A 47,224-nucleotide genomic window follows, 5' to 3' on the forward strand; every position below is an offset into this window, starting at 1 on the left:
GGCGGGCCGCGTGGTCTGCGTGTCCTCGCAGTCGGGCATCGCGGGCAACCGCGGCCAGACCAACTACGCCGCCTCCAAGGCCGGTGTGATCGGCATGGTCCGGGCGCTCGCCCCGCGCTTCGCCGAGCGCGGCGCGACGATCAACGCCGTCGCACCCGGGTTCATCGAGCCGACATGACCGCGAAGATGCCCGTCGCCACCCGCGAGGGCGGCCGCCGGATCAACTCCCTCAAGCAGGGCGGGCTGCCGGTGGACGTCGCCGAGGCCATCGGCTGGTTCGGCCGCGCCGAGTCCGGCGGGCTCAACGGGCAGACCGTGCGGGTCTGCGGCCAGTCGATGCTGGGGGCCTGATGACCGTGACCGAGGATCGGAAGGTCACGGAGCTGCCCGGGCCGCCGTCGCTGGGGCAGTACTACGCCTCCGCGGCCGCCCGGGCGGCGCTCCCCGGCGGCTCCGGCCGGTCGCTGCCCGCGACCGAGCTGGTCCGCCGCGGCGTCACGGTCGAGCAGGGACACCTCGCCGACTACGCCCGGGTCTGCGGGTTCCGGGTCGGCAACGCCCTGCCGGTGACCTACCCGCACATGCTGACGTTCCCGCTGCAGGTCGTGCTGATGGCCGGCCGGTCGTTCCCGCTGCCGCTGCCCGGGCTGGTGCACATCGCCAATCGGATCACCGTGCACCGGGCGATCGCCCCGACCGAGACGCTCGACGTCCGGGTGTGGGCGCAGCGGTTCACCCGGCACCCCAAGGGGGCGCAGGTCGACCTGGTCGGCGAGGTCTCCGCGGACGGGGAGACCGTCTGGTCCGGCCGCAGCACCTATCTGGCCCGCGGGGCGAAGGCCCCGGACGGCACGGCGGGCGGCGACGACACGGCCGACACGGCCGACATCGCCGAGCCGCCGGTGCCCACCGGGCCGGCGAACGCGCTGTGGCGGGTCCCGGGCGACATCGGACGCCGCTACGCGGCCGTCTCCGGTGACGTGAACCCGATCCACCTGCACTCGCTCACCGCGAAGGCGATGGGCTTCCCGCGGGCGATCGCGCACGGCATGTGGACCGCGGCGCACGCCGTCGCCTCGCTGGAGGGCCGGATCCCCGACGCCTGCACCTACGACGTCGTGTTCCGCAAGCCGGTGCTGCTCCCGGCGAAGGTCGAGCTCGTGACCGGGTCCGACGCCAAGGGGGCGTGGGGGCTGGCGCTGCGCAGCGCCAAGGACGCGGAAAAGCTGCACCTGGTCGGCCGCATCAGCGGGTAGACCGGAGGCATGGACGCGGGACGACGACGCGGGACGACCCGATCGGGTGGGCAGGTCTGCTCACCCGATCGGGTGGCTCTGGATCGGTCCACAGGCCGGTTCAGCAACGTTTCCCCGATGACGAACGTCTCCCCGTGTGTCCATCATTCGTCACCCGACATCCGTGAGGAGGCCATGCGATGAACGACGACATCTCGATCGAGAACGACGAGCAGCACGACGACGAGTCCCACATCGTCCGCGGACTCGACTGAGTCGGACTCGACCGGGTCACCGGAAGAGCTCGTCCCGGCGCGGTGGAACCCACCGGCGTCCGTGGACCGGCACGGGTTCGCGCAGAACCTCGATCAGGAGCTGCGCCACCCGCACACCCGGATAGTGTCGGGCCCATGCTGGTCGAGCGCATGCGCCCGTTCACCTCGACGATCTTCACCGAGATCTCCCGCCTCGCGGTCGAGACCGGTGCGATCAACCTCGGCCAGGGCTTCCCGGACACCGACGGTCCGGCATCGCTGCTCGCCGACGCGGTCGCCAACATCACCGAGCGCGGCCGCAACCAGTACCCGCCCGGCCCGGGCGTGCCCGCGCTGCGCGAGGCCGACGCGGCGCACCAGCACCGCTGGTACGGCCTCGACGTCGACCCGGCCGACGTCGTCGTCACCACGGGGGCGACCGAGGCGATCGCCGCGACCCTGCTCGGACTCTGCGGACCCGGTGACGAGGTCGTCGCGTTCGAGCCGGCCTACGACTCCTACGCCGCGGCCGTCGCGCTGGCCGGTGCCACGCTGCGCACCGTGCCGCTGCTCCCGCCCGGGTTCGGCTTCGACGACGACGCGCTGGCCGCCGCGTTCTCCGACCGCACCCGGGTGGTGCTGGTCAACACCCCGCACAACCCGACCGGCGCGGTGCTCACCCGTGACCAGCTGACCCGGGTCGGGGAGCTCGCGGTCGCCCACGACGCGGTGGTCGTCACCGACGAGGTGTACGAGCACATGGTCTTCGACGACGTGCAGCACGTCCCGATGGCGTCGCTGCCCGGCCTCGCCGACCGCACCCTCACGATCTCCTCGGCCGGGAAGACCTTCTCGGTGACCGGCTGGAAGGTCGGCTGGGTGCACGGCCCGTCCGAGCTGGTCGCCGCCCCGCGCGCGGTCAAGCAGTTCCTCACCTTCCACGGCGGGGCGCCGTTCCAGCCGGCCGTCGCGCACGCCCTCGGCCTCGGCGACGACTTCTACACCGGTCTCGCGGCCGATCTCACCCGCAAGCGCGACCTGCTGGCCGACGGGCTGCGGGCGGCCGGGTTCGACGTGCTCACCCCGCGCGGCACCTACTTCGTGACCGCTGACCCGCGCCCGCTCGGCTACGACGACGGCGTCGACCTGGCCTGGAAGCTCCCCGGCCTGTGCGGGGTCGCGGCCGTCCCGGTGTCGGTGTTCTGCCCGTCGCCGCAGGCCGCCGCGGCACACCGGCCGTACGTGCGGTTCGCCTTCTGCAAGCGCGACGAGGTGCTGGAGCAGGCCGCCGAGCGGCTCGCGGGGCTCCGGCCGTGAGCGCCGTCGTCTCCGACGGTGAGCTGCCCGTTCGGCCGGTCAGCGACCCGCCCGCACCGCCCGCTTCACGCTGACGACCAGCAGCGCCGACATCGCCGTCCACACCACGACCGACTGCACCGACAGGATCGGCAGCGCCACCACCGGCGCCAGTGTGTAGGCCAGCGTGATCCGCAGGGCCGCCTTCAGCGCCATGACCAGGGCGGCGGCCCCGGTCGCGCGGCGCAGCGTCCGGCGGAACACCGGGTTGGCGTCCCACTGGCGCTCCATCAGCGCGGGCAGGTCGGGGCGCTGGGCGCCGCCGAAGAACCGGCACACGTGGAACATCAGCGGGCGGCGCCCGACCACCAGCGACCCGGCGAGCAGGAGTCCGAACGCGACGCTCTGGATCGCGTCGCGGGCGACGGCGAACCGGGCGTCGCCGCTGAGCAGCGACGTCACCAGCCCGGCCGCGATGGTGACCAGCACGATCACCCCGACCGGGTTGAGCCGGCGGTGCCGCACCGCCTGCACCAGGACGTTCAGCGCGGGCGGCAGCGCGGACCAGGCCAGCGCGGCGACGTCGGACATGCCCTGTCCGGTCAGCACCACGTAGACCAGGTACGGCAGACCCGCGTCCACCAGCAGCGAGATCGCCGTCTGCCGCAGCACGGTGCCACGGCCCGCGGCGGGCGCAGGCGCGGTCGGGGGAGTGGTCGTGGTCATCGGATGGCTCCTGCCGTCGCGGGGGTCGGACCTCTCCGACACTTCCGCGCGAGGGCCCCCGCCGGATCCACCCCGGGATCGACCCCGGGTGGAGATCCGGGCTCCACCTCGCCGCCCGGACACGACGACGCCCCCGTCCCCGTCGCGGTGCGACGGTGGCGGGGGCGGTCGACGTGCCTGGGCCGCCGCGGAGGGCGACCGGCGGGTCAGACGCGGGCGGTCCGCTGCGCGGCGCCCGGCCACATGCGGGCACCGACGGCGCCACCGATCGCCGCGGCGACGGCCGAGACACCCATCGCCAGGACCGACCAGCCCGCGGCCTCACGGGCGAGGCCGACGACACCCGCGCCACCCGTGCCGAGGCCGGGGAACGCCGAACCGGCGTAGCCGGCGAGCGCGCCGCCCCCGGCCAGGGCCAGCCCGACCAGCAGCATCGTGGTCAGGACCCAGACGGCCAGGGCGTTGACCACGCCGTCGGCCGGGTTGTCCCAGACCGTCGACGAGCCGGTCGCCATCCCGCCGAGGAAGAACGCGAGCAGACCGATCACCACCGAGACCACGGCCGCCGTCGTCGTGCCGGGGGCGCCACCGATGGTGAGCCAGCCGAAGGCGAAGAACAGCAGCTGCAGGACGATGTTGACCGCGAACGTGGTCAGCGCGCCGATCCACACCGCGCCCCAGCGGATGCGGTCCAGCCTCGGGCCGCCGGCGATCGGGACACCGCCCGCGTGGTGGACACCGCCCGTACGGGGGTCCACGGTCGAGTGCTCGTGCCGGTGCTCGGTGTGCAGGGTGTCGGTGTGCGCGGGGTCGGCGTGCCCGGGGCGACCGCGCCCGCGTGCTCCGCCGGTCCGCCCGCGGTCCTGCCGTACGTGCTGGTCATCCGGTGTTCCCCTCTGTGTGACGACCCGGCGCGAGCCGGGCCGTCGGTGACGTGCGTCCTACCCGGAGCCAGTACCCGTGAGGTGCGGGCCACAACGTCGGCCCGGCGGGAGCACGCGATCGGGGAGGGGATGTCGCATGTTCGGCCCAGTGGGGGGAGTGCGGAGGGTGGGCGGCCATCCTGTTGCGCAGCACCGTGGTGGCGGGCGTCCTCCCGTCTCCGGCGACCGGGCTCACTCGATCGGCCTAGACTCGCCGCATGGATGCGCAGCGACCCGCGACGCGGCCGGGCCGCCAGGTCGTCGGCCTGCCGGTACGAGCGCTGCTGGCCCTCGTCGTGGCGTCGGCGAACGTCATCGGCGCGGCCGTGGTGCTGGTCATCGCGGCCTTCGTGCTTCCCCGGGAACAGCTGCTCGACGCCGTCGAGATCCGGCTGGTCAACCTCGTCGTGCTCGCGATCTACCTCCTCGTCGCGGTGCCGGTCGGGATCTGGTTCGGTCGCCGGAAGCTGACCGTGCGTCGCTCCTCGCGGGACCCCCAGGCCGACGAGCGGCAGCTGGTGCTGCGGGCACCCGCCCGCATCTCGTCGATGGTCGCCCTGCTGTGGGTGGTCGGCGCGGTCCTGTTCTGCTTCCTGAACCTGCGCTACTCCGGGCGGCTGGGCTTCTCGGTCACCGCCACCGTGCTGATCGGCGGCGTGACCACCTCGGCCCTGTCCTACCTGCTGGTCGAGCGGATCCTGCGCCGCGCTGCGGCCCGGGTGCTGTCCGGGCGGCCGCCGAAGCGGCGTCGCCTGATCACCGGGGTCATGCTGCGCTCGGTCGGGTTCTGGGCGCTCGGCACCGCGGTCCCGATCTCCGGGATCATGCTGGCCGGGCTCGTCGCCCTGGTGTTCGGGGACTCCTCGCCCACCCAGCTCGCGGTCACCATGCTCGCGCTGGGGGGCGCGGCGATCGGGGTCGGACTGATCACGACGCTCGGGGCCGCCCGCGCCATCGCCGACCCGGTGCTGGCCGTGCGCCGTGCACTGGCCCGTGTGCAGAACGGTGATCTCGACGTGAGCCTGCCCGTCTACGACAACACCGAGCTCGGGCAGCTCCAGGCCGGGACGAACAGCATGGTCGAGGGGCTGCGCGAGCGGGAGCGGATCCGTGACCTGTTCGGCCGCCACGTCGGCCGCGACGTCGCCGAGGCCGCGTCGGCGCGCGGTGACGGCATCCGGCTCGGCGGCGAGGTGCGGCCGGTCGCGGTGCTGTTCGTCGATCTCGTCGGTTCGACGACGATGGCCGCCCGCCGACCGCCGGAGGAGGTCGTGGCGGTGCTGAACCGCTTCTTCGGGGTGGTCGTCGAGTGCGTCGAGCAGGCCGGCGGGTGGATCAACAAGTTCGAGGGCGACGCCGCGCTCGCCGTGTTCGGCGCCCCGCTCGACCTCGACGACGCCCCCGGCGCCGCGCTCAGCGCCGCCCGCTGCCTGGGCGCCCGCCTCGCCGAGGAGATGCCCGAGATCGAGGCCGGCATCGGTGTCTCCGCGGGCGACGCGGTGGCCGGCAACATCGGCGACCCGCGCCGTTTCGAGTACACGGTGATCGGCGACCCGGTGAACGAGGCGGCGCGGCTCACCGAGCTGGCGAAGTCGGTGCCGGGGCGGGTCGTCGCGGCCGCCCGGGCCGTCGACGCCGCCGGGAGCGAGGCCGCGCGGTGGCGGGCATCGGAGTCGGTGACGCTGCGCGGGCGGGACGAGCCGACCGGGATCTGGGTCCCGGCCGGGCACGATCGGGACGCCGCGGACGGCACAGACAGCGCGGACAGCGCGGACGGCAAAGACAGCGCGGAAGCCACGGACCCCGCCGACGTCGTCGGATCCGCGGAGAACGGTCGTAGGTGACGACGGGGGTGTCCTCGGGCAGGATGCGCCCATGGGCAACGGTGCTACCGAGTTCAGTGAGCTGACCGCGGCGTCGATCCGGCGGGTGCGCCGGCACACGCTCGGGGACCTGCTGCACCGGACGGCCGTCCGGTACCCGGGCAAGACCGCGGTCGTCGACGGCGACACCCGCTGGACCTTCGCCGAGTTCGACGCCGCGGTGAACCGCTGCGCCGCCGCACTGGCCGGGCAGGGCCTGGTCAAGGGCGACCGGCTCGCGCTGCTCTCGCACAACTGCCGCCAGTTCGCGGTGCTCGTCTACGCCACCGCGCGGCTCGGCGTCGTGCTCGTGCCGATCAACTTCATGCTGAACGCCGAGGAGATCGCGTTCATCCTCGACCACTCCGGGGCGACGGCGTTCGTCGTCGAGGACGCGCTGGCCGCGACCGGGGAGAAGGCGCTCGCACAGTCCTCGGAGCCGGCGTCGGTCCGGGCCTGGATCGGGCTGTCCGGGCAGGCACCGACCGGGGACTGGGCCGACCTGGACGCCTGGATCGACGGCGACGGCGACCCCGGCGAGCCCGACGTGCACATCACCGACGACGACCCGCTGCGCCTCATGTACACCTCCGGCACCGAGTCGCGGCCCAAGGGCGTCATGCTGCCGAGCCGATCGCTGATCGCCCAGTACGTGTCGTGCGTCGTCGACGGCGGCATGGAGCACGACGACGTCGAGCTGCACTCGCTGCCGCTCTACCACTGCGCACAGCTGGACTGCTTCCTGTCCGTCGACGTCTACCTGGGCGCCACCAGCATCATCCTCCCGGCACCGGACCCGGCCCGGCTGCTGGAGACGATCGAGCGGGAGAAGGTCACCAAGCTCTTCTGCCCGCCGACGGTGTGGATCTCGCTGCTGCGCCACCCGGACTTCGACACCCGGGACCTGTCGAGCCTGCGCAAGGGCTACTACGGTGCCGCGGCGATGCCGGTCGAGGTGCTGCAGGAGCTGTCCCGGCGGCTGCCCGAGGTGCGGCTGTGGAACTTCTACGGCCAGACCGAGACCTCCCCGCTGGCCACCCTGCTCGGCCCGGACGAGCAGCTCAGCCACGCCGGGTCGGCCGGGCGGGCGTCGCTGAACGTCGAGACGCGCGTCGTCGACGACGAGGGCAACGAGGTCGGGCCGGGAGAGGTCGGCGAGATCGTGCACCGCAGCCCGCACGTGACGCTGGGGTACTACGAGAACGAGGAGAAGACCGCCGAGGCGTTCGCCGGTGGCTGGTTCCACTCCGGTGACCTGGGCGTGATGACCGCCGACGGGTACCTGTCCGTCGTCGACCGCAAGAAGGACATGATCAAGACTGGTGGGGAGAACGTCGCCTCCCGCGAGGTGGAGGAGGCGCTCTACCTGCTCGAGGGTGTCGCCGAGGTCGCCGTGTTCGGCGTCAGCCACCCGCACTGGATCGAGGCCGTCACCGCGGTGGTGGTGCCGAAGCAGGGCGTGACGCTGACCCGCGAGCAGGTCGACGCGCACGCCCGCGAGAAGCTCGCCGGCTACAAGCGGCCCAAGTACGTGGTGTTCGCCGACGCGCTGCCGAAGAACCCCAGCGGCAAGATCCTCAAGCGGGAGCTGCGCACCGAGCACGGCGAGATCGCGGCCCGGGAGGGCTGAGCGGGCTCAGCCCTCCCGGCGCACGACGAACTCGGCCTCGACCTCGGCCCGGACGGTGATGTCGTCCGGGGCGAGGAGCGTGCCGAGAGCACCGTCGGCCTCGGCGAACCCGCCCGGCGCGGACATCGCGCGGGCACTGAAGCTCAGCCCGACCGGCTGGTGCGCGCCGAGCATGCCGGTGTCGGCGACCGAGCGCGGCGCGACGGGGCCCAGGTCGAGGGCGTCGGCGTAGTCCTGGGCGCGCTCGACGGCCTGACGCAGCGCGTCCTGGCGGGCCGACCGCTCGATCTCGCGGCGGTGCTCCCGAGCCAGGTCCCAGGAGATCCCCCGCACCTGCGCGCCGGCGAACCGGCCCACCCCGGACAGCCACGCGCCGAGCCGGGCGACGTCGTCGAACTCCACCGACACCGAGACCGACGCGTGGTGCACCGGCGGCTGCGGCCGGCCCTCGAACGACGGCTGCTCGACCCAGCTGCGGGCCTGGTCGACGACGTAGCGCCGGACCGGACCCGCGCCGGGGTCGTGCAGGGTGCGCACGTCGGCGACGAGCGCCGCGGTGCCCTGCTCGACCTCGGACCGCACCGCCGCGGCCTCGGGGCCCTGTGCCTCCACGACGACCTGCGCGGTACCCCGCTCGGCGGGGACCTGCCGCTCGTGCTCGCCCCGCACCCGGATCACGACGTCGCTCATGCCAGCTTCTCCCACAGGAATCCGTAGGCCAGTGCGGCCATCCTCGCGGCCTGCGCGTTGTCCGCGGCGCCGCCGTGCCCGCCCTCGATGTTCTCGTAGTAGGTGACGTCGTGGCCGGCGGCCTCCAGCGCGGCGGTGAACTTGCGGGCGTGGCCGGGGTGCACCCGGTCGTCGCGGGTGGAGGTCAGCAGGATCGTCGGTGGGTAGTCGGCGTCCGGGTCGATCAGGTGGTAGGGCGAGAACGTCCGGATGAACTCCCAGTCGTCGGTGTCCGGATCGCCGTACTCGGCCATCCAGGATGCGCCGGCGAGCAGGTGGCTGTAGCGCTTCATGTCCAGCAGCGGCACCTGGATCACCACCGCACCGAACAGCTCGGGGTAGCGGACCAGCATGTTCCCCGCCATCAGCCCGCCGTTGCTGCCGCCCTGCACGGCGAGGTGCGCGCGTGAGGTGATGCCGCGGTCGATCAGGTCCCGTGCGACGGCGGCCATGTCCTCGTAGGCGCGCGGGCGCTTCTCCCGCAGCGCCGCCCGGTGCCAGCGCGGCCCGTACTCGCCGCCGCCGCGCAGGTTCGCGACCGCGTACACGCCGCCGCGCTCCAGCCAGGACCGGCCGGTCGCGCCGGAGTAGCCGGGCGTCATCGGGATCTCGAAGCCGCCGTAGCCGTAGAGCAGGGTCGGGGCGGAGCCGTCGAAGGACAGGTCCGTGGGCCGGACCAGGAAGTAGGGGACGCGGGTGCCGTCGTCGCTGGTCACGAAGTGCTGCTCGATGACGTGGCGGGACGCGTCGAAGAACGCGGGCGCGCTGCGCAGCGGCCGGGGTGCCTCGCCGACCGTGGCGATCGACAGCGTCGAGGGGGTCAGGTAGTCGGTGACGATCAGCCAGACGTCGTCGCTCTCGTCGGCGTCGACCGCGGCGACCGTGACGCTCCCGAACTCCGGCGCCCCGACGAACGGTGACCGCTCCCAGCCCTGCTCGCCGGGGGTGAGCACGACGAGCCGGTCGACGACGTGTTCCAGCACGTCGAGCACGAGGTGGTGGCGGGTCCAGGTGTACCCGGCCAGCGAGGAGGAGTCGGTGGGCTCGAACAGCACCTCCCAGTCCGGGGTGCCGGCCAGGACGTCGTCGAAGCGGGCGGCGAGCAGCGAGCCCGCGGTGAACGACCCCCAGTCCTCGCGCAGCTCGACGGTGCACCACTCGCGGTGCACGTCGGTCATCGCGGAGTCCGGGACGTCGATCTTGGTGAGGCTCCCGTCCGCGCCGATCAGGTGGAGCTCGTCGGCGTAGAAGGCCAGTGCCCGGCGCAGGAAGTCCCGCTCGAAGCCCGGGGTGTGGTCGCGGAATGCCGAGATGCTGAGGTCGGTCTCCTCGCCGGCGTAGACCAGCTCGGCGGACTCCAGGGCCTCGCCGCGGCGCAGCCGGCGCACCGTGCGCGGGTAGCCCGACGTCGTCATGGTGCCCGGACCGAGGTCGGTGGACAGGTAGACGGTGTCGCGGTCGATCCAGCTCATCCCGCCCTTCGCCTCGGGGCGGGAGAACCCGTCCTCGACGAAGGTGCGGGTCGGCAGGTCGAACTCGCGGGTGACGTCGGCGTCGGCGCCGCCGCGGGAAAGGTCGACCAGGGCGCGGTCGAGGTCCGGGCGCAGGAACCGGGCGCCGTGCCAGACCCAGTTCTCGCCCTCGGCCTCGTTGAGCGCGTCGACGTCGAGCAGCACCTCCCACTCGGTGTCGGCGCTCCGGTAGGACTCCGGTGTGGTGCGCCGCCACAGGCCGCGCGGGTGCTGCTCGTCGGTCCAGAAGTTGTAGTAGTACCCGCCGCGGGCGGTGACGAACGGGATCCGGTCGCGGGAGTCGAGGACCTCGCGGATCCCCGACTCCAGCTCGGTGAACAGTGGGGTGCCGGTCAGCCGCGCCTCGGTGCGGGCGTTGCGCCGGGCCACCCACTCCAGGGCCTCGGTGCCGGTGACGTCCTCGAGCCAGGCGTGCGGGTCGTTCGTCATGGCCCGATCATCGCTCACACGAACGGTGCGACGGCGATCCCGGTCCGGGCGAGCTCGTCACGGACCCGCCGGGCGGTCGCGACGGCACCGGGGGAGTCGCCGTGCAGGCAGGCGGACTCGGCGCGGACGGCGACCTCGCTGCCGTCCACCGCGCGCACCGTCCCCGTCCCGACCATGCGGACGAGCCGTTCGGCCGCCTCCGTGGCGTCGTCGAGCAGTGCTCCCGGCTCGCCGCGCGGGACGAGCCCGCCCTCGGGGGTGTAGCCGCGGTCGACGAAGAACTCGCCCACCGCGCGCAGCCCGGCGCGCTCGGCCTCGGCGAGCAGCGCGGACCCGGGCAGCCCGAGCACCGGCAGCGACGGGTCGTACGCCAGCACCGCCCGGACGACCGCGCGAGCCTGCGCGGTGTGGGTCCGCGTGGCGTTGTAGAGCGCGCCGTGCGGCTTGACGTAGCGGACCCGGGTGCCCGCGGCCCGGCAGAGCGCCTCGAGACCGCCGATCTGGTAGAGCACGTCGTCGGTCAGCGCGTCGGGCTCGATGTCGAGGAACCGGCGCCCGAACCCGCGCAGGTCCGGATAGGACACCTGCGCCCCGACGACGACCCCCGCCCCGGCAGCCCCCGCGGTCGTGCCCCGCAGCGTCGAGGGATCCCCGGCGTGGAACCCGCACGCGACGTTCGCCGAGGTGACGAGCCCGAGCATCGCCTCGTCGTCGCCGAGGGTCCACCGGCCCCAGGACTCGCCGAGGTCGGCGTTCAGGTCGATCGTGCTCACGGATGCGTCCTCGGTGTCGGTGTCGGTGTCGGGTCGGGGTCCAGTGTGACCGGGATCGGGTCGCCACGCCCGGACCGCCGCCGTCCGGGGCGCGCCCCGGACGGGCACGCGCCGGCGGCCTCCGAACCTGCGGGGCGGTGGCCCTGCTCGGCGCCGCGCGGGGTGCTGGTTCTCCGAACTCGCTTACCCGGTAAGCGAGTTCGGAAGGAGGGTGCCGGCGGACCGGTTCGCGCCGGCACGGAGGCGCGTCGCCCCGCCGGCACCCCTGTCGCGCGGCCCGGCCCCGGCGCGAGGGTGGCGAGCAGCCCTGTCCAGCTCAGTCGTCCCGCAGCGCGCCCGCCCGCACCAGGACGGCGGCCCGGTGCCCCACGCGGACCCGGTCGAGGGGCCGGACCCCGCCCGGCAGCGGCACCGTCCGCCCGCGCCCGACGGCCACGACCACGGCGTCCGGGCGGAGCGCGGTCGCGACCGCGCGCAGGAACTCGACCCCGGGGGCCTGGTCCTGGTCGGCGGCGCGGGCGGGCCCGGCGTCGGGGGCCGGGGTGTCGGCGGCCGCGCCGGCGGGCCGGGTGGGGGCGGCGGCCCAGGTCGTCCGGATCCCGTGTGGCAGGTCGGCCAGGACGAGGTCCGGGCCGGCGTCGTCCGGGGACGCCTCGGCGAGGACACCGCGGACGGCGGCGGTGTCCCTGGCGTCGGCGACGGCGACCGACCAGGCCGGAGTGCTCGCCGGGACCAGGGTCCGGGCGGCGGTCGCGGCGTCGGCGTAGGACGGCTTGTCGTGCCGGGTGGCGAGGGCGTCGAGGTCTGCGGCGCGGGCGGCGAGACCGCCGGGGTCGAGCAGGGCGAGGTTGCGGCGGGCCAGGTCGAGCGGCTCGGGGTCGGCGTCGGTGCCCACCAGACGCGCGATGCCGGGCACGAGCAGGCCCAGCACGGTGAGGGTCAGCCCGGCGCCGCAGCACGGGTCCCACACGGTGAGCGGCGCGTCGGCGGGCAGATGGGCGCGGGCGCGACCGGCGAGCTCGACGGTCAGGCGGACCGGGAGGGTCGGGCGGCCCGGTGCCGACGCCAGCACCGCGTCGAGCGCCGCGTGGTTCGCGGCCGGGGCGTGGCGGTACTGCACCGGGGCAGTCCAGCAGCCCGCGGCCGCACCGGTTCCGGCGGGTGGCCGGTCAGCGGGTACGGCGGTGCAGCCAGAACGCCACGCCGCCGACCAGCAGCGCGACGACCACCAGCGCAACGACGACCTGCGGTCCGGCAGTCCCGGCCAGGTAGCTGAGCGGGAGCCCGGCCAGCGCGATGATCAGCACCCAGGCGACCACCCGGCGGGTCGCGGGGCCCTCGGGGCCGGGTGTGTTCCGATCGTGCTCCATGTCCGGAACGTACCCGGCCACCTCCGGTGCCGCGGGATGCGGCTCAGCCGGTGTTCTTCATCCCGGCCGCGATCCCGTTGATGGTCAGGAGCAGGGCGCGCTCCAGGTCGGGGTCCGGGTCGTTGCCCGCGGCCCGGCGCTGGGCGAGCAGCTCGACCTGCAGGTGGTGCAGCGGCTCCAGGTAGGCGTCGCGCACCGACAGCGTGCCGCGCAGCACCGGGTGCCTGGCGAGCAGCTGGTCCTCGCCGGTCACCGCGAGCAGCTCGCGGCGGGTCAGCTCGTGCTCGGCGCGGATCTGCGCGAACAGTCCCTGCTGCTCCGGGTCGACCAGCGTCGCGACGTAGTTCGACGCGATCCGCAGGTCGGTCTTGGCCAGCGTCATCTCCACGTTGCCGATCAGGTTCCGGAAGAACGCCCACTCCCGCATCTCGGCCAGCTCCTCGGCGTAGCCCGCCTCGCGGGCCGCCCGCAGGCCCGAGCCCAGGCCGTACCAGCCGGGCACCACCATCCGGGTCTGCGTCCAGCCGAACACCCACGGGATCGCGCGCAGGTCGTCGAGCGTCGGCTCGCCCTGCCCCGGCCGCTTCGACGGCCGCGACCCGACGTTGAGCCGCCCCAGCTCCTCCACCGGCGTCGCCGCGGTGAAGAACAGCGGCAGGGCCGGGTCGTCGACGAGGGTCCGGTAGGTCGCGGTGGCGGCCTCCGACACGCAGTCCATGACCTCGTCCCACCGCTTCAGGGTCTCGGCGGGCCAGCGGGATGCCTGGTGCAGCAGCGACGCGTCCAGCATCGACGCCAGCAGGATCTCCAGGTTGTCGTGCGCCAGGCTGGGCAGCGAGTACTTGTCGGAGATGACCTCGCCCTGCTCGGTGAGCTTCATCGTGGCGTCGACCGACCCGAACGGCGCCGACGCGATCGCCTCGCCGGCCGGGCCGCCACCGCGTCCGACCGACCCGCCGCGGCCGTGGAACAGCCGCAGCCGCACCCCGTGCTCGGCGGCCACGTCACGCAGCTGGCGCTGGGCCCGGTGGATCTGCCACTGCGACGCGGTGATCCCCGCGCCCTTGTTCGAGTCCGAGTACCCCAGCATGATCTCCTGCAGGTCACCGCGGTTGCGGACCTGCTGCCGGTACCCCGGGTCCGACAGCAGCCCCTCCAGCAGCTCCCCGGCCCGGGACAGCTCCTCGACCGTCTCGAACAGCGGCACGAGGTCGATCGAGGAGCGCGGGTCGTCGCCGATCTCGACCATGTACGCCTCGCGGGCCAGCACGGCGACGGCGAGCAGGTCGTCGACGTCGCGGGCCATCGAGACGATGTAGGTCCGCACGACCTCCTCGCCGAACTCGTGCTGCAGCGCGTGCACCGTGTCGAACAGGTCCAGCACCGGTGCGGCGGCCTCGGGCACGCCGTAGTGGCGACGGAACAGCGGCCGCTTGTTCCGCAGCTCCGCCGACAGGAGCTCCCGCCGCTCGTCGCGGGTCAGCTCGGCGTAGGGCCGGTCCAGCTCGCCGAGCCCGTCGAACACCGCTCCGAGCGCGTCGTGGTGCTTCTGCGAGTGCTCGCGCACGTCCAGCTCGACCAGGTGCAGGCCCAGCGCGCGGGCCGAGCGGATCGCCCTGGCCAGGGTGCCACCGGCGATCCGGGCCCCGTGGTGGCCGTGCAGCGACCGGTCCACGACCAGCAGGTCCTCCAGGTAGCCGGCCGACCCCAGGTAGTCGACGCCCGCCTCGTGCGCGGCGCCGGTCGCGATCCGCCGGCGGGTGTTCTCCAACCGGGCCGCGACGTAGGACAGCTTGAGCCGGTACGGCTCGTGCGCGTTGAGCCGGATGAAGCGGTCGTGCACCGCGGGCAGCGCGCGCCGGTCCCGGGCCAGCGAGCCGCGCAGCTCCTCCGACACCCCCATCACCCGCGTCGACACCGACAGCTCGAAGACCAGCTTCTCCACCAGCGCGGTGTGGATCCGGATCGCCCGGTCGGCGTTGAGCTCCAGCACCTCACGGGTCACCGCCGGGGTGACGTTGGGATTGCCGTCGCGGTCGCCGCCGACCCACGACCCCAGCACGAGCGGACGCGCGTCGGCGGGGATCTCCAGCCCGGCGTCGGCGGCCTCCCTGGCGAACTCGCCCAGCAGGTCCGGGACGGTCCGCTCGCCGAGCCGGGCCGCGAACCAGGCGACGTTGCGTGCCTCGTCGATCACCATCGGCTTGCCGGGGCGGATGTCGTCGGTCTGCCGCAGCAGGTCGACCAGGGCCGCGAGCTCCTCGTCGGGCGCCTGGGCGTCGAGCGCGTCCACGACCCGGCGCAGGATGCCCAGCACCGACTGCCGGGTCGACTCGGTCGGGTGCGCGGTGAACACCGGGCGCAGCTCGGCCCTGGCCAGCACGTCGGCGACCTCGTCCGGGTCGGCCTCGGTCGCCAGGCGGCGCAGCACCGCCCGCAGCGGTCGCGCGTCGGCCGGTCGCAGCTCCCGCAGCTCCCGTGACCGGTGCAGCTGCTCGGCGACGTTGGCCAGCTGGAAGTACTGGGAGAACGCCCGCGCCAGCAGCACCGCGGTACCGGTGTCGATCCCGTCGAGCAGGGCCGCGACGACGTCCGGCCCCGCCTCGCCGCGTGCGGAGTCCCGGGCCGCCCGTCGCACCTTCTCGACCAGCTCCAGGACCTCGGGACCTGCCTCGTCGGACAGCGTCCGGCCGAGCATCGTGGACAACCGCCGGATGTCGGCGCGCAGCGCCTTCTGCTCACTCTCGCTGACGACGCCCGAGTGCGCGGCCAGCGAGTCGGGGGCGAGTGCGGTGGTCTCCGAGGGGCTCACGCAGGCTCTCCGGTTCTCCGCGCGGTGACGCGGTTCGGGGACGGGCCGCTCGCGTCGTCGGGAACGGGGGTCGGGCCCCGGCATCGTCCCCCGCCGTCGTGGGGCGGGGCCATCTCTGGCGCCGCCCGTAACCGCGGGGAAACCTGATCTGCACGAAGTCGGACACATCCGCACGACATCGCACATCGCCACGGACACACTGTGTGCATGACCCGCTGGCTGCGTCGCACCCCCGGTGCCTCCCAGGGCCCCGGCAAAGTCGTGATGGGTGGGTCCTGAGCTGCGGTGATGTGGGGGGTGGGGGTGGGTGCGGACACAGGCTTGGCGTGATCATGAGGGTGTCGAATCCTTGCTCACGTCAGGAAGCCTGTGTCCGCAGTGTCAGTGTCTCCGATCGTTGCTGCTCTGGAAGGCCTGGAGGTCGGTCCTGACGCGGGGAGAGCCGCGCCGGTCGGTGAGGCGGCGGGGTTGTCGCTGGTGGAGGCCCTGTCGCGAGTGCCGGACCCGCGGAAACCACGCGGTGTCCGCCACGGTGTCCTCGCGGTGTTGCTACTGGGGGCGTGCGCGGTGTTGGCGGGGGCCCGGTCGTTCACCGCGATCGCCGAGTACGCCCATGACGTCGGCCGCGCCGTGCTGGACGTGCTCGGGGTGGGCGCGGTCGCTCCGCACGAGTCGACCATCCGCCGGGTCCTGCAACGGGTCGACGCCTCGGCGCTGGAGGCGGCGTTGCAGTCCTGGGTGTTGCCCCAGCTCAGCGCCCAGCCGGCCCCGGAGGGCACACCCCGGCGAGAACAGCGCCGCGTGCTGGCCTTGGACGGCAAGACCCTGCGCGGCGCCCGCGTCCGTGCCGCCGACGGCAGGGTCTGGCTCCCGCATCTGGTGTCGGTGCTCGACCAGACCAGCGGTGGCGTGCTCGGCCAGGTTCAGGTCGCAGAGAAGGGCAGCGAGATCACCGCGTTCACCGCGCTGCTCGACCCCCTCGACCTCGACGATGTACTGGTCACCGCGGACGCTCTGCACACCCAGCGAGCCCACGCCGACTACCTACACCGCCGCGGCGGGCACTACCTGATGACGATCAAAGCGAACCAGCCCACGCTGCTGGCACGGGTACGGGCGCTGCCCTGGACCCAGATCGGCGTCGCTGATCGTCAACGCGGGCGTGGGCACGGCCGCGTCGAGACCCGCACGATCAGCGTGGTCAGCCTGCACCCCTGTCCCGACCTGGGCGCAGAGTTCTTCCCCCACGCATCCCAGGCGATCAAGCTGGTGCGCCGGCGTCGCCCACTGCGGCCTGGCGGGAAGTGGAGAACCGAGACCGCCTACGCGATCACCAGCCTGACCAGCACCGACGCCGATCCAGGACTGCTCGCCCGCTGGATCCGTGGGCACTGGTCGATCGAGAATCGCCTGCACTGGGTCCGTGATGTCTGCTTCGACGAAGACCGCGCCACCGCCCACACCGGTCACGCCCCGCAGGTCATGTCGGCGTTGCGGAACCTCGCGATCACCGCGCTACGCCTGCACGGCGTCAGCAACATCGCCGCAGCACTCCGCCACCACGCCCGCGACCCCCATCGACCACTGACCACCTACAAGATCATCTAGCGACTTTGCCGGGGCCCTGCGGTGCCTCCCGTCCTCGCATCGAGTTCGGGGCCGACTACAACCCCGAGCAGTGGCCGCGCGCGGTGTGGGAGTCCGACGTCGCGCTCATGCGCGAGGCCGGGGTGACGATCGTGACCGTCGGCGTCTTCTCCTGGGCGCTGCTGCAGCCCGCACCGGACCGCTGGGACCTCGGCTGGCTCGACGACGTGCTGGACCTGCTGCACGCGGGCGGGATCGCCGTCGACCTCGCGACGGCGACGGCCTCACCCCCGCCGTGGCTGCACCACCGGCACCCGGAGATCCTCGCCGTCGACGCCGACGGCCGGATCCTCGCCCCGGGCGGGCGCCAGCACCACCGCCCGACCTCCCCGGTGTTCCGCCGCCACGCACTCGCCCTGGTCGAGCGCCTCGCCTGCCGCTACGGCGACCATCCCGCGCTCGCCGCCTGGCACGTGTCCAACGAGCTGGGCTGCCACGACGTCCACGACCACTCCGAGGACGCGCAGCGCGCGTTCCGGGCCTGGCTGCAGCGCCGCTACGGCGACCTCGACCGGCTCAACCAGGCCTGGGGCACCGCGTTCTGGTCCCAGCACTACGGCGAGTGGGACGAGATCGGCACCCCGCGCCGCACCGGCCCGGGCACCCACCCGAACCCGACCCAGCAGCTCGACTTCGCCCGCTTCTCCTCCGACGCCCTGCTCGACCACCTGCGTGCCGAGCGGGACCTGCTGCGCGAGCTCACCCCGGACGTGCCCGTGACGACCAACTTCATGGTGATGGGCGAGACGAACGGCATGGACTACGCGACGTGGGCGCCGCAGGTCGACATCGTCGCCAACGACCACTACGTGTTCCCCGGCCCGGACGCCCGCGACGAGCTGTCGTTCTCGGCCAACCTCACCGGCAACCTCGCCGGCGGACACCCGTGGTGGCTGATGGAGCACTCGACGTCGGCGGTGAACTGGCAGCCGGTCAACCGCGCGAAGCGCCCCGGGGAGCTCGCCCGCGACGCGCTGACCCACCTCGCGCACGGCGCCGACGCCCTCTGCTTCTTCCAGTGGCGCCAGTCCGCGGCGGGCGCGGAGAAGTTCCACTCGGCGATGGTGCCGCACGCCGGGCCGGATTCGGCGCTGTTCCGCGACGTGACCGCGCTGGGGGCGACGCTGCGTGAGCTGGCCCCGGTCGCCGGGGCGCGGCGGGTCCCCGCGCCGGCCGCGGTGCTGTGGGACTGGCCGTCGTGGTGGGCCGCCGAGCAGCCGTTCACCCCGACCGCCGAGCTGCGCTACAAGGCTGAGGCGCTCGGCTGGTACCGGGCGTTCCTCGACGTCGGGGTCCGCGCCGACGTCGTGCCGGCCGACGCCGACCTGTCCGGCTACGGGCTGGTCCTCGCCCCGGTGCTGCACGTGGTCGGCCCGGACCGCGCGGCCGCGCTGACCGCCTACGTCGAGGCCGGTGGGCACCTGGTCGCCACCTACTTCTCGGGCACCGTCGACGACGACGCGCACGCCGTCCTCGGCGGCTATCCGGGCGCCCTGCGCGACCTGCTGGGCATCCGGGTCGAGGAGTTCGCCCCGCTCGACCCGGGCGCCGTCGTCGAGCTCGACGACGGCTCCACCGGAGACCTGTGGAGCGAGGCCGTGCAGGTGGTGGACCCGGCCGTCGAGGTGCTCGTCCGCTGGACCGGCGGTGGCACCGACCCGGCCGCGGGTGACCTGGCCGGGCTGCCCGCGGTGACCCGACGTCCGGTCGGGGACGGGTCGGCGACCTACGTCCCGACCCGGCTCGCCGACCGTGCTCCGCTGCTGCGACGCCTGCTGTCCGCCGCCGGGATCGGGTCCGAGCTGCCCGGCGAGCTGGTGGGACGGGTGGAGCTGGTCCGCCGCGAGGGGTTCCGGTTCGTCGTCAACCGGACCGACGCCCCCGTCGACCTGGGGCCGCTCGGCGCGGCGGAGGTGCTCACCGGCCCGGCCGGGACCCTGCCTCCGCGTGGGGTGACCGTCCTGCGGGACTGAGCCGCACGTTCCCGCCCCTGGGAGGGCAGAAACGTGCCTCTCGGTGGCGGCAGCGGCAGGAGCGGGCCGCGGACGACCGGACGCCCCGCCGCGCGGGAGGCGTGGCGGGGCGTCCGGGTCGTACGGGGTGACGCGGGGTCAGCTCGCGTCGAGGTCCTGCTCCAGCAGCTCGGCCAGGGCGGCGACGGCGGCCTCGCCCTGCTCGTCGTCGGAGGAGGTCAGCACGACCTCCTCGCCGGACTGCACGCCCAGGCCCATCACGGACAGGATGGAGGCGGCGTCGACCGGTCCACGCTCACCGTCGGCGGTCCCGATCTGCACCTTCACCCCCTGCTCCTTGGCGGCGGTGACGAACAGGTTGGCGGGGCGGGCGTGCAGCCCGACGGACGACCCCACCTTCACGCGGCGCTCGGCCATGTCGGTGTTCCTCTCGATGTGGGTGGTGGGTGTCAGCCGGCGACCGGCGCGGCGGCCGGGGCGGCGGCGGGCTGCTCGACGGCGGCCGGGGCCGGGGTGCGGCGGGCCGACTTCAGGCCGACGACCAGGGCGGCGGAGACCAGGGTGCCCGCGACGATCGCCAGCAGGTAGGCGAACGGGTTGCCGATCAGCGGGACCACGAAGATGCCGCCGTGCGGGGCTCGCAGCGTCGCGCCGAAGGCCATCGACAGCGAGCCCGCGACCGCGGACCCGGCCATCAGCGACGGGATGACCCGCAGCGGGTCGCCCGCGGCGAACGGGATCGCGCCCTCGGTGATGAACGAGGCGCCCAGCAGCCAGGCGGCGCGGCCGTTCTCCTGCTCGACCTTCGTGAACAGGTTCTTGCGGACGGTCGTGGCCAGGGCCAGCGCCAGCGGCGGGGTCATGCCGGCCGCCATCACCGCGGCCATGATCATCAGCGCGGTCTCCGACCCGGTGGACAGCCCGGCGACGGCGAAGGCGTAGGCGGCCTTGTTGACCGGGCCACCCATGTCGAAGGCCATCATCAGGCCGAGCAGGGCGCCGAGCAGGATCGCGTTGGTGCCCGACAGGCCGTTGAGCCAGTTGGTCAGGCCGGTCGTGGCGGCCGCGAGCGGCGTGCCGACGACCAGGAACATGATCGCGCCGACGACGGCGGTGCCGATCAGCGGCAGCACCAGCACCGGCATGATCCCGGCCAGGGCGCGCGGCGGCTGCCACAGCTTGAGGCCGTAGACGACCGCACCGGCGAGCAGGCCGGCGACCAGGCCGCCGAGGAACCCGGCATGGGTCTGGACGGCGATCATGCCGCCGACGAAGCCGGGCACCAGTGCCGGGCGGTCGGCGATGGCGTAGGCGATGAAGCCGGCCAGGACCGGGACGAGGAAGCCGAACGCCAGGCCGCCGACCTGGAAGAACAGCGCGGCCCAGGACTGCACCGCACCCGGGTCGAACACGACCGAGGCGACGCCGTTGTCGTCGAAGGAGACGACGTCGGGGGCTTCGTTGATCTGGTAGCCGCCGAGCGCGAAGCCCAGCGCGATCAGCAGACCGCCGGCCGCGACGAACGGGATGACGTAGGAGACACCGGTCATCAGCCAGCCGCGGAGCTTGGAACCGAAGCCCGAGCCGAAGTTCTTGGTGTCCAGGTCGGACCCGTCGCGCTGGGCCGGGACGGCGGCCGCGGCCGAGCCCTTCGGCTGCGCGGTGGCCTTCGCGACGGCCTGCTCGATCAGCCCCGGCGCGCCGCCGATGGCCTTCTTGACCGGGGAGGTGACGGTCGGCAGGTGCGCGAAGCGCTCCTTGTCCCGCACCTCGACGTCGGCGGCGAGGATGATCGCCTCGGCCTCGTCGAGCTGGGCCTGGGTGAAGGGTGTCGAGCCCGCCGAACCCTGGGTCTCGACGACGATCTCGTGCCCCGCCTCCTCGGCGGCGACCTCGAGGGCCTCGGCGGCCATGTAGGTGTGGGCGATGCCCGTCGGGCACGCGGTGACGGCGAGGAGCTTCATGCTCCCACCTCCTGCTGGATGAAGGTCGCGACGGCGGCCGGGTCGGTGGCGTTGCGGAGCTCGTTCTTGAACGAGGCACGGACCAGGCGACGGGCCAGCGCGGCGAGCACCGTCATGTGGTCGGTGTTCCCGCCCTCCGGGGCGGCGATCATGAAGATGAGGTCGGCGGGGCCGTCCTCGGCGCCGAAGTCGACACCCGACGGAGCCCGGCCGAAGGCCAGGGTCGGCTCGGTGACGGCCGCGGAGCGGCAGTGCGGGATGCCGATGCCGCCCTCCAGGCCGGTCGGCATCTGGGCCTCGCGGGCCTCGATGTCGGCGAGGAAGGTGTCCAGGTCGGTGACCCGGCCCGCCCGCACGAGGCGCTCGGCGAGGGCGGTGACGGCGGTCTTCCTGTCGGCCGACGGCACGTCGAGGTCGACCAGATCAGCGGTGATCAGTGCGGTCATGCGGCATCTCCGGTGAGAGCGAGGGTGACGTCCGGCGTGGGTGCCAGTTCGACGTCGTCGATTCGGATGTCGGCCGGCACCGGCGTGGCGGAGCCGGGCAGTCGGCAGGCGGCGGCGCCGTAGGCCACGGCGTGGCGCAGGGCGTCGGGTCCCTCCCCGCCCGCGGCCAGGAACCCGGCCAGGGTGGAGTCACCGGCGCCCACCGTGCTGAGCACGGTGATCGGAGGGGTCCGGGCGTGGTACTCGCCGGACCGGTCGACCAGCAGGGCACCACCGGCGCCCAGGCTGACCAGGACCGCGCCGATCCCGCGGGCACCCAGCTCGCGGGCGGCCAGCAGCACGTCGCCGAGGCTGCCCAGGGGGCGCCCGACGAGCTCGGCCAGCTCGGCGTGGTTGGGCTTCACGAGGTCGGGGGCCGCCGTGACGGCGTGGTGCAGCGGCGCGTCCGAGGTGTCGACGGCGATCCGCAGGCCGGGCCGGCGGCAGCGCCGGACCAGCTCCGCGTAGAAGTCGTCGCGCACACCCGAGGGCAGCGAGCCGCAGCCCACCAGCCAGGTCGCGCCCGCGCCGAGCGCGCAGGCCCGGTCCATCAGGGCCTCGACCTCGTCGGCGGACAGGTGCGGACCCCGCTCGTTGATCTTCGTGGTGACGCCGTCCGGCTCGACCAGGGTGATGTTCACCCGGGTGGCCTCGGTGATCGGCACCGCGACGGTCGTGACGTCGGTCGGCTCCAGCAGCGCGGCCAGCCGCTCGCCGGGCGTGGCACCCGACGGCATCAGGGCCACCGTGCGGTGCCCGGCCGAGGCCAGGGCGCGGGCGACGTTGACGCCCTTGCCACCGGGGTCGATCCGGACCGATCCGGCCCGGTGGACCTCGCCGCGCACCAGGTGCGGCAGCGCGATGGTCCGGTCCAGGCTCGGGTTCGGGGTGACCGTCACGAACATCCGCGGAGCGGGGCCGGAACGGGGTGTCATGCGCGTACCACCTTGGGGCCGGCGGCCTCGAGCACGGCGGCGTCCGCCGCGGCGAGGCCGGTGTCGGTGATCAGCGTGTCGACCTCGGCCAGCGTGCCGAAGCGGACGAACTGGTCGGAGCCGAACTTGCTGGCGTCGGCGAGGACGACGGTGCGGCGCGCGGCGCGCAGCATCGCCCGCTTGGTCGCGCCCTCGCCCGTGTCGGGGTGTGGTGAGGCCGCGAGCCACGGAGAAGCCGTTGGTCCCGAGGAAGGCGACGTCGATCGTCAGACCGGCCAGCACCTCGGTGCCCCAGTCGTCGACGGTGGCCAGCGTCGTCCCGCGGACCCGGCCGCCGAGCAGCCGCAGGTCCACGTTCGGACGTCCGGCCAGCGAGGAGGCGATCGGCAGCGAGTTGGTGACGACGGTGACGTCGCGTTCGCGGGGCAGCGTGCTCGCGAGCCGGGAGGTCGTGGTCCCGGCGTCGAGCAGGACGGTTGCGGCGGTGCCCAGCTCGGCGAGTGCGGCCTTGGCGATCCGCTCCTTCTCCGCGCCGAACTGGCTGTCGCGCTGGCCGACCCCGGGCTCGAAGTTCAGCAGGTCCGACGGGATCGCCCCGCCGTGCACCCGGCGGACGAGCCCCTGGCGCTCCAGGGCCCCGAGGTCCCGGCGGATCGTCTCGGGGGTGACATCGAGCTCCTCGGCGACGGCGGCCACGTCGACCCGGCCCCGGTCCCGGGTCCGGTCGAGCAGCCACTGCTGACGCTCCGCTGCGTACATCTTTGTTCGCTCCCGTTTCGATGCTTGCTTGTGTCTGAGTATGTGGGTTTTACTGTGTTTGTCAACGGGTCACGCCGACGTAACCCCGGGAGCCACTCCATGCCGAGCACGACCGCCCTCACCGGAATCCCTGCCAGCCCCGGCCGCGCCGGCGGCCGCGTCGTCCGCGTCGCCGAGCCGCCGGGTGAGCCGGCCGCCGGTCCCGCCCCGGCCGACGCCGCCGCCGAGGCCGCGCGGATCGCGCCGGCCGTCGAGCTGGTCTCGCAGCGCCTGAGCGCACGTGCCGCGACCGTCACCGGCGACGCGAAGGAGGTGCTCGAGGCGACCGTGTCGATGGTCGGGGACCCCACGCTGCTGGAGAACGCGGAGAACCTGGTGACCGGGCAGGGCCGGCCCGCCGCGCGTGCGGTGTGGGAGGCGGCGAACGCCTTCGCCGAGATGCTGTCCTCGATGGGCGGCTACATGGCCGAGCGTGCCCGCGACATCCACGACGTGCGGGACCGCATCGTCGCCGAGTTGCTGGGGCTGCCCGCACCGGGCGTGGCCGACCTGGACGCGCCCGCCGTGCTCGTCGCGACCGACCTGGCCCCGGCCGACACCGCCGGGCTGAAGCCGGGAGTCGCGCTCGCCCTGGTCACCGAGCAGGGCGGCCCGACCAGCCACACCGCGATCCTCGCGCGCTCGCTGGGGATCCCCGCGGTCGTCGGCTGCGCGGGCGCGGCCGGGATCGCCGAGGGCGCCGCACTGACCGTCGACGGCGGGACCGGCGAGGTCGTCGAGGTCGCCACCCTGGACGAGGCGACCGCGTTCGCCGCCGCCGCCTCGGTCACCGCCGAGTGGGACGGCGTCGGCCGCACCGCCGACGGCCTGGTCGTGCCGGTCCTGGCCAACGTCGGCGACGGCCCCGGCGCGGTGAAGGCTGCGGACGCGCGGGCCGAGGGCGTCGGTCTGTTCCGCACCGAGCTCGCGTTCCTCTCCGCGGCCGACGAGCCGACCGAGGCCGCCCAGCGCGAGGTCTACACGGCGGTGCTGTCCGCGCTCGCCGGCAGGCCGGTCACCGCCCGCACCCTCGACGCCGGCGCGGACAAGCCGCTGCCGTTCCTGTCGCTCGACGGCGAGCCCAATCCCGCCCTCGGCGTGCGTGGTCTGCGGATCGCCCGCGTCCCCGGCAACGGCGACGGCGTGCTGGATCGCCAGCTCGCCGCGCTCGCCGCCGCGGCGAAGGAGACCGACGTCGAGCTCAAGGTGATGGCACCGATGGTCGCCACCGCCGAGGAGGCGCGCTGGTTCGTGGAGCGCTGCCGGGCGCACGGGATCACCCAGGCCGGCGTGATGATCGAGATCCCGGCCGCGGTGCTCACCGCCGACGAGATCATGGCCGAGGTCGACTTCGTCTCGGTCGGCACCAACGACCTGGCCCAGTACCTGTTCGCCGCGGACCGCCAGTCCGGTCCGGTGGCCGCGCTCAACGACCCGTGGCAGCCGGCGCTGCTGCGGCTGATCGGGCTGCTCGGCGAGGCCTCGGCGCGCACCGGCACCCCGGTCGGGGTGTGCGGCGAGGCCGCGGCCGACCCGGGGCTCGCCGCGGTGCTGGTGGGGCTCGGCGTCGCGAGCCTGTCGATGGGCTCGGGGGCGCTCGCCGCGGTCGGGGCGACCCTGGCCGGGCTGACGGTGGAGCAGTGCCGGGAGCGGGCCAGGGCGGCCTGCGCCGCCGCCGACCCGATCGCGGCCCGCCGGGCCGTCGCCGCCCTCGACGGCTGAGGCCTCCGTTCGCCCTGGGCGGAGCTGCCCAGGGCAGAACCGGGCGCGGACCGGGCCGTACCCCGGCCACGGTGGGGTCATGAGCGACTCACCACGCAGCCCCCGCTTCGACGACCGGGCCCGCCGCGACCTCTACGACCAGCGGGTCGTCGTGCTCGACGGCCCCCTCGACGACGACAACGGCACTCTGCTCGCCACCCAGGTCGTGGCACTGGCCGACCGCGACCCGGACGCCGACATCGCCTTCTGGATCCACTCGCCCGGCGGGTCGGTACCGGCGATGCTGGCGCTGCGGGACCTGTTCCGGCTGGTGCCCTGCGACGTGTCGACGCTCGTGCTCGGCATCGCCTACAGCGCCGGGCAGTTCCTGCTCTCGGCGGGCACGCCGGGCAAGCGGCGCGCGCTGCCGCACTCGCGGGTGCTGATGCACCAGGGCTCGTCGGGGATCGGCGGGACCGCCGTCGACATCGAGCTGCAGGCCGACGACCTGCGCCACACCCGGGACACCGTGCTCGGCCTGATCGCCCAGGACACCGGACAGCCGGTCGACCGGATCTTCACCGACTCGCTGCACGACCGCTGGTACTCGGCGACCGAGGCGCTCGACTACGGCTTCGTCGACGCCGTCGTGGACTCCTTCGACCAGGTGGTGCCGCGCCGCGGTGCCGTCCCGACCGGCTTCGGCGTGGGGCGGTGACGGCGATGAGCACCTACACGATCCCGAACGTCATCGCCCGCACCCCCAGCGGCGAGCGGGTCCTCGACGTCTACTCCCACCTGCTCACCGAGCGTGTCGTCTACCTGGGCACCGAGATCGACGCGGCGTCGCGAACGCGCTGATCGCCCAGCTGCTGTTCCTCGAGGCCGACGACCCCGACCGCGAGGTGCAGCTCTACGTCAACTGCGGGGGCGGGGACCCCAGCGCGATGCTCGGCATCTACGACACGCTGCGCCACGTCCGCTGCCCGGTCGCGACGACGTGCGTCGGCCAGGCCGTGTCGGTGGGGCGCGGTGCTGCTCGCCGCCGGACCGAGGGCCGCCGGGGCGCGTTGCCGCACGCCCGGGTCGTGCTGCACCAGCCCGCGGCGCAGGGCCGCGGGTCCATCCCGGACCTCATCCTGCAGGCCGACGAGCTGGTCCGGATCCGCGCCGACATCGAGGAGATCCTGGCCCGCCACACCGGGCAGACCGTGGAACGGCTGCGTGCCGACACCGACCACGACCGGGTGTTCACCGCGGCCGCGGCGCGCGACTACGGCCTGCTCGACACGGTGCTCGAGCCGCAGCCGCCGCGGACCCGGGAACGCCGGTGAGGGTCAGGCGGCGAGCGCGTAGGCGCACTGCGGCCCACGGGGTCGCGGCGCGGCCGCCAGGCCGTCGGCGACGCCGCCGGTCAGCCCGGCCAGGTCGGTCCCGAGCGCCCCGGCGACGGCGGCGATCATCTCGCTGGAGGGTTCCTTGCGGCCCCGCTCCACCTCCGAGAGGTACTGCGGGGACACCCCGGCGCGCCCGGCCGTCGCGTGCAGGGTCTCGCCGCGGGCGTGCCGGCGTCGTCGCAGCTCGCGGCCGAGTGCGTGCCGCCAGAGGGGTTCGTTCATGGGGGCACGGTAGGACCGGACGGTCCCCGTCGTCCCCGGGTTCCGCCCACAGCGGAACCCGGGGACGGGCGGTCAGGCCTTCAGGAAGTCGAGCAGGGCGGCGTTGAACTCCTCGGGGTGGGTGGCGTTGAGGCCGTGCGGGCCACCCTCGATCAGCACGAGCTGCGCGCCCTTGATCGACTCGTGGGAGCGCTTGCCGGACACCTCGAACGGGACGATCGCGTCGGCGTCGCCGTGGATGACCAGGGTCGGGATGCCGGCGTCGGAGACCTTCTGCACGTCGCCGCGGAAGTCGGTGCGCCCGAACGCGGCGATGCAGTCCAGGGTGCCCTTCGGCGACGCGAACTCGGCGATCGTGCGGTGGTGGACCCGGCTCGGCTCGCTGATCAGGTCGGTGCGGTCACCCGCGGCGAAGAAGTTCGTCGTGAACCCGTCCAGGAAGGCGATCCGGTCGCCGGTCACACCGTCCTGGAACTGCTCGATGGTGGCGTCGTCGAGGCCGCCGTCGGGGTTGTCGTCGGACTTGTACAGGTACGGCGGGACGGCCGCGGCCAGCACGGCGCGGGCGACCCGGTCGGTGCCGTGCTTCGCGATGTAGCGGACGACCTCGCCGCCGCCCATCGAGAACCCGACGAGGGTGGCCTCGCGCAGGTCGAGGTGCACGAGCAGGGCGTGCAGGTCGTCGGCGAAGGTGTCGTAGTCGTAGCCGTCCCAGGGCTGCGAGGACTGCCCGAAGCCGCGACGGTCGTAGGTGACGACCCGATGGCCGGCCTCGACCAGGGCCGGGACCTGCTTCTCCCAGGAGCGGCCGGAGAGCGGCCAGCCGTGGATCAGCACGACGGGCGCACCGGACCCCTGGTCGGTGTAGTGCAGCTCGAGCGGGCTGCCGCTCTCGGTGCCGATGCTGAGCTGGGGCATGGGGCCCTCCCTGGGAGATCGGTTGTGTGCAACCGAAAGCCTACGCCTCCCCGGCGAGGAGTCATCACTCGACGGTGTCGACCTGCCCGAGCACGCGCTCCAGCACGGCGCGGACCGTCGCGTCCTCCACCGTGTAGTAGACGTAGGTCCCCTCGCGCCGGTTCTCCACCAGGCCCGAGAGCCGCAGCTTCGACAGGTGCTGGCTCACCGCGGTGGGGGCGGCGCCGACGAGGTCGGCCAGGCAGGCAACCGAGGACTCGCCCTGCATCAGTGCCCAGAGGATCTTGACCCGGGTCGGGTCGGAGAGCATGCGCATCGCGTCCGCCACCCGGCGGACCTCGTCCTCGGGCGGCATCGCGAAGCCGGGAATGGACTCGTGCACGCCGCCGAGGATACCTGCGTGACTGCGCGGATGGTCCACCGTCTCAGCATCTGGATGGCTGACTGCATATCTTCGTGCATGCGCAGGTACGGTTCCACGCATGCGATCCGCTCTCTCCCTCCCCGAGGTCCGCTGGGCCGGGGCCGCCCTGCTGGCCTTCCTGGCCGCGCTCGGGGCCGACCTGCTCGGCGCGCCGTCCGCGGTGGTCGTCGGCCTCTATCTGGCCTGCTACGTCCTCGGCGGCTGGGAGCCCGCGCTCGAGGGACTGCGTGCGCTCGGCGAGAAGCGGCTCGACGTCGACCTGCTGATGATCGTCGCCGCGGTCGCGGCGGCGGCGATCGGACAGTGGTTCGACGGCGGCCTGCTCATCGTCATCTTCGCGACGTCCGGGGCGCTGGAGTCGGTCATGACCGCCCGTACCCGGGCCAGCATCGACGCGCTGCTCGACCTCGCCCCGGAGACGGCCGTCGTCGTCGACGACGACGGTGCCGAGCGCACCGTCCCCGCGGCCGGGCTCGTCGCGGGACAGGTCGTCGTCGTCCGTCCGGGAGAGCGGATCCCCGGCGACGGCACCGTGCTCGACGGGGTGTCGGAGGTCGACACCTCCGCGCTGACCGGGGAGCCGGTCCCGGCCCGCACCGGCCCCGGCGACACGGTGCTCGCGGGCACCGTGAACGGCACCGGCGTGCTGCGGGTCCGGGTCTCGCGGGACGCGGCGGACACGGTCGTCGCGGGGGTCGCGGCGCAGGTCGAGCGGGCCGCGGAGACCAAGGCGGGCCGCCAGCTGTTCATCGAGCGCGTCGAGCAGCGCTACTCGGTGCTGGTCGTTGCGGGGACGGTCCTGCTGCTCACCGTGCCGCTGCTGCTCGGTGCCCCGTTCACCGAGACACTGCTCCGCGCGATCGTCTTCATGATCGTGGCCTCGCCGTGCGCGATCGTGCTCGCGACGATGCCGCCGCTGCTCGCCGCGGTCGCGGTGTCCGGCCGGCGCGGGACGCTGGTCAAGGACGTCACCGTGCTGGAGGCGCTCGCCGAGGTCGACACCGTGGTGCTGGACAAGACCGGCACGCTGACCTCCGGCCGCCCGCAGGTGGTGTCGGTGACCCCGCTCGGGTCCCGGTCCGCCGACGAGCTGCTCGCCCTGGCCGGGGCCGCCGAGGCCGGCAGCGAGCACGTGCTGGGCCGGGCGGTCCGCGCGCACGCCCTGGAACGCGGCCGGCGGCTGCCACGGGCCGAAGGGTTCACCGCGGTCCCGGGCGAGGGGGTGCGGGCGGTCGTCGACGGGCGGAGCGTCGCCGTCGGGCGCCCGGAGCTCGCCGGCGACGTCGAGGTCCCCGGGGTCGCGGCGCTGCAGGAGGCGGGGCGGACCGCCGTCGTGGTGCTGGTGGACGGCGAGCCCGCCGGGGTGCTCGGGCTGTCCGACGAGCCGCGCCCGGGTGCCGCGGACGCGCTGGCCGCGCTGCGCCGGGAGGTCGGCGGCGAGCCGCAGGTCCTCACCGGCGACGCCGAGCGCCCGGCCCGGGTGCTCGCCGGCCGGCTCGGCCTGACCCGGGTCCGGGCCGGGCTGCTGCCCGACGGCAAGGTCGAGGTCGTCCGCGCCGAGCAGGCGAAGGGTCGCCGAGTGCTCGCCGCGGGTGACGGCATCAACGACGCACCGCTGCTCGCCTCGGCCGACGTCGGGCTCGTCGTCTCCGAGGGGGCGGGGGCGCTGTCCCTGGAGGCCGCCGACGGCGTGCTCACCCGGGACCCGCTCGGCTCGCTCGCGCCGCTGGTGGTGCTGGCCCGGCGGGCACGGCGGATCGCGCGGGCGAACCTGGCCTTCGCCGCCACGGTGATCGTCGCCCTGGTCGGGTGGGACCTGGTCGGGACGTTGCCCCTGGTCGTCGGCGTCGCCGGGCACGAGCTGTCCACGGTGCTGGTGTGCCTGAACGGGCTGCGGCTGCTCGTCGTCGCGCGCCAGGAGGACCGGCGGGCCCGGTCCGCCGTCGCGCCGGCCGTGCCGGTCGAGCGGGAGCGCGTCGGCGTCTGAGGCCCGCCCCTCACGCGGGGGCGGCGACCAGCGCGGCCAGTGCCATCCGGCGCAGCACCGCGGCCCGGGCGTCCGCGCCGCGCGCGGACGGCTGCTCGGCCCGCGGTGCGTACGGCGTGGAGTTGAGCAGGCCGAACACCCCGTGTGCGACGGTGCGGGCCTCGGCCGGGGCGACGTCGGGGTGCACCCGGCGCAGGGTGTCCACCCACAGCTCGACGTAGGTGCGCTGCAGCCGTCGCACGGTCCGGCGCGGCTCCTCGGGCAGGTTCGCGAGGTCCCGGTCCTGCACGACGATCAGCTCCGGCTCGCGGGTCGCGAACGCGACGTGGAAGTCGACGAGGTCGGCCAGCGCGGCCCGCGGGTCGTCGTGGTGCACGCGGGCCCGCCCGCCGTCGAGCAGCCGCTCGGAGATGTCGATGAGCAGCTCCGCGAGCAGCGCCTCCTTGCCGGGGAAGTGCCGGTAGAGCGCGGGGCCGCTGACGCCGACCGCGGCGCCCAGGTCGGCGATGCTCACCCCGTGGAAGCCGTGCCGGGCGAACAGTCGGGCTGCCTCGGTGAGGATCTGCTCGCGCCGCGACGGGGCCTCCGTGCGCGTGCCCGCGCCGTCCGGGGGAGAGGCTCCTGCTGCGGCCATCGGGTGATCGTAGCGTCGTCGGTTAACGGATGTTAACGCCTGGTGCGGTCCGTCTCAGGTTGCGCACAGGTCGACGGCGATACCCTCGTGGGCGTGATGAGGACCCTGCGCCGGATGCGTGAGCGTCTCGGCGTGCGCGCGGCGTCCGCCCTGGCGGCGGCCGCGGCGGTCGCGATGGTGCTCGTCGTCGCCGGTGTGTCGCTGGTGCTGATCCTGGAGGGCCAGCTCAAGCGCAACACCGAGGAGGCGCTGCTGGCGAACGCCCAGCAGGTCGCCGAGCGGATCCAGGCGAACTTCGCCGACTACCGCCCCGGTGACCCGGCCAAGGAGAACGCGGTGGTCACCACCGCCCGCCGGACCGACTTCGTGCAGGTCGTGACCGCCTGGAGCGACCGGACCGGTGCCCCGGACGACCGCGTCGGGTCGAACGGCCAGGGGCGCAACATCGAGGTGTTCGCCGCCTCCGAGCCGCTGGACGACCGGCCGCAGCTGGTGGACTGGGTCCTCGCCCCGCACGAGACGCGGTCCCAGATGGACGTGCCGGTCACCTACCACGACGCCGGGGGCCCGGGGCTCGACCCCCGGTCCGGCCCGCTGGAGACCGAGGACATGATGGTCGTCGGGCTCGGTGTGCGGGCTTTCGACCGGCCGATCACGATCTACTCCGCCCAGCCGACCGACCAGATGCACCGGGCCGTTGACCTGGTCACCTGGCTCGTCGCGGGCGGCGTGCCGCTGCTGGTGCTGGTCGCCGGCGGCTTCACCTACCTGTTCGCCGGTCGCGCGCTGCGCCCGGTGGAGGACATGCGCGCCCGGGTCGCGGGCATGGGGGACAAGGATCTGTCCCAGCGTGTCGACGAACCCGTCGCGCGCGACGAGGTCGGCCGCCTCGCCCGCACCATGAACCAGATGCTCGGGCGGCTCGAGTCCTCCCAGGCCACCCAGCGCCGCTTCGTCGCCGACGCCAGCCACGAGCTGCGCAGCCCGCTCGCGACCGTGTCGACCGGGCTGGAGCTGCTCGGCTCCGGGATGCCGGAGTCCTCCGCGGACCGGGCCACCGTCGACGTGCTGCGCGGGGAGGCCTCCCGGCTGACCGGCCTGGTCGAGAACCTGCTGTTCCTCGCCCGCGCCGACGAGCGCGGCATCGCGCCGCGCCGCGAGGAGGTCGACCTCGACGAGATCGCCGACGCCGAGCGGGAGCGTCCGTCGGCCGAGACCGCCGTCGCGGTCCGGGTGACCAGCGAGCCCGTCCGGGTGGTCGGTGACCGCGGGCAGCTGGTCCGGGTGCTGCGCAACCTGGTCGACAACGCCAAGCGGCACGCGTCGTCGACGGTCGCGGTGTCGGTCCGCGCCGAGGACGGCGTCGCCGTGATCGAGGTCGACGACGACGGCAACGGCGTCCCCGAGGCCGACCGCGCCCGGGTCTTCGAGCGCTTCGTCCGGCTCGACGAGGCCCGCGCCCGCGGCGACGGCGGCTCCGGGCTCGGCCTCGCGATCGTCGCCGAGCTGGTCGCGGCGCACGGCGGGACGGTGGAGGCGACGTCGTCGCCGGAGCTGGGCGGGGCCCGGTTCCGGGTCACCGTGCCCGCCGCGCCGGCGCCGCTGCCCGAGGAGGAGACCCCCGAGCCGGTCGGTGTCGAGCACGCCGGCGCCGACGCCGGGCCCTCCGCGGAGCTGTGCGACGACCGGCCCTCCGGTCCGATCCCGCGGGTGACCACCAGGTCCCGGTGGGCGCGGGAGGAGGAGCCCGCCGACTTCGGCCCGGACGCCTGGGTGGGGCACGGCGGGCAGGACGACGCCGACCGCGGGGCGCCCGAGCACGTCGCGGTGCAGTCCGGGGCGGTGCAGCCCGGGGCAGCGCAGGCCGGGGCGGTGCAGTCCGGGGCGGTGCAGGGTGCGTCGCCGCGCGGGACCGCCGGTCCGGGTGGCATGATGTGCACGCCCGGTGACCCGGCCGTCACCCACGGCTCGGGCACGGACGGTCGGCCCTCGGACAGCGCTCAGGGGACGGCCCCGCCCGACCCGGAGGACGACGTGTCCGCACCGCCCGCCCACAGTCGTCTCGACCCGCCGACCGGCCCGCTGCCGATCCGGCCGAACACCGTCGGCAGCCCGTTCGACGAGAACGCCACCCGGCCGTTGCCGGTCGTCACGCCGCGGGAGCAGCGGGGCCGCGCCGGCACCGCCGTCGCCGGCCGGGAGACGACCCGCGAGGCACGTGACACCCGGGACGCCGGGCGCCAGCCCGCCCTGGCCGGGCGCGAGCCGGTCGTCACGCCGTCGCCGCGGCGGCCGTCCGACCGTCGTCGCTGAGCGGGTCCCCGCAGGTCAGCGGGGCGGCGCGGGCGCGGGCTCGGACATCCGGTAGCCGACGCCGCGCAGCGTCTCGATGCTGTGCGTCCCGAACGGAGCGTCGATCTTGCGGCGCAGGTAGCCGACGTAGACCTCGACGACGTTGACCTCGCCGTCGTAGTGGGCGTCCCAGACCGAGCGCAGGATGTCGGTCTTGGTCACGACCTGCCCGGTGTTCTGCATCAGGTGCTCGAGCACGCCGAACTCGCGCGGGGTCAGCGGGATCTCGGTCTCGCCGCGGTGCACCCGGTGGGTCCCCGGGTCCAGCGTGAGGTCCCCGACCCGCAGGACGGTCGGTGCGGCCTCCCCGGCCCGGCGCAACAGCGCGCGCAGCCGGGCCTGCAGCACGACGAACGAGAACGGCTTGGTCAGGTAGTCGTCCGCGCCGAGGTCGAAGGCGTCGGCCTCGTCGTACTCGCCGTCCTTGGCGGTCAGCATGAGCACCGGCGTCCACACGCCCCGGTCGCGCAGGTGCTGCAGGATCCGGTAGCCCGACAGGCCCGGCAGCATGATGTCGAGGATGACCACGTCGTGCCGGCCGGTCAGCGCGAGCTGCAGCCCGGTGGGGCCGTCGTGTGCGACCTCCACCTCGTGCCCCTCCCCGGTCAGGCCCCGGCGGACCAGTTCGGCGAGCGGCTTCTCGTCCTCGACCAGCAGCAGGCGCACGTCTCCCAGAGTAGAGGTCGCCGACCCCGGCTCTGGACGACGCGTGTTAACAACCGCTAACCTGTTAACAGTCATTAACAGACAGCGTTCCCCGGGAGGTCCGATGACGGCACCGCAGGCCCCACCCGCGCCGGCCCCGGAGGCCCCGCGGCTCGGCACGGCGGTGGACCCGGCCGACCCGCGCGCCGTGGAGAACGACGCCGCGCACCGCGCCCTGGTCGCCGACCTGCGCGACCGGCTGGAGCGGACCCGGCTCGGCGGGCCGGAGCGCTCGCGGGCCCGGCACGTCGAACGCGGGAAGCTGCTGCCGCGCGACCGGGTGGACGCGCTGGTCGACCCGTCGTCGCCGTTCCTGGAGCTGTCCCCGCTGGCGGCCCACGGCATGTACGACGACCAGGCCCCCGGCGCCGGGATGATCACCGGGGTCGGGCGGGTCGCCGGCCGGGAGGTCGTGGTCGTCGCCAACGACGCGACCGTCAAGGGCGGCACCTACTACCCGATGACGGTCAAGAAGCACCTGCGCGCGCAGGAGGTGGCGCTGCACAACCGGCTGCCGTGTGTGTACCTGGTCGACTCCGGGGGCGCGTACCTGCCCGAGCAGGACGACGTGTTCCCCGACCGCGAGCACTTCGGGCGCATCTTCTACAACCAGGCGCAGATGTCGGGCCGGGGCATCCCGCAGATCGCGGCCGTCCTCGGGTCCTGCACCGCGGGTGGCGCCTACGTCCCCGCGATGAGCGACGAGGCCGTGATCGTCCGCAACCAGGGCACGATCTTCCTGGGCGGCCCGCCGCTGGTGAAGGCCGCGACCGGCGAGGTCGTCACCGCCGAGGAGCTGGGCGGCGGGGACCTGCACGCGAAGGTCTCCGGCGTCACCGACCACCTCGCCGTCGACGGCGCGGACGCGCTCGCCAGGGTCCGCGCGATCGTCGCGACGCTCGGCCCGCGCGCCCCGCGGCCGTGGGAGGTGCGCCCCACCGAGGAGCCCGCCGTCGACCCCGCCGGGCTCTACGCCGCGGTGCCCACCGACACCCGCACCCCCTACGACGTGCGCGAGGTGATCGCCCGCGTCGTCGACGGCTCCCGGTTCGCGGAGTTCAAGTCCGAGTACGGCACCACCCTGGTGACCGGGTTCGCCCGGATCCACGGCCACCCGGTCGGGATCGTCGCCAACAACGGGATCCTGTTCTCCGAGTCCGCGCTCAAGGGCGCCCACTTCGTCGAGCTGTGCGACCAGCGCGGCATCCCGCTGGTGTTCCTGCAGAACATCTCCGGGTTCATGGTCGGCCGCGAGTACGAGGCGGGCGGCATCGCCCGCAACGGCGCGAAGATGGTCACCGCGGTGGCCTCCACTCGGGTGCCGAAGCTGACCGTCGTCATCGGCGGGTCCTTCGGCGCCGGCAACTACGCCATGTGCGGGCGGGCGTACTCGCCCCGGTTCCTGTTCATGTGGCCGAACGCCCGGATCTCGGTCATGGGCGGCGAGCAGGCGGCCACCGTGCTCGGCACCGTCGGCAACGCCGACCCGGACGCGATCCGCGCCCAGTACGAGGAGCAGGGACACCCCTACTACTCCACCGCCCGGCTGTGGGACGACGGCGTCATCGACCCCGCCGACACCCGCACCGTCCTCGGGTTGTCGCTGTCCGTCGCCGCCAACGCGCCCCTGGCCGACCCGGCCTTCGGCGTCTTCCGGATGTGAGGCCCCCCATGGGATCGGCACTGTTCGACACCGTCCTGGTCGCGAACCGCGGCGAGATCGCGGTCCGCGTCATCCGCACCCTGCGTGCGCTGGGCGTCCGGTCGGTCGCCGTGTACTCCGACGCCGACGCCGCGGCCCCGCACGTCCGCGCCGCGGACGAGGCCGTCCGGATCGGCCCGGCCGCCGCGGGCGAGTCCTACCTGTCGGTGGAGAACGTGATCGCCGCCGCCCGGGTCACCGGTGCGCAGGCGATCCACCCCGGCTACGGCTTCCTGTCCGAGAACACCGCGTTCGCCGCCGCCTGCGAACGGGCGGGGATCGCCTTCGTCGGGCCGCCGTCGTCGGCGATCGAGGCGATGGGCGACAAGATCCGCGCCAAGCAGACCGTCGCGAAGGCCGGGGTGCCGGTCGTGCCCGGGTCCGACGGCGCCGGCCTCACCGACGACGACCTGGCCGCCGTCGTCGCCGACATCGGGTACCCGGTGCTGCTCAAGCCGTCGGCCGGCGGGGGCGGCAAGGGCATGCGCGAGGTCCACACTCCCGAGCAGCTGGCCGACGCGATCGCCGGTGCGCGTCGCGAGGCCCGCGGTTCCTTCGGCGACGACACCCTGCTCGTCGAGCGGCTGGTCACCACGCCGCGGCACATCGAGATCCAGGTGATGGCCGACGCGCACGGCACCGTCGTGCACCTCGGCGAGCGCGAGTGCTCGCTGCAGCGCCGCCACCAGAAGATCATCGAGGAGGCGCCGTCGGCTCTGCTCACCCCCACGCAGCGCGCGGAGATGGGCCGCGCCGCCTGCGAGGCGGCGCGCTCGGTCGGCTACACCGGCGCGGGCACCGTCGAGTTCATCGTGAGCTCCGACCGGCCCGAGGAGTTCTTCTTCCTGGAGATGAACACCCGTCTGCAGGTCGAGCACCCGGTCACCGAGGAGGTCACCGGCCTGGACCTGGTCGAGCTGCAGCTGCGCGTCGCCGCCGGGGAGCCGCTGCCGATCACCCAGGACGACGTGGTCCTCACCGGGCACGCGGTGGAGGCCCGGGTGTACGCCGAGGCCGCCGCCGTCTCTGGTGACGCGCTCACCTTCCTCCCGTCCGGCGGACCGGTGCTGGCCTGGACACCGCCGCCCGGGGTGCGGGTCGACGCCGGGATCGAGACCGGCACCGTGGTCGGGTCGGACTACGACCCGATGCTGGCCAAAGTGATCGCCCACGGCGCCACCCGCGACGAGGCGCTGCGCCGGCTCGACGCCGCGCTGCGCGACACGGTGCTGCTCGGGCTCGACTCCAACATCGGGTTCCTGCGGGCCCTGCTCGCCGACGACGACGTCCGCGCCGGGCGCCTCGACACCGGGCTGATCGCCCGGCGCGGCGCCGCACTCGTCGACGACACGGTCCCCGCCGACGTCCTCGGTGCCCTCGCCGGTCTCGGGCTGCTGCGCCGGGAGCCGGCCGGGCCCGTGGTGGACCCCTTCGACGTCCCCGGTGGCTGGCGGGTAGGGGAGCCCGCCTGGACGGTGAGCCGCCTGGTCACCGGGGGCGCCGACGGTGCCGTCGAGGTGCGCGCCCGCGGCCGGGCGGCCGGGTTCGACCTGGCGCTGCCCGCCGCGGACGGGCCGGCGGACGGGGTTCCGGGGGACACCGCCGTCCCGGCGTCGGTAGCACCCGCCGCGGCCGTCGTCCGGTGCCGCACCGCCGCCGTCGCACCGGGGGTCGTGGAGCACACCCAGGACGGGCGCACCCGCCGGTTCGCCGTCGCTGAGGGTGCCGACGGGGTCGTCTGGATCGGCCGCGACGGGCACGCCTGGAGCCTGCGGGAGCAGGCGCCGACGGAGGCCGCCGCGATCGCCGGCGGCGCGGGCGGTCCGGTCGTCTCGCCGATGCCGGGGACGGTCACCGTCGTCGAGGTCACCGACGGGGACGCCGTCGTCGCAGGTCAGAAGCTGGTCGTCGTCGAGGCCATGAAGATGGAACACGTGCTCACCGCCCCCGTCGACGGGACGGTGCGCGAGCTGAGGGCCCGGGCCGGAGCCACCGTCGCGAAGGACGCTGTGCTGCTCGTGGTCGAGCCCGTATCGGAGGAGCAGGCATGACCGTCGCCCAGGACACCACCACCGCCGAGGAGTACGAGGCGCTGCGCGCCGCGGTCGAGGAGTTCGCGCGCACCGAGGTGGCCCCGGTCATCGGGGACCTCTACATCCGCGAGGAGTTCCCCTACGCGATCACCGCGAAGATGGGCGAGATGGGCCTGTTCGGCCTGCCCGTCCCGGAGGAGTACGGCGGGCAGGGCGGCGACTACCACGCCCTCTGCCTGGCCCTGGAGGAGCTGGCGCGGGTCGACTCCTCGGTCGCGATCACCGTCGAGGCCGGCGTCGGGCTCGGTGCCATGCCGATCCTGCGGTTCGGCACCGACGAGCAGAAGTCGCGCTGGCTGCCCGACCTCGCCGCGGGCCGCGCGCTGGGCGCCTTCGGGCTCACCGAACCCGGTGGCGGCTCCGACGCTGGCGCCACCCGCACCACCGCCCGGCTCGACGGCGGCGAATGGGTGATCAACGGGTCGAAGTGCTTCATCACCAACTCCGGCACCGACATCACCTCGGTGGTCACCGTCACCGCCGTCACCGGTGAGAAGCCGGACGGCCGCAAGGAGATCTCGGCGATCCTCGTCCCGGCCGGCACCCCCGGGTTCACGGTGAGCGAGAAGTACTCCAAGGTCGGCTGGAACTGCTCCGACACCCGCGAGCTCTTCTTCGACGACGTCCGCGTCCCCGAGGCGAACCTGCTCGGCGAGCGCGGTCGCGGCTACGCCCAGTTCCTGTCCATCCTCGACGAGGGCCGGGTCGCGATCGCGGCGCTGGCGACCGGGCTGGCCCAGGGCTGCGTCGACGAGTCCGTGCGCTACGCCGGCGAGCGCGAGGCGTTCGGGAACACCATCGGCTCCTACCAGGCGATCCAGTTCAAGATCGCCGAGATGGAGGCCCGCGCGCACACCGCCCGGCTGGCCTGGCAGCACGCCGCGCGGCTGCTCGTCGCGGGCGCGCCCTTCAAGAAGGAGGCGGCGATCGCCAAGCTCGTGTCGTCGAACGCGGCGATGGACAACGCGCGCGACGCCACCCAGATCTTCGGCGGCTACGGCTTCATGAACGAGTACCCGGTCGGGCGGTTCTACCGCGACGCGAAGATCCTCGAGGTCGGTGAGGGCACCTCCGAGGTGCAGAAGATGCTGATCGCGCGCCACCTGGGCCTGTGACGACGATCCGTTCGGTCACCGAACGACATTCCCGTCACGCGCGTGACGACCGTGATGCGGTGCCGCGCCCGTGTCCGGGGTAGACCGGTGTCATGAGCAACGAGGTCAACCACCAGGTACGGCTCGCCGCGCGCCCGCAGGGCACCCCCGGCCCGGAGGTGTGGGAGCACACCACCGAGCCGGTGCCCGAGCCCGGCGAGGGCCGCATCGTCGTCCGGGTCAGCCACATCTCGCTGGACCCGGCGATGCGCGGCTGGATGAACGAGGGTCGCTCGTACGCGCCCCCGGTCGGGATCGGCGAGGTGATGCGCGCGCTCGGCCTCGGTGAGGTCGTCGCCTCGAAGAATCCGGACTTCGCCGTCGGCGACACCGTCACCGGCGTGCTCGGCGTCCAGGAGTACGTCGAGAGCGACGGCCGCGGCCTGCAGAAGGTCTCGCCGACCGCGGACGTGCCGCCGGAGCGCTACCTCGCGCTGCTCGGCATGACCGGCATGACCGCCTACTTCGGGCTGTTCGACGTCGGTGCCCTCAAGGAGGGGGAGACGGTCGTCGTCTCCGGTGCGGCCGGTGCCGTCGGGTCGGTGGTCGGGCAGCTCGCGAAGGTCAAGGGCGCCCGGGTCATCGGCATCGCGGGCGGTCCGGAGAAGTGCGCGTGGATCACCGACGAGCTCGGGTTCGACGCCGCGATCGACTACCGCTCGGAGAACGTGTCGCAGCGGCTGAAGGAGCTCGCCCCCGACGGCGTGGACGTCTACTTCGACAACGTCGGCGGGGAGATCCTCGACGCCGTGCTCGGCAGGCTCGCGATGCACGCCCGCGTCGTCCTCTGCGGCGCGATCAGCCAGTACAACGCCGAGGGCGGCATGACCGGCCCGAAGAACTACATGAACCTGCTGGTCAGTCGGGCCCGGATGGAGGGCTTCCTGGTCGGGGACTACGTCCCCCGCTGGGGCGAGGCCGGCAAGGAGCTCGCCGGCTGGCTCGCCGAGGGCCGCCTGCACAGCCGCGAGGACGTCGTCGACGGCACCGTCGACGACTTCCCGGAGGTCTTCCTCAAGCTGTTCCGCGGCGAGAACACGGGCAAGCTCGTGCTCCGGCTGAAGCAGGGCTGACCCCGACCGGCACCATGGCGGGGTGCGCCTCGCCATGGCCCGGACCGCCGTCGTCGTCTCGGGGGCGGCGATCCTCGTCGTCGAGACCCTCGCGACCCGGCTCGTCGCGCCCTACGTCGGACTGACCCTCGAGTCGACCACCGCCGTGATCGGGGTGGCCCTCGCCGGGATCGCGGCGGGAGCCTCGCTCGGCGGGCGGTGGGCCGACGAGCGCGACCCGGTCGCCGTCGCCGCGCTGATGATGGTCGTCGGCGGGCTGGGCACCCTGGCCGTACGGCCGGTGGTCCGGCTCCTCGGGCCGCTGCTCGGCGCCGGGCCGTACGCCGCGGTCGTGCTCGTCGCCGCGTCCACCCTGGTCTCGGTGACGGCGCTGGCCGCGGTCACCCCGGCCGTCACCAAGGCCCGGCTGACCGGGCTGGACCGCTCCGGCGAGGTCGTCGGCGGGCTGTCCGCCGCGGGCACCCTCGGGTCGCTCGCCGGCACCTTCCTCACCGGGTTCGTGCTGGTCGCACTGTTGCCGGTGAGCGCGATCCTGCTGGTCACCGCCGCCGCCTGCCTCGTGCTCGGGCTCGTCCTCGCGCCCCGCCGGCGGCGCTCGGACATCGCGAAAGGCGGCGCCGCGGCGCTCCTACTGGCCGTCGCGCTCGTCGCGCTCCCGGGGCGCTGCGACGCCGACACCACCTACTACTGCGCCGCCGTCCGGACCGACCCCGCGGACCCGGCCGGTCGCTACCTGGTGCTCGACGACCTGCGTCACTCCTACGTCCGCCTCGGCGATCCCGCGCACCTGGAGTTCGCCTACACGAAGCGGTTCGCCGCCGCGATCGACACCGCGTTCCCGCAGCCGCGCCCGGTCGACGCGGTGCACGTCGGCGGCGGCGCGCTGACCATGCCGCGCTGGCTCGCCGCGACCCGTCCCGGCAGCACCTCGACCGTGCTGGAGCTGGACCCCGGCGTGATCGACCTCGGGGTCCGCTCGCTCGATGCCGGCGCGATCCCCGGCACGACAGTCCGGACCGGCGACGCCCGGGTGAACCTCGCCGCGCTGCCCGACGACTCCGCCGACCTCGTCGTGGGCGACGCCTTCGGTGCCCGCTCGGTGCCCTGGCACCTGTCCACCACCGAGTTCCTCGACGAGGTGGCGCGGGTGCTGCGCCCGGGCGGGGTCTACGTGCTCAACGTGATCGACCGGTACCCGCTCGACCTGGTCCGGGCCGCCACCGCGACCGTCCAGTCCCGGTTCGCGACGACGATGCTCCTCGCCCGCCCCGACGAGTTCGCCCCCGGCGGGGGCGGGAACGTCGTGGTCGTCGCCTCGGACCGGCCGCTCGACCCGGCCGCGCTCGACGCCGCCGTCGCCCGCTCCGGCGAAGCGGGCGCGGTCCTCGACCCGGCCCGCACCGCCGCGTTCACCGCGGGGACGCCGGTCCTGACCGACGACCGCGCCCCGGTGGACCAGCTGATCACCACGGGGCTGGCGGGGTAGGGCGCCGACCCCTCCGTGCCCCGGGGTGCTGTGCCCCGCTCGCCCTGTCCCGCGTGGCCTGCCCCCCGCCCCGCTCGGCTGCACGCCGGGGCCCGCTGTGCCGCGCCTCCGTCGCCGGCCTGCCGGGCGCCCCGCCACACCGCGCCCCGCCACACCGCGCCCCGCCAGACCCCGCGACCACACCCGCCGAGATGCAGCTCAGCGGGAATTGTGGATCTTCAGCGCCCGCTGAGCTGCATCTCGGCACCGGTGATCCGAGCACGGACGATCCGTCGGCCTGCCGGCCGTTCGTCTCGGTGGAATCAGTCCGGGCTCGGACGATTCGGTGCAGTTGCCGAGCAGCCTCGGGTGCGGCGGGGGCCCACCGGGGCGAGGCGCACCACCGGGGAAGCTGAGGCCGGCCGTGCGGGGGCCGGATCACGCTAGGGTCGGCGACGGGGTCCGGTGGGCCCCGTCGGACGATCGAGGGGGAGACGGGCGTGGCGACCTGGGAGGACCTGAAGGCCTACGTCGTGGTCCGGTACGAGATCGTGCGCCAGGGTGCGGACGAGCTGCGCTTCCGGCTGCCGACGACCGAGGACCGGGACCAGCTCGTCGTCGTGAAGCGGGTGCGGGAGGGTGCGGGCCGCCCCGGCGTCGAGGTCACCGACGCGGCGGCCGCCGTCGCGGACCCGGACCAGGAGTGGGTGCAGATCGAGTCCCCGGTCGCCCGGCTCGGCGAGGTCGACCTCGGCCGTGCCCTGGAGCTGGCCGGGCCGTCGGTGGTCGGCGGGCTGGCCGCGGAGGAGGGCGTCGTGGTGTTCCGGCACTCCATCCCGCTCGGCCCGGCCGCGCTCGACGGGTTCGAGTTCCCGTTCCGCCAGGTCGTCCACCTCGCCGACGAGCTGGAGCACGCGCTCACCGGGCGCGACGACCACTGACGTCACCGTGTCGTGACCCGGTTCACGAAGACCGGGGCCGCCGCCCTGTGAAGGATGTGGGGATGACGCGCGCCCGGACGACGACGATCCTGCTCGCAGCGCTGCTCGCGGCCACGATCGCCGGCTGTGCGCCACAGCCCGACCCGGCCGCGACGGGTAGAGGCGCCGCGGCGGACTGCGCGCCCGGTGCCCTGCCGACCCTGGCGCAGGGCACCCTGACGATCGGCACCGACCAGCCGGTCTACCCACCGTGGCACCTCGACGACGACCCGACGTCCGGCCGCGGTTTCGAGTCCGCCGTGGCCTACGCCGTCGCCGACGATCTCGGGTACCCGCGCGACCGGGTCACCTGGGTGCGCGTCCCGTTCAACGCCGCCATCGCGCCGGGCCCCAAGACCTACGACCTGAACCTCACCGAGTTCTCCATCACCGAGGAGCGCAGGCGGGCGGTCGACTTCTCCAGCCCGTACTACGACGTGCGGCAGGCCGTCGTCGCATTGAAGACCTCGCCACTGGCCCGATCCACGACCGTCGCCCAGCTGAAGGGCGCCCGGCTCGGCGCCCAGATCGGTACGACGAGCCTGGAGCAGCTGAACGCCTCCGTCGCCCCGACCACCCCGGCCGCGGTCTACAACACCAACGACGACGGCAAGCTCGCGCTGTCCAACGGACAGATCGACGGGCTCGTCGTCGACCTGCCCACCGCGTTCCAGATCGTCGGCAGTGACCTGCCCGAGGCGACGATCGTCGGGCAGCTCCCCGCCGGGGGGACCCCCGAGCAGTTCGGCGCGGTGCTGGACAAGGACAGCCCGCTGACCGGGTGCGTCTCCGCCGCCGTCGACCGGCTCCGCGAGCGGGGCACCCTCGCGGCGCTGGAGCAGCAGTGGATCCAGGCCGACGGGGCGGCTCCCGAGCTGCGATGAGCGCATCCGCCGCGGCCGCCGGGCCGCCGCCCCCGAGCCCGCTGGCCCGGGAACGCGCCGCGTACCGCCGTTCCCGGTCCCGCCGGTCCACGCTGATCGCGCTGGCGTCGACCCTGGTCTTCGCGGGACTGCTCGTCGCCGCGGTGGCCGGATCACCCGGCTGGCCACGGGTCCGGGAGACCTTCCTGGACCCGCAGATCGCCTGGGAGTCGCTGCCCACCGTGCTGTCCGGTCTGTGGCTGAACCTGCGGGTCCTGGTCGTCGCCGAGATCGGGGTGCTCGTTCTCGGCCTGCTGATCGCGGTGCTGCGGACCCTGCGCGGTCCGGTCTTCCTCCCGGTGCGGCTGCTCGCGACCGGCTACGTCGACCTGTTCCGCGGTGTCCCGCTGCTCGTGGCCCTCTACCTCATCGGGTTCGGGCTCCCGGCCCTGCGTCTGCAGGGGGTCCCCACCGACGCCGCCGTGCTCGGCACCCTCACGCTCGTGCTGGTCTACTCCGCCTACGTGGCGGAGGTGTTCCGCGCCGGCATCGAGTCGGTGCACCCCTCCCAGCGTGCCGCCGCCCGCTCGCTCGGGCTGACCCAACGGCAGTCGCTGCGTCTGGTGGTGCTCCCGCAGGCGGTGCGCAACGTGCTGCCGCCGCTGCTCAACGACTTCGTCGCGCTGCAGAAGGACGTGGGTCTGATCTCCGTACTCGGTGCGGTGGACGCGATCCGGGCCGCCCAGATCGAGTCCGCCCGCACGTTCAACTTCACCCCCTACGTGGTCGCCGCGCTGCTGTTCGTGGCCCTCGCCGCCCCGACCGGGCGGATCGCCGACGCGTTCGCCCGCCGCGCCACCCGCGCCCGGAGCGGCTCGTGACCCCGGTGCTCGAGGTGTCGGGTCTGGTGAAGACCTACGGTGACCGCGTCGTGCTCCGCGGCATCGACCTGACCGTCGCCGAACACGAGGTCGTCACGCTGATCGGGGCCTCCGGCTCGGGCAAGTCCACCCTGCTGCGCTGCGTCGACCTGCTGGAGGACATCGACGACGGCCGCATCCTGCTCGACGGCACCGACGTGTCCGACCCCCGCGCCGACGACGCCGCGGCCCGCAGGCGGATGGGGGTGGTCTTCCAGTCCTACAACCTGTTCCCGCACATGACGGCGCTGCAGAACGTCGCGCTGGCCCCGCACGTCGTGCACGGCGTCGGGTCGGACGAGGCCGACGGGCGTGCCCGGGAGCTCCTGCAGCGGGTCGGGCTCGGCGACTTCGCGGACGCGTACCCGGACCGTCTCTCCGGCGGTCAGCAGCAGCGGGTCGCGATCGCGCGGGCGCTGGCCGTGCAGCCGCGGCTGCTGCTCGACGAGATCACCTCCGCGCTCGACCCGGAGCTGGTCGGTGAGGTCCTGGAGATCGTGCGCGAGCTCGCCCGGGACGGGGTGACGATCCTGATGGCCACCCACGAGATGGGGTTCGCCCGCCAGGTCGCGGACCGGGTCTGCTTCCTCGACGAGGGCGTCGTCCTGGAGTCGGGCCCGCCGGAGCAGGTGCTCGGGGAACCGGTCGAGGAGCGCACCCGCCGGTTCCTCGCCCGCATCATCGCCGCGGGACGGCTCGGCTGACGGCTGCGGCCGTCGTCACACTTGACCTGAAGTGGGGTTCAGCTACCAGGCTCCTGGCATGGCCGACTACACGCTTCCGGACCTGCCCTACGACTACTCCGCGCTCGCCCCGCACATCGCGCCCGAGATCATGGAGCTGCACCACTCCAAGCACCACAACACCTACGTCCAGGGCCTCAACACCACCCTCGACAAGCTCGCCGAGGCCCGGGACCGCAACGACTTCGGCGCCATCGTCGGACTCGAGAAGACCCTCGCGTTCAACCTCGGCGGCCACGTCAACCACTCCGCCTTCTGGAACAACCTCTCCCCCGACGGCGGCGACAAGCCCACCGGCGACCTCGCCGCCGCCATCGACGAGGACTTCGGCTCCTTCGACGGATTCCAGGCCCACTTCACCGCCGCCGCCACCACCATCCAGGGCTCCGGCTGGGCCATCCTCGGCTACGACCAGCTCGGCGGCCGCCTGCTGATCCACCAGCTCTACGACCAGCAGTCCCAGCTCCCCGCCGGACAGACCCCAATCGTCCTGCTCGACATGTGGGAACACGCCTTCTACCTGCAGTACAAGAACGTGAAGCCCGACTACGTCAAGGCCTGGTGGAACGTCGTGAACTGGGCCGACGCCGCGGAGCGCTTCGCCCTGGCGCGGGCGTGACCGTCGCGGATCCGGCGGGGGGCCTGCGGACGGCGTTCCGCGGGCACCCCGCCGGGGTCGCGGTGCTCACCGCGACCGGGCCCGACGGGCCGGTCGGGATGACGGCGTCGTCGGTCGCCTCGGTCGGGGTGGACCCGCCGGCGGTGTCGTTCTCGACCGCCCGCGACTCACGGTTGGCCCGTGCGCTCGCCGGGGGCGGGACGGTCGTCGTGCACCTGCTCGACGACGCCGACACCGGGCTCGCCGCGGCGTTCGCCGTCCCGGGCGCGCAGCGGTTCGGCTCCGGCGTCCGGTGGGTGACCCTGCCGACCGGGGAGCCGTGGCTGGTCGAGGTGGGCACCGCACTGCGCTGCCGGGTCCTGTCGGTCACCGAGGTCGGCGCGTCGTTGCTGGTCGCGGCCGAGGTCGTCGAGCTGCTCGGGCTGCGCCGCCGCGGCCGTCCGCTGGTGTGGGTCGGGCGGTCCTACCGCGCCGTACCCGTCGGGGACGCCGACGCCGTCACAGCGGCTGCGGATGCACGTCCAGCGCCTGGTCGATGACCGTGCGCAGGCGGTTGAGCAGCTCGTCGGCCTCGCTCCAGGTGACCGCGCCGGTCGCGACGCCGTGACGCAGCTCCTCGGCGATGGTGCGGGCGAATCCGGTGGACCAGGTGTGACGGGGGTCGTTGCTCCGCATGGACGAATTTTGCCCTATGCGACCTGCGGTGTTCACCCCGGGTGCTCGAACCGTTCACAGCGCGTGTGCGAGCGGGTGGGCGAAACCGGTGACCTCTGCCGATGCTCGACGCAACGATGTGCGCGGTCCGCGCACCGGCCGATGACCCAGCGGCGACGACGGTGGTCCGATCGGCCGGATCCGGCGCACCCGCGGGTGGTCCCGCCGCGTCGTCCCCGGAGGGTCGGATCGACGAGCGGCCCGGTGTGCGTCACGATGATCGCCCGGCCCCCGGGCGAATCGATCCAGACGGAGCGTGCGCGTGACCACCTCGGAGTACAGCAGCATCACCCCCGGGGACCTGGCCATCGACACGCTCGGTCCGGCCCGCATCACCTCACCGCTGGCGCCGCTGCTCGACGCCCGCCGCACCACCGAGCACTACGTCGACGCCGGCGACCGGGTCCTGCTCGACGACACCGCCGCCGGGATCCGCGCCCGGGGCGTCGAACCGGAGGAGCTGCCGGGGCTGGAGCCGTGCGGGCCCCGCCGGCAGATCTACTTCGACCCGTCGAAGACCCGCGCCGGGATCGTCACCTGCGGCGGACTGTGCCCGGGTCTGAACGACGTCATCTCCGGCCTGGTCCGCACCCTGACCTACCACTACGGCGTGCGCCGGGTGGTCGGGTTCCGCAACGGCTACCGCGGCTTCGTCTCCTCCTACGGCCACGACGTCGTCGAGCTCTCCCCGGAGTCGGTGCGCGACATCCCGGTCGACGGCGGCACCTTCCTCGGCACCTCGCGCGGTCCGCAGGACCCCGAGGAGATCGTCGACTGCCTCGAGCAGATGCACCTCAACGTGCTGTTCGTGATCGGCGGCGACGGCACCATGCGCGGTGCGATGGAGATCGCCCGCGTGGTGGGGAGCGGGGGCTGCGGATCGCCGTCGTCGGGATCCCGAAGACGATCGACAACGACATCCCGTTCATCGACCAGTCCTTCGGCTTCCAGACGGCGTTCTCCCAGGCCAGCGAGGCCATCCGGTCGGTCACCGTGGAGGCCAGTCCACCCCTGGCGGGGTCGGGCTGGTCAAGCTCATGGGCCGCCACTCCGGCTTCATCGCCTGCTACGCCTCGCTCGTGCGCTCCGACGCCGACGCCGTCCTGATCCCCGAGGTGCCCTTCGAGCTGGACGGCGAGACCGGCCTGCTCCACCACCTGCACGACGGGTGTCCCAGCGCGGGCA

At 74.0% G+C, this 47,224-nt stretch carries 40 protein-coding genes and 5 pseudogenes; 26 read left to right on the forward strand and 19 right to left on the reverse strand.

Going from position 1 to position 47,224, the window contains the following annotated elements; all coding sequences use genetic code 11:
- The 3 genes and pseudogenes from KPL57_RS19665 to KPL57_RS19675 all read left to right on the forward strand — a co-directional run.
- Positions 1-351 (forward strand): annotated as a pseudogene (locus tag KPL57_RS19665) (SDR family oxidoreductase); the annotation flags it as partial.
- On the forward strand, positions 351-1,256 hold the full coding sequence (locus KPL57_RS19670; protein ID WP_226352700.1) for a MaoC/PaaZ C-terminal domain-containing protein: 906 nt from the start codon (positions 351-353) through the stop codon (positions 1,254-1,256). The pseudogene KPL57_RS19665 and the gene KPL57_RS19670, both read left to right, overlap by 1 nt.
- A gap of 389 nt (positions 1,257-1,645) precedes the next feature.
- Positions 1,646-2,806: a pyridoxal phosphate-dependent aminotransferase gene (locus KPL57_RS19675; protein ID WP_226352701.1), complete on the forward strand. Its 1,161-nt coding sequence runs from the start codon at positions 1,646-1,648 to the stop codon at positions 2,804-2,806.
- Between the two features lie 39 nt (positions 2,807-2,845).
- Here KPL57_RS19675 and KPL57_RS19680 read toward each other — a convergent pair whose 3' ends face one another.
- Complete coding sequence (locus KPL57_RS19680; protein WP_226352702.1) at positions 2,846-3,511, reverse strand: VC0807 family protein; 666 nt, start codon at positions 3,509-3,511, stop codon at positions 2,846-2,848.
- Positions 3,512-3,717: 206 nt separating this feature from the next.
- Positions 3,718-4,269, reverse strand: coding sequence for a hypothetical protein (locus KPL57_RS19685; protein WP_226352703.1), 552 nt, complete (start codon positions 4,267-4,269; stop codon positions 3,718-3,720).
- Positions 4,270-4,652: 383 nt separating this feature from the next.
- Here KPL57_RS19685 and KPL57_RS19690 point away from each other — a divergent pair, with 383 nt between their 5' ends.
- The gene (locus tag KPL57_RS19690) at positions 4,653-6,278 is read left to right on the forward strand and encodes a mononucleotidyl cyclase (RefSeq protein ID WP_226352704.1); all 1,626 of its coding nucleotides are present in this window, start codon (positions 4,653-4,655) and stop codon (positions 6,276-6,278) included.
- A gap of 31 nt (positions 6,279-6,309) precedes the next feature.
- A complete protein-coding gene (locus tag KPL57_RS19695; protein ID WP_226352705.1) occupies positions 6,310-7,926 on the forward strand; it encodes an acyl-CoA synthetase in 1,617 nt (538 codons plus the stop codon).
- 6 nt (positions 7,927-7,932) lie between these two features.
- On the opposite strand, the gene KPL57_RS19700 is transcribed toward KPL57_RS19695, so the two are convergent.
- From KPL57_RS19700 to ppc, 6 genes are all read right to left on the reverse strand, one after another.
- Positions 7,933-8,616: an SIMPL domain-containing protein gene (locus tag KPL57_RS19700; RefSeq protein ID WP_226352706.1), complete on the reverse strand. Its 684-nt coding sequence runs from the start codon at positions 8,614-8,616 to the stop codon at positions 7,933-7,935.
- Positions 8,613-10,616, reverse strand: a complete 2,004-nt coding sequence (locus tag KPL57_RS19705) for a prolyl oligopeptidase family protein (protein WP_226352707.1) — start codon at positions 10,614-10,616, stop codon at positions 8,613-8,615. Before KPL57_RS19705 ends, KPL57_RS19700 begins: the two co-directional genes overlap by 4 nt.
- Positions 10,617-10,630: 14 nt before the next feature.
- Positions 10,631-11,389, reverse strand: coding sequence for a LamB/YcsF family protein (locus tag KPL57_RS19710; RefSeq protein ID WP_075309615.1), 759 nt, complete (start codon positions 11,387-11,389; stop codon positions 10,631-10,633).
- A gap of 316 nt (positions 11,390-11,705) precedes the next feature.
- Entirely contained in the window at positions 11,706-12,509 is an 804-nt protein-coding gene (locus KPL57_RS69925) for an rRNA methyltransferase (protein ID WP_308252938.1), read from the reverse strand.
- 49 nt (positions 12,510-12,558) lie between these two features.
- Positions 12,559-12,759, reverse strand: a complete 201-nt coding sequence (locus KPL57_RS19725; protein WP_020621693.1) for a hypothetical protein — start codon at positions 12,757-12,759, stop codon at positions 12,559-12,561.
- Positions 12,760-12,802: 43 nt separating this feature from the next.
- The gene (gene ppc / locus KPL57_RS19730; RefSeq protein ID WP_226352708.1) at positions 12,803-15,571 is read right to left on the reverse strand and encodes a phosphoenolpyruvate carboxylase; all 2,769 of its coding nucleotides are present in this window, start codon (positions 15,569-15,571) and stop codon (positions 12,803-12,805) included.
- A gap of 384 nt (positions 15,572-15,955) precedes the next feature.
- Between ppc and KPL57_RS19735 the strand changes: the two genes are divergently transcribed.
- Both KPL57_RS19735 and KPL57_RS19740 read left to right on the forward strand, forming a co-directional pair.
- The gene (locus KPL57_RS19735) at positions 15,956-17,179 is read left to right on the forward strand and encodes an ISAs1 family transposase (RefSeq protein WP_226350739.1); all 1,224 of its coding nucleotides are present in this window, start codon (positions 15,956-15,958) and stop codon (positions 17,177-17,179) included.
- Positions 17,180-17,184: 5 nt separating this feature from the next.
- Complete coding sequence (locus tag KPL57_RS19740) at positions 17,185-19,191, forward strand: beta-galactosidase (RefSeq protein ID WP_226352709.1); 2,007 nt, start codon at positions 17,185-17,187, stop codon at positions 19,189-19,191.
- 138 nt (positions 19,192-19,329) lie between these two features.
- On the opposite strand, the gene KPL57_RS19745 is transcribed toward KPL57_RS19740, so the two are convergent.
- The 5 genes and pseudogenes from KPL57_RS19745 to KPL57_RS19765 all read right to left on the reverse strand — a co-directional run bounded on the left by KPL57_RS19745 (position 19,330) and on the right by KPL57_RS19765 (position 23,334).
- Positions 19,330-19,608 carry an HPr family phosphocarrier protein gene (locus KPL57_RS19745; protein ID WP_020621690.1) on the reverse strand — a complete coding sequence of 93 codons (279 nt, stop codon included), beginning with the start codon at positions 19,606-19,608 and terminating at the stop codon, positions 19,330-19,332.
- Positions 19,609-19,640: 32 nt separating this feature from the next.
- The gene (locus KPL57_RS19750; protein ID WP_020621689.1) at positions 19,641-21,155 is read right to left on the reverse strand and encodes a PTS fructose transporter subunit IIC; all 1,515 of its coding nucleotides are present in this window, start codon (positions 21,153-21,155) and stop codon (positions 19,641-19,643) included.
- On the reverse strand, positions 21,152-21,601 hold the full coding sequence (locus KPL57_RS19755) for a PTS sugar transporter subunit IIA (RefSeq protein ID WP_060714010.1): 450 nt from the start codon (positions 21,599-21,601) through the stop codon (positions 21,152-21,154). The genes KPL57_RS19750 and KPL57_RS19755 overlap by 4 nt, the downstream gene beginning before the upstream one ends.
- Positions 21,598-22,545 (reverse strand): 1-phosphofructokinase, encoded by a 948-nt coding sequence (gene pfkB / locus KPL57_RS19760; protein ID WP_226352723.1) that lies wholly within the window; start codon positions 22,543-22,545, stop codon positions 21,598-21,600. The genes KPL57_RS19755 and pfkB overlap by 4 nt, the downstream gene beginning before the upstream one ends.
- A gap of 26 nt (positions 22,546-22,571) precedes the next feature.
- A pseudogene (locus KPL57_RS19765) lies at positions 22,572-23,334 on the reverse strand (DeoR/GlpR family DNA-binding transcription regulator).
- A 99-nt stretch (positions 23,335-23,433) separates the two neighbouring features.
- On the opposite strand from KPL57_RS19765, the gene KPL57_RS19770 reads away from it, so the two are divergent.
- The 3 genes and pseudogenes from KPL57_RS19770 to KPL57_RS19780 all read left to right on the forward strand — a co-directional run bounded on the left by KPL57_RS19770 (position 23,434) and on the right by KPL57_RS19780 (position 26,408).
- Positions 23,434-25,095, forward strand: a complete 1,662-nt coding sequence (locus tag KPL57_RS19770; RefSeq protein ID WP_226352710.1) for a putative PEP-binding protein — start codon at positions 23,434-23,436, stop codon at positions 25,093-25,095.
- A gap of 79 nt (positions 25,096-25,174) precedes the next feature.
- Positions 25,175-25,792 (forward strand): ClpP family protease, encoded by a 618-nt coding sequence (locus tag KPL57_RS19775; RefSeq protein ID WP_226352711.1) that lies wholly within the window; start codon positions 25,175-25,177, stop codon positions 25,790-25,792.
- Between the two features lie 5 nt (positions 25,793-25,797).
- Positions 25,798-26,408: pseudogene (locus KPL57_RS19780) on the forward strand (ClpP family protease).
- A 3-nt stretch (positions 26,409-26,411) separates the two neighbouring features.
- Here the strand turns inward: KPL57_RS19780 and KPL57_RS19785 are convergent.
- The 3 genes from KPL57_RS19785 to KPL57_RS19795 all read right to left on the reverse strand — a co-directional run bounded on the left by KPL57_RS19785 (position 26,412) and on the right by KPL57_RS19795 (position 27,993).
- Complete coding sequence (locus KPL57_RS19785) at positions 26,412-26,693, reverse strand: helix-turn-helix domain-containing protein (RefSeq protein WP_226352712.1); 282 nt, start codon at positions 26,691-26,693, stop codon at positions 26,412-26,414.
- Between the two features lie 72 nt (positions 26,694-26,765).
- Positions 26,766-27,611: an alpha/beta fold hydrolase gene (locus KPL57_RS19790; RefSeq protein ID WP_226352713.1), complete on the reverse strand. Its 846-nt coding sequence runs from the start codon at positions 27,609-27,611 to the stop codon at positions 26,766-26,768.
- Between the two features lie 64 nt (positions 27,612-27,675).
- Positions 27,676-27,993, reverse strand: a complete 318-nt coding sequence (locus KPL57_RS19795; protein WP_020623405.1) for a metalloregulator ArsR/SmtB family transcription factor — start codon at positions 27,991-27,993, stop codon at positions 27,676-27,678.
- 100 nt (positions 27,994-28,093) lie between these two features.
- On the opposite strand from KPL57_RS19795, the gene KPL57_RS19800 reads away from it, so the two are divergent.
- Entirely contained in the window at positions 28,094-30,022 is a 1,929-nt protein-coding gene (locus KPL57_RS19800) for a heavy metal translocating P-type ATPase (protein ID WP_226352714.1), read from the forward strand.
- Between the two features lie 10 nt (positions 30,023-30,032).
- Here KPL57_RS19800 and KPL57_RS19805 read toward each other — a convergent pair whose 3' ends face one another.
- Positions 30,033-30,656 (reverse strand): TetR/AcrR family transcriptional regulator, encoded by a 624-nt coding sequence (locus KPL57_RS19805; RefSeq protein WP_226352715.1) that lies wholly within the window; start codon positions 30,654-30,656, stop codon positions 30,033-30,035.
- Positions 30,657-30,752: 96 nt separating this feature from the next.
- Here KPL57_RS19805 and KPL57_RS19810 point away from each other — a divergent pair, with 96 nt between their 5' ends.
- Complete coding sequence (locus KPL57_RS19810) at positions 30,753-32,969, forward strand: ATP-binding protein (protein ID WP_226352724.1); 2,217 nt, start codon at positions 30,753-30,755, stop codon at positions 32,967-32,969.
- A 15-nt stretch (positions 32,970-32,984) separates the two neighbouring features.
- Here the strand turns inward: KPL57_RS19810 and KPL57_RS19815 are convergent, their stop codons facing one another.
- Positions 32,985-33,674: a response regulator transcription factor gene (locus tag KPL57_RS19815; RefSeq protein ID WP_020627727.1), complete on the reverse strand. Its 690-nt coding sequence runs from the start codon at positions 33,672-33,674 to the stop codon at positions 32,985-32,987.
- A gap of 103 nt (positions 33,675-33,777) precedes the next feature.
- Here KPL57_RS19815 and KPL57_RS19820 point away from each other — a divergent pair, with 103 nt between their 5' ends.
- The 11 genes from KPL57_RS19820 to KPL57_RS19870 all read left to right on the forward strand — a co-directional run bounded on the left by KPL57_RS19820 (position 33,778) and on the right by KPL57_RS19870 (position 45,864).
- Positions 33,778-35,376, forward strand: a complete 1,599-nt coding sequence (locus KPL57_RS19820; protein ID WP_308252939.1) for a carboxyl transferase domain-containing protein — start codon at positions 33,778-33,780, stop codon at positions 35,374-35,376.
- Between the two features lie 8 nt (positions 35,377-35,384).
- Positions 35,385-37,466, forward strand: a complete 2,082-nt coding sequence (locus KPL57_RS19825; RefSeq protein WP_226352716.1) for a biotin carboxylase N-terminal domain-containing protein — start codon at positions 35,385-35,387, stop codon at positions 37,464-37,466.
- Positions 37,463-38,623: an acyl-CoA dehydrogenase family protein gene (locus tag KPL57_RS19830; protein WP_020627022.1), complete on the forward strand. Its 1,161-nt coding sequence runs from the start codon at positions 37,463-37,465 to the stop codon at positions 38,621-38,623. The genes KPL57_RS19825 and KPL57_RS19830 overlap by 4 nt, the downstream gene beginning before the upstream one ends.
- Before the next feature lie 92 nt (positions 38,624-38,715).
- A complete protein-coding gene (locus tag KPL57_RS19835; RefSeq protein ID WP_226352717.1) occupies positions 38,716-39,735 on the forward strand; it encodes an NADP-dependent oxidoreductase in 1,020 nt (339 codons plus the stop codon).
- Between the two features lie 22 nt (positions 39,736-39,757).
- Entirely contained in the window at positions 39,758-41,221 is a 1,464-nt protein-coding gene (locus KPL57_RS19840) for a fused MFS/spermidine synthase (RefSeq protein WP_226352718.1), read from the forward strand.
- A 479-nt stretch (positions 41,222-41,700) separates the two neighbouring features.
- Entirely contained in the window at positions 41,701-42,141 is a 441-nt protein-coding gene (locus KPL57_RS19845; RefSeq protein WP_020627019.1) for a hypothetical protein, read from the forward strand.
- Between the two features lie 62 nt (positions 42,142-42,203).
- Positions 42,204-43,064 carry an ABC transporter substrate-binding protein gene (locus tag KPL57_RS19850; RefSeq protein ID WP_226352719.1) on the forward strand — a complete coding sequence of 287 codons (861 nt, stop codon included), beginning with the start codon at positions 42,204-42,206 and terminating at the stop codon, positions 43,062-43,064.
- Entirely contained in the window at positions 43,061-43,924 is an 864-nt protein-coding gene (locus tag KPL57_RS19855) for an amino acid ABC transporter permease (RefSeq protein WP_226352720.1), read from the forward strand. The genes KPL57_RS19850 and KPL57_RS19855 overlap by 4 nt, the downstream gene beginning before the upstream one ends.
- Positions 43,921-44,667, forward strand: coding sequence for an amino acid ABC transporter ATP-binding protein (locus KPL57_RS19860; RefSeq protein WP_308252940.1), 747 nt, complete (start codon positions 43,921-43,923; stop codon positions 44,665-44,667). Before KPL57_RS19855 ends, KPL57_RS19860 begins: the two co-directional genes overlap by 4 nt.
- A 58-nt stretch (positions 44,668-44,725) precedes the next feature.
- Positions 44,726-45,325 carry a superoxide dismutase gene (locus tag KPL57_RS19865; RefSeq protein WP_226352721.1) on the forward strand — a complete coding sequence of 200 codons (600 nt, stop codon included), beginning with the start codon at positions 44,726-44,728 and terminating at the stop codon, positions 45,323-45,325.
- On the forward strand, positions 45,322-45,864 hold the full coding sequence (locus tag KPL57_RS19870; RefSeq protein ID WP_226352722.1) for a flavin reductase family protein: 543 nt from the start codon (positions 45,322-45,324) through the stop codon (positions 45,862-45,864). Before KPL57_RS19865 ends, KPL57_RS19870 begins: the two co-directional genes overlap by 4 nt.
- On the opposite strand, the gene KPL57_RS19875 is transcribed toward KPL57_RS19870, so the two are convergent.
- Entirely contained in the window at positions 45,824-46,000 is a 177-nt protein-coding gene (locus tag KPL57_RS19875) for a hypothetical protein (protein ID WP_020624792.1), read from the reverse strand. The two genes, KPL57_RS19870 and KPL57_RS19875, sit on opposite strands and share 41 nt — an antisense overlap.
- Positions 46,001-46,301: 301 nt before the next feature.
- Here KPL57_RS19875 and KPL57_RS72335 point away from each other — a divergent pair.
- The 3 genes and pseudogenes from KPL57_RS72335 to KPL57_RS66885 form a co-directional block, all read left to right on the forward strand.
- Positions 46,302-46,835 (forward strand): annotated as a pseudogene (locus KPL57_RS72335) (6-phosphofructokinase); the annotation flags it as partial.
- Between the two features lie 131 nt (positions 46,836-46,966).
- Positions 46,967-47,146 carry a hypothetical protein gene (locus tag KPL57_RS72340; protein WP_374203750.1) on the forward strand — a complete coding sequence of 60 codons (180 nt, stop codon included), beginning with the start codon at positions 46,967-46,969 and terminating at the stop codon, positions 47,144-47,146.
- Positions 47,077-47,224 (forward strand): annotated as a pseudogene (locus KPL57_RS66885) (ATP-dependent 6-phosphofructokinase); the annotation flags it as partial. The gene KPL57_RS72340 and the pseudogene KPL57_RS66885, both read left to right, overlap by 70 nt.

Source organism: Pseudonocardia sp. ICBG601, from assembly GCF_020496245.1.

Excerpts from the sequence above, each read along its gene's own strand:
- KPL57_RS19700 (WP_226352706.1), bottom strand. The coding sequence starts at position 8,616 with ATGAGCGACGTCGTGATCCGGGTGCGGGGCGAGCACGAGCGGCAGGTC.
- KPL57_RS19755 (WP_060714010.1), bottom strand. The coding sequence starts at position 21,601 with ATGACCGCACTGATCACCGCTGATCTGGTCGACCTCGACGTGCCGTCG.
- KPL57_RS19745 (WP_020621690.1), bottom strand. The coding sequence starts at position 19,608 with ATGGCCGAGCGCCGCGTGAAGGTGGGGTCGTCCGTCGGGCTGCACGCC.
- KPL57_RS19690 (WP_226352704.1), top strand. The coding sequence starts at position 4,653 with ATGGATGCGCAGCGACCCGCGACGCGGCCGGGCCGCCAGGTCGTCGGC.
- KPL57_RS19810 (WP_226352724.1), top strand. The coding sequence starts at position 30,753 with ATGAGGACCCTGCGCCGGATGCGTGAGCGTCTCGGCGTGCGCGCGGCG.
- KPL57_RS19785 (WP_226352712.1), bottom strand. The coding sequence starts at position 26,693 with ATGAACGAACCCCTCTGGCGGCACGCACTCGGCCGCGAGCTGCGACGA.
- KPL57_RS19705 (WP_226352707.1), bottom strand. The coding sequence starts at position 10,616 with ATGACGAACGACCCGCACGCCTGGCTCGAGGACGTCACCGGCACCGAG.
- KPL57_RS19825 (WP_226352716.1), top strand. The coding sequence starts at position 35,385 with ATGGGATCGGCACTGTTCGACACCGTCCTGGTCGCGAACCGCGGCGAG.
- KPL57_RS19800 (WP_226352714.1), top strand. The coding sequence starts at position 28,094 with ATGCGATCCGCTCTCTCCCTCCCCGAGGTCCGCTGGGCCGGGGCCGCC.
- pfkB (WP_226352723.1), bottom strand. The coding sequence starts at position 22,545 with ATGTTCGTGACGGTCACCCCGAACCCGAGCCTGGACCGGACCATCGCG.
- KPL57_RS19790 (WP_226352713.1), bottom strand. The coding sequence starts at position 27,611 with ATGCCCCAGCTCAGCATCGGCACCGAGAGCGGCAGCCCGCTCGAGCTG.
- KPL57_RS19695 (WP_226352705.1), top strand. The coding sequence starts at position 6,310 with ATGGGCAACGGTGCTACCGAGTTCAGTGAGCTGACCGCGGCGTCGATC.
- KPL57_RS19675 (WP_226352701.1), top strand. The coding sequence starts at position 1,646 with ATGCTGGTCGAGCGCATGCGCCCGTTCACCTCGACGATCTTCACCGAG.
- KPL57_RS19830 (WP_020627022.1), top strand. The coding sequence starts at position 37,463 with ATGACCGTCGCCCAGGACACCACCACCGCCGAGGAGTACGAGGCGCTG.
- KPL57_RS19770 (WP_226352710.1), top strand. The coding sequence starts at position 23,434 with ATGCCGAGCACGACCGCCCTCACCGGAATCCCTGCCAGCCCCGGCCGC.
- KPL57_RS19865 (WP_226352721.1), top strand. The coding sequence starts at position 44,726 with ATGGCCGACTACACGCTTCCGGACCTGCCCTACGACTACTCCGCGCTC.
- KPL57_RS19850 (WP_226352719.1), top strand. The coding sequence starts at position 42,204 with ATGACGCGCGCCCGGACGACGACGATCCTGCTCGCAGCGCTGCTCGCG.
- KPL57_RS19670 (WP_226352700.1), top strand. The coding sequence starts at position 351 with ATGACCGTGACCGAGGATCGGAAGGTCACGGAGCTGCCCGGGCCGCCG.
- KPL57_RS19725 (WP_020621693.1), bottom strand. The coding sequence starts at position 12,759 with ATGGAGCACGATCGGAACACACCCGGCCCCGAGGGCCCCGCGACCCGC.
- KPL57_RS19855 (WP_226352720.1), top strand. The coding sequence starts at position 43,061 with ATGAGCGCATCCGCCGCGGCCGCCGGGCCGCCGCCCCCGAGCCCGCTG.
- KPL57_RS19750 (WP_020621689.1), bottom strand. The coding sequence starts at position 21,155 with ATGAAGCTCCTCGCCGTCACCGCGTGCCCGACGGGCATCGCCCACACC.
- KPL57_RS19680 (WP_226352702.1), bottom strand. The coding sequence starts at position 3,511 with ATGACCACGACCACTCCCCCGACCGCGCCTGCGCCCGCCGCGGGCCGT.
- KPL57_RS19875 (WP_020624792.1), bottom strand. The coding sequence starts at position 46,000 with ATGCGGAGCAACGACCCCCGTCACACCTGGTCCACCGGATTCGCCCGC.
- KPL57_RS19835 (WP_226352717.1), top strand. The coding sequence starts at position 38,716 with ATGAGCAACGAGGTCAACCACCAGGTACGGCTCGCCGCGCGCCCGCAG.
- KPL57_RS19820 (WP_308252939.1), top strand. The coding sequence starts at position 33,778 with ATGACGGCACCGCAGGCCCCACCCGCGCCGGCCCCGGAGGCCCCGCGG.
- KPL57_RS19775 (WP_226352711.1), top strand. The coding sequence starts at position 25,175 with ATGAGCGACTCACCACGCAGCCCCCGCTTCGACGACCGGGCCCGCCGC.
- KPL57_RS19805 (WP_226352715.1), bottom strand. The coding sequence starts at position 30,656 with ATGGCCGCAGCAGGAGCCTCTCCCCCGGACGGCGCGGGCACGCGCACG.